55 protein-coding genes and 6 pseudogenes (1 of these 61 cut by a window edge) are annotated in these 54,256 nt (G+C 73.7%); 32 read left to right on the forward strand and 29 right to left on the reverse strand.

What is annotated here, in order from left to right:
* Together AB0P35_RS27435 and AB0P35_RS27440 are read left to right on the forward strand one after the other, a co-directional pair.
* Nucleotides 1-193: pseudogene (locus AB0P35_RS27435) on the forward strand (hypothetical protein); the annotation flags it as partial.
* A 190-nt stretch (nt 194-383) separates the two neighbouring features.
* Nucleotides 384-842, forward strand: a complete 459-nt coding sequence (locus tag AB0P35_RS27440) for a carboxymuconolactone decarboxylase family protein (protein ID WP_363515867.1) — start codon at nt 384-386, stop codon at nt 840-842.
* Nucleotides 843-915: 73 nt separating this feature from the next.
* Here the strand turns inward: AB0P35_RS27440 and AB0P35_RS27445 are convergent, their stop codons facing one another.
* On the reverse strand, nt 916-1,332 hold the full coding sequence (locus tag AB0P35_RS27445; RefSeq protein ID WP_363515686.1) for a VOC family protein: 417 nt from the start codon (nt 1,330-1,332) through the stop codon (nt 916-918).
* A gap of 284 nt (nt 1,333-1,616) precedes the next feature.
* On the opposite strand from AB0P35_RS27445, the gene AB0P35_RS27450 reads away from it, so the two are divergent.
* Together AB0P35_RS27450 and AB0P35_RS27455 are read left to right on the forward strand one after the other, a co-directional pair.
* Entirely contained in the window at nt 1,617-1,940 is a 324-nt protein-coding gene (locus AB0P35_RS27450) for a YciI family protein (protein ID WP_363515689.1), read from the forward strand.
* Nucleotides 1,937-3,171 (forward strand): annotated as a pseudogene (locus AB0P35_RS27455) (DUF6596 domain-containing protein). Before AB0P35_RS27450 ends, AB0P35_RS27455 begins: the two are co-directional and overlap by 4 nt.
* 51 nt (nt 3,172-3,222) lie before the next feature.
* Here AB0P35_RS27455 and AB0P35_RS27460 read toward each other — a convergent pair.
* Nucleotides 3,223-3,645, reverse strand: a complete 423-nt coding sequence (locus AB0P35_RS27460) for a DUF1801 domain-containing protein (RefSeq protein WP_363515692.1) — start codon at nt 3,643-3,645, stop codon at nt 3,223-3,225.
* Between the two features lie 55 nt (nt 3,646-3,700).
* Entirely contained in the window at nt 3,701-4,360 is a 660-nt protein-coding gene (locus AB0P35_RS27465; protein WP_095878272.1) for an NAD(P)H-dependent oxidoreductase, read from the reverse strand.
* A gap of 171 nt (nt 4,361-4,531) precedes the next feature.
* Here AB0P35_RS27465 and AB0P35_RS27470 point away from each other — a divergent pair, with 171 nt between their 5' ends.
* Entirely contained in the window at nt 4,532-4,933 is a 402-nt protein-coding gene (locus AB0P35_RS27470) for a VOC family protein (RefSeq protein WP_218835880.1), read from the forward strand.
* Nucleotides 4,934-5,067: 134 nt separating this feature from the next.
* The gene (locus AB0P35_RS27475) at nt 5,068-5,463 is read left to right on the forward strand and encodes a molybdenum cofactor biosysynthesis protein (protein ID WP_363515697.1); all 396 of its coding nucleotides are present in this window, start codon (nt 5,068-5,070) and stop codon (nt 5,461-5,463) included.
* A gap of 79 nt (nt 5,464-5,542) precedes the next feature.
* Here AB0P35_RS27475 and AB0P35_RS27480 read toward each other — a convergent pair whose 3' ends face one another.
* Nucleotides 5,543-6,484, reverse strand: a complete 942-nt coding sequence (locus AB0P35_RS27480) for an NAD(P)-binding domain-containing protein (protein ID WP_363515700.1) — start codon at nt 6,482-6,484, stop codon at nt 5,543-5,545.
* A complete protein-coding gene (locus tag AB0P35_RS27485; RefSeq protein ID WP_363515703.1) occupies nt 6,481-7,260 on the reverse strand; it encodes a helix-turn-helix domain-containing protein in 780 nt (259 codons plus the stop codon). Before AB0P35_RS27485 ends, AB0P35_RS27480 begins: the two co-directional genes overlap by 4 nt.
* 109 nt (nt 7,261-7,369) lie before the next feature.
* Between AB0P35_RS27485 and AB0P35_RS27490 the strand changes: the two genes are divergently transcribed.
* The 3 genes from AB0P35_RS27490 to AB0P35_RS27500 all read left to right on the forward strand — a co-directional run bounded on the left by AB0P35_RS27490 (nt 7,370) and on the right by AB0P35_RS27500 (nt 10,878).
* Nucleotides 7,370-8,683 (forward strand): amidohydrolase family protein, encoded by a 1,314-nt coding sequence (locus AB0P35_RS27490; protein WP_363515706.1) that lies wholly within the window; start codon nt 7,370-7,372, stop codon nt 8,681-8,683.
* Nucleotides 8,680-9,759: a membrane dipeptidase gene (locus AB0P35_RS27495; protein ID WP_363515709.1), complete on the forward strand. Its 1,080-nt coding sequence runs from the start codon at nt 8,680-8,682 to the stop codon at nt 9,757-9,759. Before AB0P35_RS27490 ends, AB0P35_RS27495 begins: the two co-directional genes overlap by 4 nt.
* A 132-nt stretch (nt 9,760-9,891) precedes the next feature.
* Nucleotides 9,892-10,878: a cation diffusion facilitator family transporter gene (locus tag AB0P35_RS27500; protein WP_363515712.1), complete on the forward strand. Its 987-nt coding sequence runs from the start codon at nt 9,892-9,894 to the stop codon at nt 10,876-10,878.
* A gap of 52 nt (nt 10,879-10,930) precedes the next feature.
* Here AB0P35_RS27500 and pntB read toward each other — a convergent pair whose 3' ends face one another.
* The 3 genes from pntB to katG all read right to left on the reverse strand — a co-directional run bounded on the left by pntB (nt 10,931) and on the right by katG (nt 16,481).
* Nucleotides 10,931-12,385, reverse strand: coding sequence for a Re/Si-specific NAD(P)(+) transhydrogenase subunit beta (pntB, locus tag AB0P35_RS27505; RefSeq protein WP_363515715.1), 1,455 nt, complete (start codon nt 12,383-12,385; stop codon nt 10,931-10,933).
* A 3-nt stretch (nt 12,386-12,388) separates the two neighbouring features.
* Nucleotides 12,389-13,948: a Re/Si-specific NAD(P)(+) transhydrogenase subunit alpha gene (locus AB0P35_RS27510; protein WP_363515718.1), complete on the reverse strand. Its 1,560-nt coding sequence runs from the start codon at nt 13,946-13,948 to the stop codon at nt 12,389-12,391.
* Nucleotides 13,949-14,249: 301 nt separating this feature from the next.
* The gene (katG, locus tag AB0P35_RS27515) at nt 14,250-16,481 is read right to left on the reverse strand and encodes a catalase/peroxidase HPI (protein ID WP_363515721.1); all 2,232 of its coding nucleotides are present in this window, start codon (nt 16,479-16,481) and stop codon (nt 14,250-14,252) included.
* A gap of 314 nt (nt 16,482-16,795) precedes the next feature.
* Here katG and AB0P35_RS27520 point away from each other — a divergent pair, with 314 nt between their 5' ends.
* Nucleotides 16,796-17,215: a Fur family transcriptional regulator gene (locus tag AB0P35_RS27520; protein WP_095878281.1), complete on the forward strand. Its 420-nt coding sequence runs from the start codon at nt 16,796-16,798 to the stop codon at nt 17,213-17,215.
* 10 nt (nt 17,216-17,225) lie between these two features.
* Here the strand turns inward: AB0P35_RS27520 and AB0P35_RS27525 are convergent, their stop codons facing one another.
* Together AB0P35_RS27525 and pnuC are read right to left on the reverse strand one after the other, a co-directional pair.
* Nucleotides 17,226-18,356 (reverse strand): AAA family ATPase, encoded by a 1,131-nt coding sequence (locus tag AB0P35_RS27525; protein WP_363515724.1) that lies wholly within the window; start codon nt 18,354-18,356, stop codon nt 17,226-17,228.
* Nucleotides 18,353-19,018, reverse strand: a complete 666-nt coding sequence (gene pnuC, locus AB0P35_RS27530; RefSeq protein ID WP_363515727.1) for a nicotinamide riboside transporter PnuC — start codon at nt 19,016-19,018, stop codon at nt 18,353-18,355. Before pnuC ends, AB0P35_RS27525 begins: the two co-directional genes overlap by 4 nt.
* A gap of 547 nt (nt 19,019-19,565) precedes the next feature.
* Between pnuC and AB0P35_RS27535 the strand changes: the two genes are divergently transcribed.
* Nucleotides 19,566-19,868, forward strand: coding sequence for a muconolactone Delta-isomerase family protein (locus AB0P35_RS27535; protein WP_095878284.1), 303 nt, complete (start codon nt 19,566-19,568; stop codon nt 19,866-19,868).
* Nucleotides 19,865-20,236: a nuclear transport factor 2 family protein gene (locus AB0P35_RS27540; RefSeq protein ID WP_363515730.1), complete on the forward strand. Its 372-nt coding sequence runs from the start codon at nt 19,865-19,867 to the stop codon at nt 20,234-20,236. Before AB0P35_RS27535 ends, AB0P35_RS27540 begins: the two co-directional genes overlap by 4 nt.
* A 61-nt stretch (nt 20,237-20,297) precedes the next feature.
* Here the strand turns inward: AB0P35_RS27540 and AB0P35_RS27545 are convergent, their stop codons facing one another.
* Entirely contained in the window at nt 20,298-21,149 is an 852-nt protein-coding gene (locus AB0P35_RS27545; protein WP_363515733.1) for a MerR family transcriptional regulator, read from the reverse strand.
* A gap of 203 nt (nt 21,150-21,352) precedes the next feature.
* Here AB0P35_RS27545 and AB0P35_RS27550 point away from each other — a divergent pair.
* Nucleotides 21,353-21,625, forward strand: a pseudogene (locus AB0P35_RS27550) (transposase); the annotation flags it as partial.
* 17 nt (nt 21,626-21,642) lie between these two features.
* Here the strand turns inward: AB0P35_RS27550 and AB0P35_RS27555 are convergent.
* Complete coding sequence (locus tag AB0P35_RS27555) at nt 21,643-22,380, reverse strand: SDR family oxidoreductase (RefSeq protein ID WP_363515736.1); 738 nt, start codon at nt 22,378-22,380, stop codon at nt 21,643-21,645.
* Nucleotides 22,381-22,472: 92 nt separating this feature from the next.
* Between AB0P35_RS27555 and AB0P35_RS27560 the strand changes: the two genes are divergently transcribed.
* A complete protein-coding gene (locus AB0P35_RS27560; protein ID WP_363515739.1) occupies nt 22,473-23,336 on the forward strand; it encodes a LysR family transcriptional regulator in 864 nt (287 codons plus the stop codon).
* A 271-nt stretch (nt 23,337-23,607) separates the two neighbouring features.
* Here the strand turns inward: AB0P35_RS27560 and AB0P35_RS27565 are convergent.
* From AB0P35_RS27565 to AB0P35_RS27575, 3 genes and pseudogenes are all read right to left on the reverse strand, one after another.
* Nucleotides 23,608-23,763, reverse strand: a pseudogene (locus tag AB0P35_RS27565) (DUF1772 domain-containing protein); the annotation flags it as partial.
* 90 nt (nt 23,764-23,853) lie between these two features.
* Nucleotides 23,854-24,225, reverse strand: a complete 372-nt coding sequence (locus tag AB0P35_RS27570; protein ID WP_363515742.1) for a nuclear transport factor 2 family protein — start codon at nt 24,223-24,225, stop codon at nt 23,854-23,856.
* A 196-nt stretch (nt 24,226-24,421) separates the two neighbouring features.
* On the reverse strand, nt 24,422-25,108 hold the full coding sequence (locus tag AB0P35_RS27575) for an alpha/beta hydrolase (protein ID WP_363515745.1): 687 nt from the start codon (nt 25,106-25,108) through the stop codon (nt 24,422-24,424).
* Nucleotides 25,109-25,564: 456 nt separating this feature from the next.
* On the opposite strand from AB0P35_RS27575, the pseudogene AB0P35_RS27580 reads away from it, so the two are divergent.
* Nucleotides 25,565-26,473 (forward strand): annotated as a pseudogene (locus AB0P35_RS27580) (MerR family transcriptional regulator); the annotation flags it as partial.
* Nucleotides 26,474-26,986: 513 nt separating this feature from the next.
* Here the strand turns inward: AB0P35_RS27580 and AB0P35_RS27585 are convergent.
* A complete protein-coding gene (locus tag AB0P35_RS27585; RefSeq protein ID WP_363515748.1) occupies nt 26,987-27,562 on the reverse strand; it encodes an NAD(P)H-dependent oxidoreductase in 576 nt (191 codons plus the stop codon).
* Nucleotides 27,563-27,644: 82 nt separating this feature from the next.
* On the opposite strand from AB0P35_RS27585, the gene AB0P35_RS27590 reads away from it, so the two are divergent.
* Together AB0P35_RS27590 and AB0P35_RS27595 are read left to right on the forward strand one after the other, a co-directional pair.
* Nucleotides 27,645-28,163 carry a MarR family transcriptional regulator gene (locus AB0P35_RS27590; RefSeq protein WP_363515751.1) on the forward strand — a complete coding sequence of 173 codons (519 nt, stop codon included), beginning with the start codon at nt 27,645-27,647 and terminating at the stop codon, nt 28,161-28,163.
* Nucleotides 28,164-28,258: 95 nt separating this feature from the next.
* A complete protein-coding gene (locus AB0P35_RS27595) occupies nt 28,259-29,203 on the forward strand; it encodes a DUF5996 family protein (RefSeq protein ID WP_363515754.1) in 945 nt (314 codons plus the stop codon).
* Nucleotides 29,204-29,208: 5 nt separating this feature from the next.
* Here AB0P35_RS27595 and AB0P35_RS27600 read toward each other — a convergent pair whose 3' ends face one another.
* Nucleotides 29,209-29,562 (reverse strand): UBP-type zinc finger domain-containing protein, encoded by a 354-nt coding sequence (locus tag AB0P35_RS27600; RefSeq protein WP_363515757.1) that lies wholly within the window; start codon nt 29,560-29,562, stop codon nt 29,209-29,211.
* 275 nt (nt 29,563-29,837) lie between these two features.
* Between AB0P35_RS27600 and AB0P35_RS27605 the strand changes: the two genes are divergently transcribed.
* The gene (locus AB0P35_RS27605; protein WP_363515760.1) at nt 29,838-30,698 is read left to right on the forward strand and encodes an NAD(+)/NADH kinase; all 861 of its coding nucleotides are present in this window, start codon (nt 29,838-29,840) and stop codon (nt 30,696-30,698) included.
* A 342-nt stretch (nt 30,699-31,040) separates the two neighbouring features.
* On the opposite strand, the gene AB0P35_RS27610 is transcribed toward AB0P35_RS27605, so the two are convergent.
* Entirely contained in the window at nt 31,041-31,556 is a 516-nt protein-coding gene (locus AB0P35_RS27610; RefSeq protein WP_363515763.1) for a DUF1877 family protein, read from the reverse strand.
* A 102-nt stretch (nt 31,557-31,658) separates the two neighbouring features.
* Between AB0P35_RS27610 and AB0P35_RS27615 the strand changes: the two genes are divergently transcribed.
* Nucleotides 31,659-31,949, forward strand: coding sequence for a hypothetical protein (locus tag AB0P35_RS27615; protein WP_144298885.1), 291 nt, complete (start codon nt 31,659-31,661; stop codon nt 31,947-31,949).
* A 174-nt stretch (nt 31,950-32,123) separates the two neighbouring features.
* Here the strand turns inward: AB0P35_RS27615 and AB0P35_RS27620 are convergent, their stop codons facing one another.
* The 3 genes from AB0P35_RS27620 to AB0P35_RS27630 form a co-directional block, all read right to left on the reverse strand.
* On the reverse strand, nt 32,124-32,498 hold the full coding sequence (locus AB0P35_RS27620; RefSeq protein WP_257019712.1) for a transglycosylase SLT domain-containing protein: 375 nt from the start codon (nt 32,496-32,498) through the stop codon (nt 32,124-32,126).
* A gap of 577 nt (nt 32,499-33,075) precedes the next feature.
* Nucleotides 33,076-34,179: an AI-2E family transporter gene (locus AB0P35_RS27625; RefSeq protein WP_363515767.1), complete on the reverse strand. Its 1,104-nt coding sequence runs from the start codon at nt 34,177-34,179 to the stop codon at nt 33,076-33,078.
* A 252-nt stretch (nt 34,180-34,431) separates the two neighbouring features.
* A complete protein-coding gene (locus AB0P35_RS27630; RefSeq protein ID WP_363515770.1) occupies nt 34,432-35,010 on the reverse strand; it encodes a helix-turn-helix domain-containing protein in 579 nt (192 codons plus the stop codon).
* 277 nt (nt 35,011-35,287) lie between these two features.
* Here AB0P35_RS27630 and AB0P35_RS27635 point away from each other — a divergent pair, with 277 nt between their 5' ends.
* Together AB0P35_RS27635 and AB0P35_RS27640 are read left to right on the forward strand one after the other, a co-directional pair.
* Nucleotides 35,288-36,715, forward strand: a complete 1,428-nt coding sequence (locus AB0P35_RS27635; protein ID WP_363515773.1) for an MFS transporter — start codon at nt 35,288-35,290, stop codon at nt 36,713-36,715.
* 212 nt (nt 36,716-36,927) lie between these two features.
* The gene (locus AB0P35_RS27640) at nt 36,928-38,142 is read left to right on the forward strand and encodes a glycosyltransferase (protein WP_363515776.1); all 1,215 of its coding nucleotides are present in this window, start codon (nt 36,928-36,930) and stop codon (nt 38,140-38,142) included.
* A gap of 33 nt (nt 38,143-38,175) precedes the next feature.
* Here the strand turns inward: AB0P35_RS27640 and AB0P35_RS27645 are convergent, their stop codons facing one another.
* Nucleotides 38,176-39,174, reverse strand: coding sequence for an aldo/keto reductase (locus AB0P35_RS27645; protein WP_363515779.1), 999 nt, complete (start codon nt 39,172-39,174; stop codon nt 38,176-38,178).
* A gap of 97 nt (nt 39,175-39,271) precedes the next feature.
* Here AB0P35_RS27645 and AB0P35_RS27650 point away from each other — a divergent pair, with 97 nt between their 5' ends.
* The 3 genes from AB0P35_RS27650 to AB0P35_RS27660 all read left to right on the forward strand — a co-directional run bounded on the left by AB0P35_RS27650 (nt 39,272) and on the right by AB0P35_RS27660 (nt 40,700).
* A complete protein-coding gene (locus AB0P35_RS27650) occupies nt 39,272-39,655 on the forward strand; it encodes a MerR family transcriptional regulator (protein WP_363515782.1) in 384 nt (127 codons plus the stop codon).
* 162 nt (nt 39,656-39,817) lie between these two features.
* On the forward strand, nt 39,818-40,279 hold the full coding sequence (locus tag AB0P35_RS27655; RefSeq protein WP_363515785.1) for a hypothetical protein: 462 nt from the start codon (nt 39,818-39,820) through the stop codon (nt 40,277-40,279).
* Nucleotides 40,280-40,358: 79 nt separating this feature from the next.
* Complete coding sequence (locus tag AB0P35_RS27660; RefSeq protein WP_363515788.1) at nt 40,359-40,700, forward strand: hypothetical protein; 342 nt, start codon at nt 40,359-40,361, stop codon at nt 40,698-40,700.
* Nucleotides 40,701-40,739: 39 nt separating this feature from the next.
* On the opposite strand, the gene AB0P35_RS27665 is transcribed toward AB0P35_RS27660, so the two are convergent.
* Together AB0P35_RS27665 and AB0P35_RS27670 are read right to left on the reverse strand one after the other, a co-directional pair.
* On the reverse strand, nt 40,740-41,105 hold the full coding sequence (locus tag AB0P35_RS27665; protein ID WP_095878302.1) for a hypothetical protein: 366 nt from the start codon (nt 41,103-41,105) through the stop codon (nt 40,740-40,742).
* Nucleotides 41,102-41,365 (reverse strand): hypothetical protein, encoded by a 264-nt coding sequence (locus AB0P35_RS27670; protein ID WP_179419826.1) that lies wholly within the window; start codon nt 41,363-41,365, stop codon nt 41,102-41,104. Before AB0P35_RS27670 ends, AB0P35_RS27665 begins: the two co-directional genes overlap by 4 nt.
* A 178-nt stretch (nt 41,366-41,543) precedes the next feature.
* Here AB0P35_RS27670 and AB0P35_RS27675 point away from each other — a divergent pair, with 178 nt between their 5' ends.
* On the forward strand, nt 41,544-42,305 hold the full coding sequence (locus tag AB0P35_RS27675; RefSeq protein WP_363515793.1) for an SDR family oxidoreductase: 762 nt from the start codon (nt 41,544-41,546) through the stop codon (nt 42,303-42,305).
* Here AB0P35_RS27675 and AB0P35_RS27680 read toward each other — a convergent pair.
* The gene (locus tag AB0P35_RS27680) at nt 42,280-43,632 is read right to left on the reverse strand and encodes an MATE family efflux transporter (RefSeq protein ID WP_363515796.1); all 1,353 of its coding nucleotides are present in this window, start codon (nt 43,630-43,632) and stop codon (nt 42,280-42,282) included. The genes AB0P35_RS27675 and AB0P35_RS27680 overlap by 26 nt on opposite strands.
* A 140-nt stretch (nt 43,633-43,772) precedes the next feature.
* Here AB0P35_RS27680 and AB0P35_RS27685 point away from each other — a divergent pair, with 140 nt between their 5' ends.
* The 3 genes from AB0P35_RS27685 to AB0P35_RS27695 all read left to right on the forward strand — a co-directional run bounded on the left by AB0P35_RS27685 (nt 43,773) and on the right by AB0P35_RS27695 (nt 45,302).
* Nucleotides 43,773-44,309, forward strand: coding sequence for a PadR family transcriptional regulator (locus AB0P35_RS27685; protein ID WP_363515799.1), 537 nt, complete (start codon nt 43,773-43,775; stop codon nt 44,307-44,309).
* Nucleotides 44,310-44,448: 139 nt separating this feature from the next.
* A complete protein-coding gene (locus AB0P35_RS27690) occupies nt 44,449-44,793 on the forward strand; it encodes a cupin domain-containing protein (RefSeq protein WP_363515802.1) in 345 nt (114 codons plus the stop codon).
* Nucleotides 44,790-45,302 (forward strand): cupin domain-containing protein, encoded by a 513-nt coding sequence (locus tag AB0P35_RS27695; RefSeq protein WP_363515805.1) that lies wholly within the window; start codon nt 44,790-44,792, stop codon nt 45,300-45,302. The genes AB0P35_RS27690 and AB0P35_RS27695 overlap by 4 nt, the downstream gene beginning before the upstream one ends.
* 6 nt (nt 45,303-45,308) lie before the next feature.
* Here AB0P35_RS27695 and AB0P35_RS27700 read toward each other — a convergent pair whose 3' ends face one another.
* Complete coding sequence (locus tag AB0P35_RS27700; protein ID WP_363515808.1) at nt 45,309-46,709, reverse strand: MFS transporter; 1,401 nt, start codon at nt 46,707-46,709, stop codon at nt 45,309-45,311.
* A 122-nt stretch (nt 46,710-46,831) separates the two neighbouring features.
* On the opposite strand from AB0P35_RS27700, the gene AB0P35_RS27705 reads away from it, so the two are divergent.
* A complete protein-coding gene (locus tag AB0P35_RS27705; RefSeq protein ID WP_363515811.1) occupies nt 46,832-47,857 on the forward strand; it encodes an Lrp/AsnC family transcriptional regulator in 1,026 nt (341 codons plus the stop codon).
* A 108-nt stretch (nt 47,858-47,965) separates the two neighbouring features.
* Here AB0P35_RS27705 and AB0P35_RS27710 read toward each other — a convergent pair whose 3' ends face one another.
* Nucleotides 47,966-49,180 carry a M20 family metallopeptidase gene (locus AB0P35_RS27710; protein ID WP_363515814.1) on the reverse strand — a complete coding sequence of 405 codons (1,215 nt, stop codon included), beginning with the start codon at nt 49,178-49,180 and terminating at the stop codon, nt 47,966-47,968.
* Between the two features lie 349 nt (nt 49,181-49,529).
* Nucleotides 49,530-50,360 (reverse strand): ZIP family metal transporter, encoded by an 831-nt coding sequence (locus AB0P35_RS27715; RefSeq protein ID WP_363515817.1) that lies wholly within the window; start codon nt 50,358-50,360, stop codon nt 49,530-49,532.
* Nucleotides 50,361-50,642: 282 nt separating this feature from the next.
* On the opposite strand from AB0P35_RS27715, the pseudogene AB0P35_RS27720 reads away from it, so the two are divergent.
* Nucleotides 50,643-51,110, forward strand: a pseudogene (locus AB0P35_RS27720) (N-acetyltransferase family protein); the annotation flags it as partial.
* 312 nt (nt 51,111-51,422) lie between these two features.
* Nucleotides 51,423-52,007: a TMEM165/GDT1 family protein gene (locus AB0P35_RS27725; RefSeq protein WP_363515820.1), complete on the forward strand. Its 585-nt coding sequence runs from the start codon at nt 51,423-51,425 to the stop codon at nt 52,005-52,007.
* A gap of 101 nt (nt 52,008-52,108) precedes the next feature.
* Here the strand turns inward: AB0P35_RS27725 and AB0P35_RS27730 are convergent, their stop codons facing one another.
* Nucleotides 52,109-53,344, reverse strand: a complete 1,236-nt coding sequence (locus tag AB0P35_RS27730) for an MFS transporter (RefSeq protein ID WP_363515870.1) — start codon at nt 53,342-53,344, stop codon at nt 52,109-52,111.
* 767 nt (nt 53,345-54,111) lie between these two features.
* Between AB0P35_RS27730 and AB0P35_RS27735 the strand changes: the two genes are divergently transcribed.
* Nucleotides 54,112-54,256, forward strand: partial view of an HAD family phosphatase gene (locus AB0P35_RS27735; protein WP_363515823.1) — the start only. It continues 506 nt past the right edge of the window; the window shows 145 of its 651 coding nt (coding positions 1-145); the start codon lies at nt 54,112-54,114; its stop codon lies off the right edge, out of view.

A 54,256-nucleotide genomic window follows, 5' to 3' on the forward strand; every position in this document is an offset into this window, starting at 1 on the left:
AGTTGCCTGCGCGTCACACCCAGCAGTTCTACCGGGTTCCGCCCCGGAACGGGGCAGAACCCGGAAGATTGATCACAACCTCACACAGGCCCTAGAGCCGGACCTGCTGAAGGCCATGGACGACATCCTCGCCCCGGTCGCGGAGACCGACCCCGCCCGGACGGCGCAGAACGCCCCGAAGGAGCGCCCCTGAGCCCTCGGACCCCAAGCCGGTCGGCCGGCTGACCGCGCGCCGGGCGGCCGGGCGACGGAGAAAATTTCTCGGCGGCGCCGTCACATCCGCGGGCCGGCATCCGTCAGAGCGGTGCAAGCCCAGGGAAGCCAGCCGAAAGGAACCCGCCGTGAACACCACTGCCACCGAGACCGCCGCCGCCACCTCCCGGATGTCCGACCCCGTGGAGCTCGTCCCGGAGCTGAAGGAGCTGGGCGGCTGGCTCTACCGCGCCACCGGCAACCGCTCGGTGCCGCGCACCACGATCGGCCTCGTCCAGCTGCGCGCCGGCCAGCTCGTCGGCAGCACCTACCTGGTCGTGATGCACGCGGGCCTGCTGCGCAAGGCGGGGGAGAGCGAGGAGCGCATCACCGCCGTGGCCACCTGGCAGGACGCCCCGTACTTCACCGCCGCCGAGCGCGCCGCCCTGGCCCTGGTCGAGGCGGTGCTCACGCCGAACCCGTCCGGCGAGCGGGTCTCGGACGAGCTGTACGCCGAGGCCGCCCGCCACTACGAGCCGAAGGCGCTCGCGACCCTCACCCTCGCGATCGGACAGGTGAACTTCTTCGTCCCGCTCGCCCTGATCGGCAAGCCCGTACCCGGGGTCGCGCCCTCCGAGCAGTGGACCTGACGGACCGTCCGGCCGCCCGCCGGCAACCGGGCGGGCGGGCGGGCCGGACCGCGGCGCCGTGCCCGCCGGCCGGTCAGGCCTGCTGCTCGCCGATGTTGACGAGCCAGGTGATGCCGAAGCGGTCGGTGCACATGCCGAACACGTCGCCCCACATCTGCTTCTCCAGCGGGACGGCCACCGTGCCGCCGGCGGAGAGCTCGTCCCAGTAGCGGCGCAGCTCGGCGTCGTCGTCGCCGCTCACGCTCACCGAGATGTTGTTGCCCGGCCGGTGCTCCTGCCCGGGCGGGTTGTCCGCCCCCATGAGGGTGAAGCCGCTCGGGGTCTCCAGCATGCCGTGCATGATCTTCTCGGCGGCGTCCCCGGCCTGCTCCGGGCCGTACTGGCCGTAGGTGTTCAGTGCCAGCGTGCCGCCGAACACCGCCCGGTAGAACTCCATCGCCTGGCGGGCGTCTCCGTCGAAGCTGATGTACGGGTTGAGCCGGGATGCCATGTCGGGTCCTCTCCTGACGACGCGTCGGACCTGCCGCAGCCTAATGCTCTGCCACGCAGCCCCTGACCTGTTGTGACGTGACGCGCCGACCGGGTACCGCGTGGGGCGGCGCGTGTACGCGGAACCGCGCGGGTGACGGAGCGCGTACGCGTCCGTGACGTCGGTGTCGAAGGCCCGCAACCGTAAAATTCGGGCAGCGGTGTCGGAACGGGGTGGAGGCGTTCGTAGTAGGGGTGAGCGGTCGCCCGCGAGGGGCGTTCGCGAAGCGCAGGAGATGATGCGAGATGCAGTATCTGGTTTCCGTGATCGCCGACACGTCCGACCTCGCCACCCCGGACGAGGACGCTGCGATCGACGTGTTCAACGACCGGCTCCAGGCCGAGGGCCACTGGGTCTTCGCCGGCGGCCTCGGTGGGCCCGACACGGCGACGGTGATCGACAACCGCGGTGCGGAGGCGCTGCTCACCGACGGGCCCTTCGTGGAGTCGAAGGAGTTCATCATCGGCTTCTGGATCATCGAGGCTCCCGACCTCGACGTGGCGCTCAAGCTGGCGGCCGAGGGGTCGAAGGCCTGCAACCGGAAGACCGAGGTGCGGCCGTTCCTGTGAGCGTGACCGACGTCCGGGAGGCGATCACCCGGGCCCACCGCGAGGAGTGGGCGCGGGTGGTCGCCGCCCTGACCGGACGTTTCGGTGACCTCGACATCGCCGAGGAGGCGGCCGCCGAGGCGTTCGCGACCGCCGTCGAGCGGTGGCCGGCCGACGGCGTCCCGCCCAACCCGGGCGCCTGGCTGACCACCACCGCCAACCGCAAGGCCATCGACCGGCTCCGGCGCGAGAACAAGCGCGGCGACAAGCAGAAGGAGGCTCAGCTGATGTACGACGACGCCCACCGCCCGAGCCTCTCGGCGCCATCGACGACGAGCGGCTCCGGCTGATCTTCACCTGCTGTCACCCGGCGCTGGCGATGGAGGCCCGGGTGGCGCTGACGCTGCGCATGGTCGGCGGTCTGACCGTGACCGAGATCGCCCGTGCCTTCCTGGTGCAGGAGACCGCCATGGGCCGGCGGATCACCCGCGCGAAGGCCAAGATCAAGGCGGCTCGCATCCCCTATCGGCTGCCGACCGCGCAGGATCTCCCGGCACGCGTGTCCGGCGTACTGGCCGTGCTCTACCTCGTCTTCAACGAGGGCTACCTGGCGACCGGCCCCGACACCGATCCCGTACGTCACGACCTCACCGCCGAGGCGATCCGGCTCACCCGCCTCGTCCGGGCCCTCGTGCCGACCGACGGCGAGGCGGCCGGGCTGCTGGCGCTGATGCTCCTCATCGAGGCCCGCCGTACCGCCCGGGTCTCGCCGAGCGGCGAACTGATCGCCCTCGACGAGCAGGACCGTGGGGCCTGGGACGCGGCGCTGATCGCCGAGGGCCACCGGCTGGTCCGCGAGCGCCTGGCCGCCGGTGCGGCTCCGGGCCGCTACCAGATCCTCGCGGCGATCAATGCCGTGCACACCTCCGCCCGCGACGTGCGCGACACCGACTGGTGGCAGGTCGTCGCCCTCTACGACCAGCTCGTCCGCCTCGACCCCTCGCCGATCATCGCGCTCAACCGGGCCGTCGCGGTCGCCGAGCTCGACGGCCCGGAGGTGGCGCTGGCGGCCGTCGACCGACTCGAGGACAGGCTGGCGGGCTACCACGCCTACCACGCGACACGCGCCGACCTGCTGCGCCGGCTGGGCCGCAGTCAGACGTCGCGTGAGGCCTACGACAGAGCCATCGATCTGGCGGGCAACACCGCCGAGATCGCCTACCTGACGCGCCGCCGCGACCAGCTGGGGTAGCACACGCGGTACCGGGTCGGTGCGTCGCGTCGCACCACGTGGGCCCGGCGGCTACGGGGTGACGGTCCGGCCGTTGAGCTGCGCGAAGGACGTGGCGACCAGCTCGCGCAGGACGTCCTCGTCGACGTCGGCGAGCCGCTTCAGGTAGAGGCAGCCCTTGCCGGTGGTGTGCGGGCCGAGCCGGGCCAGCAGTCCGGCGTACGGCTCGAAGCCCTCGGCGACGTACAGCACCAGGGCCTGCCTGCGCGGCGCCAGCGCGATCGGCGGCCAGTCGCCCGAGCGGCCGCTCGCGTAGCGGTACCGGTAGACCCCGAACCCCACCATCGAGGTGCCCCACATCTCCGGCGGCGCACCGGTCGCCCCGGCCACCAGGGCGCACAGCGCCAGCGCGTCGGCCCGGCGCCGCTCGTCGCCGACACCCGCGAGGAACTCCTCGGGGTCGGCGCCGGTCCGCGAGGTCTTCGGTTCGGCCATCGCACTCACCCGCCCCACTCGTGCCCGCTGCCCACCCCACCAGGATGCCCGCGGTTCACTCCTCGGACCGCTCGGTGACCGCGGCGTCCGTGCGATCGCCGAGGAACTCGTACCAGCGCCGCTGCAGGCACACGTACCGGGTGTCCGCCTCCACCAGCCGGAGGAACGAGCCGACGGTCTCCGCCAGCCTGGCCCGGAGCCCCGGGTCGGCCAGATCCCCGTCGTCGGTGAAGGCCTGGTGCGCCCGCGCGAGGCTGAACATGTCCGGGTAGACCCGGGTGCCCAGGTGTTCGAGCGGCACCCGCAGCGCCCACAGCCCGCGGTTGCCGCCCACCATCGACGGCGAGGCGGAGACCAGCAGGGCGTGCTTGACCTTGAACGGCTGCGGCCGCACCCGGGAGACCCAGTCCACCGCGTTCTTCAGCGCACCGGGCACCGAGGCGTTGTACTCCGGGGCGGAGATGACGAAGGCGTCGCAGGCGGCGATCCGCTCGCGCAGCGCCAACGCCCCCGGCGGGAGCCCGCCGGCGGACTCGACGTCCCCGTCGTAGAGCGGCATCGGGAAGTCCCGCAGGCCCGCCGGATCGGCCCTCGCGCCCGCCTCGTCCACCAGCCGGGCGACCAGCGCGGCCAGCCGCCCGTTGAGCGAGTCGGCGCGCAGCGACGCGCCGAGGACGAACACCCGCACCGGGCCCGGTGATCCGTCCGCCGTCATTCCGCCTCCCGAGGCCCCGCCGGATGCTTCGGCGCCCATCCTGCCCGGCGGCCGCCGCCGCGCCGGGGAACCGCGGCCCGCCGCGGGGGTGTGTCGCTGCGCAGGCGGCGCCAGACCGGTGCAGCACAATGACGGCACATCGGCCGACGGGCTCTGCGGAGGTGGCACCGGGTGGCGGACTTCCCGACCGAGGGCATGGAGCTGACCCGGCTGCTCGTCGTCTCCGACCTCGCCCGCTCGCGCGCCTGGTACGAGGACGTGCTCGGCGCCGAGGTCGAGCGCGCGTACGAGGGGGCGTGCGTGCTGCGGCTGCTCGGCGCGTGGCTGCTCCTGGTGACCGCCGGCGGGCCGACCCCGGACAAGCCCACCGTCGCGTTCGAGCCGCCCGGCGACCCGGACCGGGTCAGCGCGGAGACGATCTTCCGGGTGCCGGACTGCCGCGGCGCCTACCGGACCCTGCGGGAGCGCGGCGCGAGCTTCCTCGCCCCGCCGCTCGACCGCGGCCGCGAGATCCGGGCCTTCTTCCGCGACCCCGACGGCCACCTGTTCGAGATCAGCGAGCTGACCCGCTGAGCCGGGCGGCCCCGCGGCCGCCGTAGGCTGGGGCGCATGGCCCTGGTCGAAGTCGTGCAGCTCCTGGTGTCGCCGGCCACCGGTACACCGGCCGCCCGTCCGACGGTCCGTCCGCGGCCCACCCCGGCGAGCTGGTGCGCACCGCCGAGGTCCGGCACGGGCTGGGGCTGGTCGGCGACCGCTACTACGCCCGACCCGCCCACCGCGACGCCTCGGTGACCCTGATGGCCGCCGAGAACCTCCCGCTCGACATCGACCCGGAGACCGACCTCCGCCACACCCGTCGCAATGTGCTGCTCCGCGGCGTCGACATCGACGCACACCTCGGCCGGACGATCTCCCTGGACTGCGGCAGCGGGCCCGTCCTGCTGGCGGTGCGCCGCGCCGCACGGCCCTGCGGATGGATGGACGCCGTCATCGGCCCCGGCGCCCAGCGCGCCCTGCGTGGCCGCGGCGGCGTCCGCTGCACACCCCTGAGCGACGGCGTACTCGCCGTCGGGCCCGCGGAGTTCACCGTCCTCCCCGACTGAGGCACGCACAGGGCGCTCGGGCGCTCCAGCACTGACGTGACCACCGCGGGTGTCCTTCACGACCACCCTCGGCGTGCGGTCAGAGGTCGACCACGGTGCCGAGGCCCCGGGTGCGGGCCAGGCGGTAGGCCGCGGAGGCGGCGGCGACGTCCAGGGCGGCGTGGCCGGTGGACTTGAAGACCGTCAGCTCGTCGGGGGAGCGGCGGCCGGGCCGGGAGCCGTCCAGGACCGAGCCGATGAGCGTCAGGCGCTCGGCGGGGACGCCCTGCAGTTCGTGCGCACCGGCCGGCGGGGCCGAGCCGGCGCCGGACCATTCGACGAACAGTGAGCCGTCGCGGACGGTCGCGGCGTCCAGCTCCGGTCCGCGGGATCCGCCCACCGAACCGACGTGGGCGCCGGGTGCCAGACGGTCCCGGTCGAGGACGGGCTCCGCGGCGTCGGTGCAGCAGAACACCACATCGGCGCCGGCCAGCGCGCCCGCGACGGTCTCGGCCGCGGCGCGCGGATGCACGGCAGCCGCCCGGCGGGTCCGTTCGGCGTCCCGGCCGCCGACCACCACCTGCGTCCCGGGGCCGAGCCCGGTCAGTAGGGCGAGCTGGGCGCGCGCCTGGGTGCCGGTGCCGATGACGGCCACCCGGCGCGGTTCGGGCGCGGCCAGCGCGCGCATCGCCACCGTGGCGCAGGCCGCCGTCCGGACGGCGGTCAGCGGCTCGGCGTCCATCAGGGCGAGCGGCCGACCGTCCTGCTCGTCGAAGAGGGCGACCACGCCGCGGTGGTGGCTGCGCCCGGCTGCGGCCGGGTCGGCGAAGACCGAGACGAGTTTGGCCGCCAGCCCCAGCCCGGGCACATGGCCGGGCATGGCGCCGAGCAGCCCGGCGGGGGCCCGGGCGGCGATCCGCGGTGGGGCGGACACCTCGCCGCGGGCGATCGCGACGAGTGCCCGGGCTACGGCACCGGTCACCTCCGCCGGGTCCAGGGCGGCCCGGGTCTGCGCCCGGTCGAGCACCAGGACGCCGCTCACGCCTCGCCGCCGTCCGCGGTCCGCGCGGCGGACCGGCCCGCCAGCACGTCCTCCAGGCTGCCGGCGGCGGCCAGTAGCGCCGCGGTCAGCCCCTCCAGCGCGGGCTCGTCGAACTCGGCGTCCAGCCCGACCACCGTCAGCGCGCAGACCGGGGTGCCGTCGGCGGCGCGCACCGCCCGGCTGATCGACGCGACGGGCTTCTCGTTGCGGCCGCGCTCCAGTGCGACCCCGGTCCGCTCGACCCGGGCGAGGTCGGCGAGCAGGCCGTCCTCGCCGGTGAGCGGATGGCCCGCCTCCTCGGCCGGACGCAGATAGGGCGCCCGCGCCTCCTCGGGCAGTGCCGCCACCAGCGCCAGCGGTCCGGCGAACCGGTGCACCGGCAGCGCCTCGCCGCTCAGGTGGGAGATCACGGCCAGCCGCTCGGGCCGCACCACGTCCACCACCCGGGCCCGGTCGCCCTCCAGCACCTGGAGGTTCACCATCATGCCGGTGGTCCGCGACAGGTCCTCCAGCACCGGGCGGGCGAGTGCCGTGAGCGAGTTCCGCAGGGCCGCCGCCGAGACCTGCAGCGCGGCCGCACCGGGCAGGTAGGTGTCGCCGACCCGCAGCACCCAGCCCCGGCGCACCAGGTCCAGCAGGATCCGGTAGGCCGTCGCCCGGTGCAGGTCGACCGACCGCGCGAGGTCCGAGAGCCGGGCCGGCCGCTCGGCGCGGGCGACCGCCTCGACCAGGTCGAGGGCCTTGTCGACCGCGGAACGGGGAGGATCCCCTGCCATCCGTGCTCTCCCGACTCCGGGTGCCGCTGCGCTACAGTGACACGAACTGTTTTGCCAGACGATACACATGTTGCGCCGTGCGTAACAAGATCCATCGGAGAGGTGACGGATGCCGGACGACGACCACGGCGCACCCACCCCGTACGCACCACCCGCTCCCGGTGCCGTCACCGTCTACCGCGGGGCCACCCTCTTCGACGGCACGGACCGCCCGCCCCGCCCCGGCACCGCGATCGTGGTCGACGGCGAGCGCATCCGGCACGTCGTCCCCGAGGCCGACCTTCCCGCCCTCCTCCCGGACGGCGCCGAGACCGTCGACCTCGACGGACGGTTCGTCACCCCCGGCCTGATCGACTCCCACCAGCACCTCGCCACCCCGCCCGACCGGCCCAGGGCCGAGGCCGTGCTCCGCCGCCTCGTGCACAGCGGCGTCACCGCGATCCGCGACATGGCCGACGACGTCCGCCAGGTCGGCGACCTCGCCCGCGCCACCCTGGTCGGCGAGATCCCCGGACCGGACATCCACTACGCCGCCCTGATGGCGGGCCCCGGCTTCTTCGAGGACATCCGCACCCACCAGGTCACCCGCGGCGCCTCCGCCGGGCAGGTCCCCTGGATGCAGGCCGTCACCCCCGGCACCGACCTGCGCATCGCGGTCGCCCTGGCCCGCGGCACCCACGCCTCGGCGATCAAGGTCTACGCCGACTTCGACGCCGCCACCGTCGCCGCGATCACCGCCGAGGCCCACCGCCAGGGCATCCCCGTCTGGGCGCACGCCGCGGTGTTCCCCGCCACACCCCGCGAGGTGGTCGAGGCCGGCGTCGACGCCGTCTCCCACGTCACCCTGCTCGCCCACCAGGGCGCCCCACGGCCCCTGACGACCTATCGCGACAAGCCGCCCGTCGACCACGCCCGCTTCGCCGCCGGCGACGACCCCGAACTCGCCGGGCTCTTCGCCCTGATGCGCCGCGCCGGCACCGTCCTCGACGCCACGGCCGCCCTCTGGGCCAGCGGCGAGATGACCGGCAGCGGCGACCCCGAGGCCGCCGAAAGCGCCCGCCGGACCAGCGACCTCGCCGCCGTCCTCACCGCCCAGGCCCACCGCGCGGGCGTCGCCCTCGCCACCGGCACCGACTACGAGACCCCACTGGACGACCCCTTCCCCGCCCTGTTCGAGGAACTCGCCTTCCTCGTCCACCGCTGCGGACTCACCCCCGAAGCGGCCCTGCGCTCCGCCACCGCCGTCGGCGCCCGCAGCGCCGGCGCCCACGACCTGCGCGGCACCGTCGAACCAGGCAGGCTCGCCGACCTCGCCGTCTTCGACGAGGACCCGCTCCGGGACATCAAGCACCTGCGCACCGTCCACCTGACCGTCAAGCGCGGCCGCCGCCACGCCCGCGCCGACTTCGAGGCAGGCCGATGACCGACCCCCGCCACCCCCTGATCGTCAACGCGCTCGGACAGCTCGACAACCCCAACGCGCCGCAGTCCGCCGAGGCGGCCGCCGAGCTCAACCCCTCCAGCGACCGACTCACCGTCGACGCCCGCGCCCTGGCCGACGCGCACGCCTCCGGCCTGACCGCCGTCAACATCACCCTCGGCTACACCATGGGCGACCTCCCGCCCTACGAGCACACCCTGGAGGAGCTCGACACCTGGGACGCGATCATCCGGGCCGACAGCGCCGACCTGCTGCACGTCCGCACCGCCGCCGACATCCACCGTGCCGCCCGCGAACAGAAGATCGGCATCGTCTACGGCTTCCAGAACGCCGTCGCCGTCGGCGACGACCCGGGCCGCGTCAAGACCTTCGCCGACCGCGGCGTCCGCGTCGTCCAACTCACCTACAACCAGGCCAACCGGCTCGGCGACGGCTCGATGGCACCCGGCAACCGCGGCCTCACCCCGCTCGGCCACCGGATCGTCGAGGCACTCAACGACAGCCGCCTCATGGTCGACCTCTCGCACAGTGGCGAACGGACCTGCCTGGACGCCGCCCGCGCCTCCCGGCAGCCCGTCTCGATCAACCACACCGGCTGCCGGGCCCTGGTCGACCTGCCGCGCAACAAGACCGACGAGGAACTCCGCCTGGTCGCCGACCGCGGCGGCTTCGTCGGCATCTACTTCATGCCCTTCCTCAACCCCACCGGCCACGCCACCGCCGCCGACGTCGTCGAGCACATCCACCACGCCGTCACCATCTGCGGCGAGGACGCCGTCGGCATCGGCACCGACGGCACCGTCACCCCGATCGACGACCTCGACGCCTACCGGGCCACCCTCGCCCACCACGTCGAACTGCGCCGTGCCAGCGGCGTCGGCGCCGCCGGCGAACGCGCCGACACCCTGCCCTTCGTCGAGGACCTGCGCGGCGTCGACCAGTTCCGCGACCTCGCCCGGCTGCTCGAACAGCGCGGCTACCGCTCCGAGCGGATCGAGAAGATCCTCGGCGGCAACTTCACCGCCTACGCCGAACGCATCTGTGGCCCGGCCGCCTGACCCGCCCGACAGGCGCCGGACACCCGACAGGCCCCGGACACCCGACAGGCCCCGGGCACCCGGGAGGCCGGAGACCGCGCATGCCGCGGCGCCAACCGGGCGCACCGGGGCACGTCGGACATACTGCCTGCTGTGGACCCCCGACCCGACCGACCCGTGGAGGCCGGCGCCCCGCAGGCCGGCGACAACGCCGAGAGCACGCTCACCGTGGTCGTCGCCGGGCTGTGCAACCTCGGCATCGCCGTTGCCAAGGCCGTCGCGGGCGTGGTCAGCGGCTCCGGCGCGATGCTCGCCGAGGCCGCGCACTCCTTCGCCGACACCGTCACCGAGGTCCTGCTCTTCCTCAGCCTCAAACGCAGCACCCGGCCCGCAGACGACGCCCACCCCTTCGGATACGGCCGGGAACGGTACGTCTGGGCGCTGCTCGCCTCCTTCGCCACCTTCATCGGCGGCGCCGTCTTCTCCGTCACCGACGGGGTGCGGACCCTGCTGCACGGCGAGGAACTCGGCAGCCCGCTCGTCTCCTACCTGGTACTCGCCGTCGCCTTCGTCCTCGAGTCCGTCTCGCTCTCCCGGACGGTCCGCCAGGTCCGCGCGGAGTCCGGCCGGCTCGGCGTCTCCGGCAGCCGCTACCTGCGGCGCACCCCCGACACCGCGGTCAAGGCCGTCTTCCTGGAGGACGTCGCCGCGCTGATCGGCCTCGTGCTGGCCTTCGGCGGGGTGCTCGGCACCGAACTGAGCGGCGACTCGGCCTGGGACGGCGCCGCCTCCCTGCTCATCGGCGCCCTGCTCGCCTGGGTGGCCGTCGTGCTCGCCCGCGCCAACGCCTCCCTGCTGATCGGCCAGGCCCTGCCGCAGAGCGCCGAGGACCGGATCGCCGCCACCCTGCGTGCGCAGCCCACCGTCCGGCAGGTGGTCGACCTCGTCACCCTGGTCAGCGGACCGCAGGACGTCCTGGTCGCCGCCAAGGTCGCCTTCGAGGAACCCGCCACCGCCCGCGACGTCGAACGCGCCTGCGAGGACGCCGAGAAGGCCATCCGCACCGCCCACCCCGCAGTCGCCCGCGTCTACCTCGACCCCACCCCGAGCCGCACCGGCCACGCACCCGAGCGGGAATGACAGCGCGGGCCCGGCCGTGGGGCCGGGCCCGCGCGGGCGGGTCGGGTGCCGGTCAGGCGACGGCCGTGGTGCGCCGCTCGGCCGCCGCCGGGTCGAGCGCGACCAGGGCCTGCAGGATCGCCTCGACGCTCTGCTTGGCGTCACCGAACAGCATGCTGCTGTTCTCCCGGAAGAACAGCGGGTTCTGCACACCCGCGTAACCCGACGCCATCGACCGCTTGAAGACCACCACGTGCCCGGCCTCCCACACCCGCAGCACGGGCATGCCCGCGATCGGGCTGGACGGGTCGTCCATCGCCGCCGGGTTCACGGTGTCGTTGGCGCCGATCACCAGGACCACCGAGGTGCCGGAGAGGTCGTCGTTGATCTCGTCCATCTCCAGCACGATGTCGTACGGCACCCGCGCCTCGGCCAGCAGCACGTTCATGTGCCCCGGCAGTCGGCCCGCCACCGGGTGCACCCCGAACCGGACCTCCACACCGCGCTCGCGCAGCACCCGGGTCAGCTCCGCGACCGGGTGCTGCGCCTGGGCCACGGCCATGCCGTAGCCCGGCGTGATCACCACCGAGTCGGCGTCGGCCAGCAGCTGGGCGGTCTCCTGCGCACTGCTCTCGCGGTGCTCGCCCTGCTCCGCGTCCTGCGCGGCCGGCGCCTCGATGCCGAAGCCGCCCGCGATGACGGAGATGAACGACCGGTTCATCGCCTTGCACATGATGTACGACAGGTACGCACCGGAGGAGCCCACCAGCGCACCCGTGACGATGAGCAGGTTGTTGTTCAGCAGGAACCCCGCCGCCGCTGCCGCCCAGCCCGAGTAGCTGTTCAGCATCGAGACCACGACCGGCATGTCGCCGCCGCCGATCGAGGCGACCAGGTGCCAGCCCAGCGCCAGCGCCAGCACCGTCACCGCGATCATCAGGCCGAGCCCGGGAGTGACGGTGAACCACACCGTCAGCGCCGCGAACGCCACCAGCGCGGCGACGTTGAGCCCGTTGCGGCCCGGCAGCATCAGCGGGCTCGACTTGATCCGCGCCGACAGCTTCAGGTACGCCACGATCGAGCCGGTGAAGGTGACCGCGCCGATGAAGATGCCGATGAACACCTCGGCGTGGTGGATCCGCAGCAGGTCCGACCCGACCAGGGCCTGCGCCGCGCCGTGCCGCTCCACCTCCAGGTAGCTGTTCCAGCCCACCAGCACCGCGGCCAGGCCGACGAAGCTGTGCAGCACCGCGATCAGCTCGGGCATCTGCGTCATCTCGACCCGGCGCGCCCGCCACAGGCCGATCGCACCGCCCGCGGCCATCGTGACCACGATCAGCGAGACCGCGCCCGCCGAGATGTCGTGCGCCGCGACCACCACGGTGGCCACAAGTGCGAGCGCCATACCGGCGATGCCGTAGGCGACACCGGCCCGCGAGGTCCGGTGCTGGGAGAGCCCGGCGAGGCTGAGGATGAACAGGAGTGCGGCAACCAGGTCCGCGGCGTGGGCGGCCGTCGTGTACGTCATCGGTCATCGGCCCTTCGAGAACATGCCGAGCATGCGGCGGGTGACGGCGAATCCGCCGAAGATGTTGACACTGGTCAGCAGGATCGCCACCGCCGACAGCACGGTGACCGCCACGCTCTCGTGGCCGATCTGCAGCAGCGCGCCGATCACCACGATCCCGGAGATCGCGTTCGTCACGGACATCAGCGGCGTGTGCAGCGCGTGGTGCACCTTGCCGATCACGTAGTAGCCGATGACCACGGCCAGCGTGAACACCGTGAAGTTCTCGGCCAGCTGGGCCGGTGCGAAGGCGACCAGCAGGAACATCGCCAGCATGCCGAGCCCGAACAGCCCCAGCCGCGCCCGGCCGGACAGCCCGGACGGCTTCGGAGCCACCGGGGCCACCGGGGCGGCGGGCGCCGCCGCCGGCGCCGCGGACACCTGCACGGGCGGCGGCGGCCAGGTCAGCTCGCCGTCCCGGACGACCGTCACCGCACGCTGGACGACGTCCTCGAAGTCCAGCGTCAGCCGGCCGTCCTTGCCCGGGGTGAGCAGCTTCAGCAGGTTGACCAGGTTGGTGCCGAACAGCTGCGACGCCTGGGCCGGCAGCCGGGAGGCGAGGTCGGTGTAGCCGATCAGCGTCACGCCGTTGTCGGTGACCACCACCCGGCCGGCCACCGTGCCCTCGACGTTGCCGCCCTGCGCGGCGGCCATGTCGACCACGACACTGCCCGGCCGCATGGACGCCACGTCCTCGGCGGTGACCAGCCGCGGCGCCGGACGGCCCGGGATCAGCGCGGTGGTGATGATGATGTCCACGTCCGCGGCCTGCGCGCTGTACAGCGCGGCGGCCGCCCGGTCGTAGTCCGCCGAGGTGGCCTTGGCGTAGCCGTCGGTGCTGCGCTCCTGCTCGACGTCGACCGCGAGGAACTCGCCGCCGAGCGAGCGCACCTGGTCGGCCACCTCGGGCCGCGGATCGGTCGCCCGGACCACCGCGCCCAGGCTGCTCGCCGCGCCGATCGCCGCCAGGCCGGCCACACCGGCGCCGGCGACCAGCACCTTGGCCGGCGGGACCTTGCCGGCCGCGGTGACCTGCCCGGTGAAGAACCGGCCGAAGACGTGCGCGGCCTCGATCACCGCGCGGTAGCCGGCGATGTTCGCCATCGAGCTGAGCACGTCCATGGACTGCGCCCGGGAGATGCGCGGCACCGCGTCGAGCGCCAGTGCCGTCACCGGCCGCTGCGCCAGCAGGTCGAGCAGCTCCTTGTTCTGGCCGGGGCCGAGCAGGCCGGCCAGGGTGGCGCCGTCGCGCAGCCGGGCGACCTCCTCGGGGGAGGGCGCGTTGACCTTCAGCACGACGTCCGCGTGCCAGGCCTCGCCGATCTGGGCGCCCGCGTCGCGGTAGGCGTCGTCGGTGAACCCGGAGGCCGACCCGGCCCCGGATTCGACGACGACCTCGTAGCCCAGGGCCAGCAGCTGACGCACCGTGGCCGGTGTGGCCGCGACCCTGGTCTCGCCGGTGGCCGACTCCGCCACCACGCCGAGGCGCTGGGGTGGACGGTCGGCCGGTTCGTGAGCAGACATGACACCTGTCTCCCTTGTCGGAGGCGCAGCTGACGACGGCTTTTTCCGCGGTCGGCTGTTGCCAGGATTCTGCGGTCGGGGGGAGTCCGCACCCCTGGTCGCAGGAACGTACACCCCTGCCACAGGCCGTGACGACGAACGGTGGCAGATCCGCTCGGTGACCTTGCTCACTCGGCGTGTTCGTCCTCCCACGTCGCAGGCATGGTGACCGCCGGCGGGTGCCGCACATGGCACCGGCCCCGGCACGGGGTGCCGGGGCCGGTGTGCTGCCGGCCGCGCCGGAGCGGCGGCCGGGACGGCGTCAGGAGAGGTCGAAGCGGTCCAGGTTCATCACCTTGACCCAGGCCGCGACGAAGTCCTCGACGAACTTCTGCTTCGCGTCGTCGCTCGCGTAGACCTCGGCGAGCGCGCGCAGCTCCGAGTTCGAGCCGAACACCAGGTCGGCCCGGGTGCCGGTCCACTTGACCTCGCCGGTCGCGGCGTCGCGGCCCTCGAAGGTGTGGGCGTCCTCGGAGGTGGACTTCCAGGTCGTGCCCAGGTCGAGCAGGTTGACGAAGAAGTCGTTGGTGAGCGTGCCGGGGGTGGCGGTGAACACGCCGTGCGGCGAGTCCTGGTGGTTGGCGCCCAGCACGCGCAGGCCGCCGACCAGGGCCGTCATCTCCGGGGCGCTCAGCGTCAGCAGGTTCGCCCGGTCGAGCAGCAGGTACTCGGCCGGCAGCCGGGTGCCCTTGCCCTGGTAGTTGCGGAACCCGTCGGCGGCCGGCTCCAGGGCGGCGAACGACTCGGTGTCGGTCTGCGCCTGGGAGGCGTCCGCGCGGCCCGGCGCGAAGGAGACCGCGACGTCGAAGCCGGCCGACTTCGCGGCCTGCTCGACGGCCGCGGAGCCGGCGAGCACGATCAGGTCGGCGAGCGAGATCTGCGCGCCGCCGGTACGGGCGGCGTTGAAGGACTGCTGGATGCCCTCCAGGGTGCGCAGCACCGGCGCCAGGCCCTCCGGGTCGTTGGCCTCCCAGCTCCGCTGCGGCTCCAGGCGGATCCGGGCGCCGTTGGCGCCGCCGCGCTTGTCGCTGCCGCGGAAGGAGGACGCCGACGCCCAGGCGGTGGAGACCAGCTGGCCGACCGTCAGGCCGGAGGCGAGGACCTCGGACTTCAGGGCGGCGATCTCCGCGGCGCCGACCAGCGGGTGGGTCACCGGCGGCAGCGGGTCCTGCCAGAGCAGCACCTCGGACGGCACCTCCGGGCCGAGGTAGCGCACCACCGGGCCCATGTCGCGGTGGGTGAGCTTGTACCAGGCCCGGGCGAAGGCGTCGGCGAAGGCCTCCGGGTTCTCCAGGAAGCGGCGGGAGATCGGCTCGTACACCGGGTCGAGGCGCAGCGACAGGTCGGTGGTGAGCATGGTCGGGGCATGGGTCTTCGAGGGGTCGTGCGCATCGGGGACGGTGCCCGCGCCCGCGCCGTCCTTCGGCTTCCACTGGTGGGCGCCGGCCGGGCTCTTGGTGAGCTCCCACTCGTGGCCGAAGAGCGTCTCGAAGAAGCTGTTGTCCCAGGTGACCGGGGTGGCCGTCCAGGCGCCCTCGAGGCCGCTGGTGATCGCGTCGCCGCCCTTGCCGGTGCGGAAGGTGCTCTTCCAGCCGAGGCCCTGCTGCTCCAGCGGGGCGTCCTCGGGGTCGGCGCCGACGCTGTCCGCCGGGCCGGCGCCGTGGGTCTTGCCGAAGGTGTGGCCGCCGGCGATCAGGGCGACGGTCTCCTCGTCGTCCATCGCCATCCGGCGGAAGGTCTCGCGGATGTCGCGGGCGGCGGCGATCGGGTCCGGGTTGCCGTTGGGGCCCTCGGGGTTGACGTAGATCAGGCCCATCTGGACCGCGCCGAACGGGTTCTCCAGCTGGCGGTCGCCGGTGTAGCGCTCGTCGCCGAGCCAGGTCTGCTCGGGGCCCCAGTAGACGTCCTCCTCCGGCTCCCAGACGTCCTCGCGGCCGCCGCCGAAGCCGAAGGTGGTGAAGCCCATGTTTTCCAGGGCGACGTTGCCGGCGAGGATCATCAGGTCGGCCCAGGAGATCCTCTGGCCGTACTTCTTCTTGACCGGCCACAGCAGGCGGCGGGCCTTGTCGAGGTTGGCGTTGTCGGGCCAGCTGTTGAGCGGGGCGAAGCGCTGCTGGCCCGCGCCGGCGCCGCCGCGGCCGTCGCTGATCCGGTAGGTGCCGGCGCTGTGCCAGGCCATCCGGATCATGAACGGGCCGTAGTTGCCGTAGTCGGCCGGCCACCAGTCCTGTGAGGTGGTCAGCACCTCGGCGAGGTCCCGCTTCACGGCCGCGAGGTCCAGGCTCTCGAACGCGGCGGCGTAGTCGAAGGTCTCCCCGAGGGGATTGGCCACGGCCGGGTTCTTGGCGAGAATCCTCAGGTTGAGCTGGTCCGGCCACCACTGGCGGTTGCCGCCGCCCTGGGTCGGGTGCGGCGCACGACCGTGGGCGACCGGGCAGCCGCCGGCCCCCTCCGTCTTGGCGTCGGTGACGATTGCGTCAGGGTTCTCGGACATGTGAATCCTTCCGGGCTGGACGATCGGTTCCGAAGTCGTGCCGGCGGGAAGAAGCGAGCGCGCTCGGACCGGCGGACGTCCGTACCGGGAGTCGGTCCCGGACGGGAGTCGGGCCGGTCGCGCCCACGGTCTCCGAGACCCTGCGGCCGGCGTGGGGCGCATCCGTCCTCGTCGTCCGACAGGCAGCCACGAGCAGCAACGTCAGGTCGTCCTCTTCCATTCAGAGTGCCGATTTCGACCCTACATTAGACCTTGTCTAAGTCAACGCAGACACAAATCTTCAGCCGAATCCAGCCGCCTGATACCCTCCCCCCATGAGTGACCTGCTGCAACGACTCCGGGACCGCGGCTGGCGGCTGACCGCGCAGCGACGGGTCGTCGCCCAGGTCCTGGACGGCGACCACATCCACTACACGGCCGACGAGATCCACGCCCGCGCGGTGGAAATGCTGCCCGAGATCAGCCGTGCCACGGTCTACAACACGCTGGGCGAGCTGGTCTCGCTCGGCGAGGTGATCGAGGTGAGCACCGACGGGCGGGCGAAGCGGTACGACCCGAACGCCCACCACGCCCACCAGCACCTGGTCTGCCAGTCCTGCGGCACCATCCGCGACGTCCACCCGACCGGCGACCCGATGGCCGGCCTGCCCGAGGCCGAGCGCTTCGGATTCACCCTTTCGGGTGTGGAGGTCACGTACCGCGGCCTCTGCCCCTCCTGCGCGAACCCGCAGTAGCCGAGCCGGATCAGCCCAGCGGGTCGGCCAGCCCCCAGCCCTCGGCGAGCAGGGTGTCGACGGCCCGCAGTGCCCGCGCCAGCCGCTCGGCCCGGTCCCCGCGCAGTTCCAGCCACGGCACGCCCGCGGCCGTCAGCACCTCGCGGAAGCGGCCGGTCATCCACGGCCGCAGGTGCTCGCCGTCGCGCAGCCCGTCGTCGTCGAAGGCCACGCCCTCGTCCGAGGTGAGCAGGTACAGCGCGCGCGGCGGCAGGCCTTCGGCGAGCCGGCGGACGGGCCCGGTGGCGCGCCCCCGGTAGCGCTCCTGCCAGACGGTGGTGGCCAGGGTGTCGGTGTCGCAGACCAGTACCGGCCCGCCGGAGCGGGCGGCGCGCTCCTCGGCCTCGTTCTGCCGGCGGCCGACGAGCTCGAAGTCGGCGTCCGTCCACTCCAGGTCGAACACGGTCGGCGGCGGCCCGCCGGGGCGGGCGAGACCGCGGGCGACGGCGAGCTTCGCGGCGGTCAGCTCCCGGCCGTACTCGGGCACCCAGCGGGTCGCCGCGTGCGGGCCGCCGCGCCCGCGGAGGGCGGCCGCCAGGTCGCGGGAGAGCGTGGTGGTGCCGGTGGACTCGGCGCCGAGCACCACCACCCGTCGGGTGAACCAGGCCCGCACCGGCGGCTCCAGGTCGTCCCAGTGGGCGAGCGGGTCGGCCCGGACCTTGGTGCCGGAGACGGCGAAGGTGTCCCGCGGCACGTCCAGCAGGACGGGCGCCGCGCCGAACCGGCGGGCGAGCTCGGTGCCGTACGGCTCCGAGCTGAACACCGCGTCGACCGGCCGGGCGGGTGGCGCGGCGGCCACGGCCTCGCGCATCAGGGCCACGTGCCCGGCCCAGACCTCGGTGCTGTCGTAGTCCACCGGCAGGTCGTCGGCGATCCCGGCGACCGCGACGTGCGGCTCGCCGACCCAGTGCTCGCGGATCCAGGCGACGCGGTCGGCCAGCGGTATCGACTCGCAGGCGGCCGCCATGACGACCACCGTGACCCGCTCGCAGGCGTCCGCGGCCGCCCGGACCAGGAAGTGGTGGCCTGCGTGCGGCGGGTAGAACTTGCCGATCACCAGGCCGTGGGCGAACCGGCCGGCGGCGGGTGCGGCGGCGCTCATGCCGGCACCCCCGCCCGGGCGGCGAGCGGACGCGCGGCGGTGAGCTCGCGGTGCCAGCCGCGCAGCCCGATGCCGCACATGGCGAGGAAGAGCACGTACACCACGGCCGTCAGCACCAGGCCCTTGGCCGCGTACAGCGGGATGTAGACCAGGTCGGCGGCGATCCAGAGGTACCAGTTCTCCAGCTGCTTGGCGTTCAGCAGCCACTGCGCGGCGAGCGACAGGGCGGTGGTCAGGGCGTCCCAGAACGGCGCGCTGTCGTTCGCCCGGGTGAGCAGCAGGGTGAGCCCCCAGGTCGCCGGGACGAGCAGCGCGGCCAGTACCAGCAGGGTGGTCGGCGAGGCGTGGCCCATCGCGCGGCCGGTGCGGCGCTCGCCGCCGCGCAGCCAGCGGTACCAGCCGTGGGCGGCCAGCAGCAGGAAGACGATCTGAAGCGCGGCGTCGGCGTAGAGGCGGGCGCTCCAGAACAGCGCGAAGAAGAACAGGTTGTTGGCGATGCCCACGGGGAAGTTCCAGGCGTTCGCCCTGACGCACAGCCAGACGCAGACCGCCCCGGTGGCGAAGCCCAGGAGTTCGGCCGCGGTGACGGCGTCCTGCCCGAGCAGGAAGAGTTGGTGGTTGAGCGGCGCGAGCAGCCCGCCCAGGGAGTCGGCGACGGACACGGGGTCCCCCTTCATCGTTTGCGTCAGCATGACGATAAGGGGTGTGCGGGCGGCCGCGCAATGCCCTTCCCCGCTGGTGGGGGCGGCATGGCCGACCGGATTCCCCGTCACCTCCGGCAGCGAGACCGAGCTGTCCGGACGGGGTGCAGGCACAGGGCGGTCCCGCCGGGCAGCCATCGGAGGTGACGCATCGGTCGTTCCCATCGCCCGGTCCGGTGACACCGGCATCACCCGCCCCTACCATCGGCACACCACCGCGGCCGTCGCGCCGGTGGGCGGCCGGCCGAGCAGTGTCCGGCCGCCTCGCGGGTCCCGGGGCGCGCCCCACCGCGTCCCGGGACCGTCCGCGCGGACGGCGCCGGACGGCGCCGCTCAGCGCTCCAGGCGCGGGCTGACGGACCGTCATCGGGTGGGGCTCACAGCAGAGCACGCCCCGGGCGGACGCCACCGGGGCGAGCAGCCCGCCCCGGCGACGCCGCGGCGTGTCGATGGCACCCGCGGCGGGCCGGGCCGCCGATACTCCGAGTCGGACAGAGAAGAGGGCACGATGGAGTACCTGGTCGACATGGTGACCACCGTCCCGGACGGCACGTCCGAGCAGGCCGTGGCCGAGATGAGGGCCCGCGAGGCGGCCCGCTCGCGCGAACTCGCCGCCGCGGGCAGCCTGCTGCGGCTGTGGCGCCCGCCGCTCGCGCCGGGGCAGTGGCGCACCTGGGGGCTGTTCGACGCACCCGACGAGGAACGGCTGGAGCAGGTGCTCGCCTCGATGCCGCTGCGCGCCTGGCGGCACGACACCGTCACTCCGCTCTCACCGCACCCGAACGACCCGGGGCCGGGGGCGGCCCGATGAGCGGCACCCCCCGCGACGAACAGGACCTGCGCGGCCTGCTCGACCGCTGGAAGACGGCGGTCGACGCCCACCGGCCCGAGGAGGTTGCCGCCTGCTTCACCGAGGACGCGATCTTCCAGGGCCTGCACCCCTACACCGTCGGCCGCGCCGGCATCGCCGACTACTACCGCGCGCAGCCGCTCGGCATGACCGCCGAGTACCGGATCCTGGAGACCCGGCGCCCAGTCGACGACCTCCTGCTCGGCTACCTCGCCGTCGACTTCGCCTTCACCGATCGCCCGACCATCGACGTCCACCTCGGCGTGCTGCTGTGCCGGACGGCCGCGGGCTGGTCCATCGCCCACTACCAGGTCTCCCGGCTGCCCTGAGGCCCGGGCTGCGAAGGCCGACGCAGGGCAGGCGACACCCGTCGCGGTCACCGGCCCGGTGTCACCAGAAACGCGGCTGGTGGGGGATCGACTCCAGGTCGGTGAGGACCAGTTCGCGGTCCTCGTCCTCGGCGATGTCCTCGGCGGCGGCCAGCGCCTGCTCCGTCCACACCCGGGCCTGCTCGCGGTCGCCGGCGACCGCGAGCGCGCGGGCCACCGACTCGTGGGCGAAGGCGAGGTCCCAGTCACCGATGCCGTGGGCCCGGCAGATCTCCAGGCCCCGCCGGGCGTGGTACAGGGCGGGCTCGGCGCGGCCCAGCACGCTGTACACCCGCGAGCACTGCCACTCGCCGCGGCTGAGGTTCACCGGCTGACCGACCTGGCCCCAGTGGTGGCGTGAGGCATGGGCCATGTGAAGCATCCGGTCGTCCTCCTCGACGCTGCGGTCCTCCTTCTCCAGCAGCCGCCACACGCCGTTGAACAACTCGACGGCGAGGCGGCGCTCGCTCTCGTCGGGGCCGGCGGGGGCGGGCTGCGCGGGGCTGTCGGTCATGGCTCGGGTGACTCCGTCCGCCAGAAGATGGTCGATGCGGTGGAGGTCGCCCCGGACCCGGTCCAGGCGGGCCCGCAGCCGGCGCCGGTGCTCGCTGAGCACCCGCGCAGCCACGGACTCGTCGTCCGGGTCGGCCAGGCACAGCCGCACCTGCTCCAGCGGCAGGTCGACCGAGCGCAGCAGCCGGACCAGCCGCGCGTGCGCGATCTGCTCGGCCCCGTAGAAGCGGTACCCCGTGTCCGGGTCCACCACCGCGGGAGCCAGCAGCCCCACCCGGTCGTAGTGACGCAGGGCCTTGGCGGTCAGCCCGACACGACGTGCCAGCTGACCGACCGTGAGCAACTCCGGGCCGTCCACCATGCCCCGACCCTAGAACCTTGCCCCGCGGCAACCGCAAACCCCGGTCCCTTCCGGCCTCCGCCCCACGGGCCCGCCCGGCCGGGCGGACCGTCCGCCATGACGACGGCCTACGGCGCGGGACGGATCATTCCGACCAGGTTCGGAGCAGTGCCCACGGTGCCCGCCCCGCGCGGGTCGGGCGACACCGGGAGCGACCTGCTCGCGCCATCGGACGCTCCCGCGGCGGGCTGACCACGAAGATCCACCTCGCCGCGGACGGCCGATGCCGCCCGCTGTGCTTCCACCTCACGCCCGGCCAGGCAGGCGACGCGCCCGCGTTCGACCGTGTGATGGCTGCCCTGCGGGTGCCCAGGGTGATCGGGAGGCCACGGACTCGCCCTCTCGTGGTCCTGGCGGACCGGGTCTACTGGTCGAGGGCCATCCGCCAGCACCTGCGTCGGCGCGGGATCCGGGCGCTGATCCCCCAGCCGGCCGACTCACAGCGGGTTCGTGATCACCAGGGCACGACGCCGTCGTCTTCGAAGAACGAACCGTTCGGGCCGCCGTCGGGCAGCGTGGCGAGCCGGATCGCCGTGGCCGCGCCCTGTTCGGGAGTGCGGGGACCGTGGAAGCCGGTGAAGTCGGTGGCGACCAGGCCCGGGCAGGTGGCATTGATCAGGATGTTCGTACCGGCGAACTGCCGGGCGTACTGCAAGGTGAGGGCGTTGAGGAAGGACTTCGACGGCGCGTAGGCTGCCATGATCGGGCCGACCTCGATGTCCGGGTCCGCCTGCCGGGTCAGGGAGCCGACGCTGCTGGAGACGTTGACGATGCGCGGCGAGGCCGAGCGCCGCAGCAGTGGCAGCATCGCGTTGGTCACCCGGACGACACCCATCACGTTGGTGTCCACGACGGTGCGGAGCACCTCCAGGTCGAGAACGGTCGGGTCCTGCACCCACCCCGGGCCCATCTCGCCCGAGATACCGGCGTTGTTGACCAGGGCGTCCAGGCGGCCGGCCAGTCGTTCGATCAGTTCTGCGGCATCGATGACGCTCTGGCCGTCGGTCACGTCCAGCGGTACCTCGAAGGCGTCCACGCCGCCGGCGCGCAGCTTTCCGACGGCGGTTTCGCGTCGGGCCGCGTCACGGGCTCCCACGCCCACGCGGTACCCGAGGCTGCCCAGCCCGGCCGCGATCTCGTACCCGATGCCCTTGTTCGCGCCGGTCACCAGCGCGATCATCGTTTCGCTCATGCCGATGATGGTGGCTCGCGGCCCAGTGGCGCGGCCAACACCGATACGGTGCCCTGTCATACCTGTCAGGTATCACCGCGTATGCTGCGGCCGTGGACACCCTGGAAACCCGCGAGTTGAGGTACTTCGTGGCCGTCGCCGAGGAGCTGCACTTCGGGCGCGCCGCCGAGCGCCTCGGCATGGCCCAGCCGCCGCTGTCGCGGGCGATCCAGCAGCTCGAACGGCGCCTCGGGGTCTGCCTGCTGGAGCGCAACCGCCGTGGTGTCCGCCTGACCGGTGCCGGAGAGGTGCTGTTGCAGGAGGGCCGGGCAGCCCTCGACGCGACCGCTGCCGCCGCCCGCCGCACCCGGCGCGCCGGCGGTGCCGACAGCCCTGGTGGTCCCCGCGATCAGCTGGTCCTCGCGGTGAAGGCCGCCGCGTCCCACGACCTGCTGCGCAAGCTCCTCGACGCCTACGCGGCCGAACCCGGCAGCGCCGAGGTCGAGGTGCTGCTGTGCGGTATGTGCGAGCAGGAGGAGCTGCTGCGCGACGGACGTGCCGATGTCGCGCTGATGCACACGCCGTGGAACTCCCTCGCCGGATTCGACAGCGAGGCACTCACGACCGAGGGGCAGGTCGCCCTCCTGCCTGCCGGGCACCCGCTGGCCGCCCGCGAGACCCTGTCCCTGGCCGACATCAGGGACGTCCCCGACCTGCCGCTCGCCCGCTGGCCCACCCACGGCACCTACGCCCCCGGCCCGGGCCCCGAGATCCACAACCAGACGCAACTGGCCCAACTGACTGCCCTCGGACGCACCGTGGCGGTCGTCCCCGACTCCGCCCGCTCCTGGCTGTGGGCCGAGCACGCGGCCGTCCCCTTGACCGACGCGCCTCCCGTCGTGACCCACATCGCCTGGCCCGCGCACAGCCGCTCCCTCGCCCTGGCCGGCCTGGTCCGCACGGCGGCGCGGCTATGACCGGGTCCCGCCCCCCCCAGCGGCCACCATCCGTCAGCAACCGAGGCAGCAGGGAACGGGGGGAATCACCGGGACGGTTCGATTTCCGCAGCGTCACAGGCGTTTTCGTCACCACGCGGGCGTCTCCGTTGGGTCCGAAGCCGCCGTTGGCGACCTCGCAGTAGATCCTCCGCAGCAGCGGCGCCACGGGAAACCTGGTGAGGGCCTCGAATTCGTCTGCGGCCGTCATCGGTGCAGGCCACACCTCCTGCTGCGGTCTCGGCCCGCGGGCTCAGGCGAGGGCGGCGGCCAGCAGGGCGAAGGCGGCGATGATCACGGCGACGCGGACGTAGTGGTAGCGGTCCCAGCGGTTCGCCTGCTCCTTCCAGTCCGCGGGTCGGTTCTCGGGGGTCCACGTCTTGCTCCGGTTGTTGATCGGGACGAGGAGCTACGAGAAGACCGCCACCGTCTATCAGGCCGGGACTCCACATCGCAGGCATCTTCATCCGGTCCGCCCGCTGGTCCAAGAGCAAAGACCCTAGGCCGGTTGGCTGCTCCCGTTGACGAAGGTGTAGAGCTCGATGATGACGCCGTCCTTGCAGCGGGCGATGTCCATGCCGGTCACGATGGGCGGCTGACCGGCGGGGCCGTAGTGGAAGGCGAGGTGGCCGAGGTCGTCGTTGACGGAGACGGGGCCGTCGGGCCGCATGACCCAGTCCGGGGACTGCGCGAGCAACTCCGCGGCGCGCCGGGCGAGCGCCTCGCGGCCTCGGTTCACGCGGTCGGGTTCGTGCCACACGACGTCCTGGGCGTAGGTCACCGCGATGGCCGCGTTGCGGCGCTCGGCGTCCGGTTCGCTGAAGACGTCGAGGAGGTTGCGGCGCATCAGGTCCGCGACGGTGGCGTTCATGGGCGGTCCTTCGGGGTTGGCTCGCGGGGGGAATGGTGGCCTCGGCTGGCGGCTTCACACGACCTGTGCACCAGGCGCCTCCCGACCTGGGCCGTGGTCATCAGGCACAGCGTGACGGCAGAGCAGCCCAGCACATCGGATGACGCCGAACGGCGGCAGACCGCGCGGGGAACATCACGCTGCTTCGCCGACGGCTCTATGCCTCGAGGGTCTTGGCGGCGTCGCGGATGACGTCGAGGACCAGGTCGGGGTGCGAGAGCATGGGCACGTGGCTGCTGTCGACGGCGTAGGTCTTGGCGCCGATGCGCTCGGCGGCGGCCCGCTCCAGGTCCGGGTTCACGGTGCGGTCGTTGTTCGCGACGATGTACCAACTCGGCTTCGTACGCCAGGCGGTGCCGGGAACCTGCTGGGTGAACAGGTCCGGGACCGGCACGGCGCCCGTCGCGAGGACGAGCTTCTGCTCGGCTGCCGGCAGATCGCCGCAGAAGTCGCCGATGCCCGACTCGAGGAGCCAGATCCGGCCGTCGGCGACGTCGATGTGCTCGAAGACGGGCGTGCGGGCGAACTTGTCCTGCTGGTCCTGCGAGGTCTCGTCCTCGTCGGGGGCGAGCGCGGCGATGTAGACCAGAGCGCCCACGCGGTCGTGGATGCCGGCCTTGGTGATCAGGGTGCCGCCGTAGGAGTGACCGACCAGGACGACGGGGCCCGGCACGTGGTTGATGGCGCGGGTGACGCACGCGACGTCGCCCTCGAGAGAATCGAGGCCGTGCTGCGAGGCGGACACCTCGTGGCCCTCGGCCTGGAGCGTGGGGATGAGCTTGTTGAAGCACGACCCGTCGGCCCAGAGTCCGTGGGCGAAGACGATGCTCGCCTTGCTGGCCATGATTTCCTCTTTCGTAGACATCGAGCCGTGACCGTGATGTCACACTGGGTGTCGACGCTATTGCCCTTCGCGGCGAGCCGCGACTGCCGCTCGACCCCGGACCGTTCGGCGGTACGCCTGGAGGTGGGCTTCCGGTCGGTTGGCCGAGTCGGGGCGAACAGGCGCCGTCCAGGTCCATCGGCATGCCGCCGGTGCTCGACCTCGACAGGCCCGATCCAGGAACCACCGGACCATGCCCTGGGGCGCTCCCGCGGGGCCTCGCCCCGGCATCTTGGTGTGCTGGAAGGGCTCGGCGATCGCGGCCGAGCCGCTTCAGGCGTGCCCGTGATCACGGCGGTCAGCGAAAGGGCACGCAATGGCTGCGTCAGGAGCTCGGGCTCGGGCAAGGTCTGGGTCGGGGCTCGGCCGGAGAACGGTGTTGAGTCTCCAGTGACTGGAGACCGCAGAGTAGGGGGCATGGACGGTACGACCCTCTACTCGATCGGGGAGCTTTCCCGGCGGACCGGCTTGTCCGTGAGGACGATCCGGTTCTACTCCGATGCGGGGGTGGTCGCGCCGACCACCCGAAGTCCCGCCGGCTACCGGCTCTACGACCCTGACGCACTGCTTCGCCTGGAACTCCTGCGCACACTGCGCGAGCTCGGCATGGACCTGGCCACGATCCAGCGGGTGCTGGACCGCGAGCTCTCGGTGGCGGAAGTCGCCGCGGCGCACGCCGACGCCCTCGACGTCCAGATCCGGGTGCTGCAACTGCGGCGGAACGTGCTGCGAGTCGTGGCCGCACGCGGGTCCGATCCCGAGGAGACCCAGCTCATGCACAGGCTCACGCAGCTGTCCGGCGCCGAACGCCGACGCCTGATCGACGATTTCGTGGAGGGCACCTTCGGCACCGTGGATGCCGACCAGGCCGAGGTGGCCATGGTCCGCGCTGCCACGCCCGACCTCCCCGACGACCCGACCAGCGAGCAGATCGCCGCGTGGGCGGAACTCGCCGAGCTGATCGGCGACGAGGACTTCCGCGCCCGGATGCGCCGGACGGCCGGGTTCCAGGCCGGCGGGCGCCCACTCGGCATCGAGCGCGAGGCCGGCGAGGAGCTGATGGACTTCACCCGCCGGACGTTGGCCGAGGCCATGGAGTCGGCCACCGACCCGCTCAGCGACAGGGCCGCACCCGTCATCGACAACCTCGTGCACCGCTTCGCCAAGGTGCTCGCCCGTACCCCCGACACGGAGTTCCGGGACTGGCTGGCCCAGCGGTTCGAAGAAGCCCACGATCCGCAGGTGGACAGGTACTGGCGGCTGGTGTGGATCCTCAACGGCTGGCAGGTCGTACCGAATCTGGTTCCGGTGTATCCCTGGTTCATCCGGCCCTGCGCAAAGGCGGTGACGCGTAGCCACCGCAGTGGGTGCTACCCGGATCCCTGGAAGAGCCCGAGGGATCACCGGCTGACACGAGACGAGGGCGTCCTCCGTCGATGTGCGGCGAACGACCTGGACGCCCTCGCGCGGCGCTCTGTGCCCGGAGCGTCGGCAAGGCGGCGGCTTCGCAGAGGCGGCCTTCCCTCGGAATCACGCCCACGCTCGATGCCGCCGGGCTGAGAGTTGGCGCCGCCCGGAGTTTCGCGCCCGTGGTGAGCCGGCCGCCCGTCAGCAATCCGGGCAGTCGGGAATTGGGGGAATCATCGGGAAAGTCTCATTTCCGCAGAGCCAGTCGGTGAGCCGTTTCAGCCAGCCGTCATCCGCCTCGCATCCGCCCTGCGAGGCGCGGCCATCTCTGGCCCGAGTGCCCTTCTCCGTCGGTTGAGTTGGCGGTGTCCGGCTACAGGGCTTTCCTGTCGGGTCTGACGTCTTGCGGCTGAGACGCCGCTGGTGGCCCGCTCATGAGGCGACGGGTGACGGGACGCGGAGCGGCGCCAGTGCGGTGCTCCAGGTGATGACCTGGTCCAGCATCGTGTTCAGGGCGGGCAGGTTGTAGTCGCCTGGTTTGAAGGCGCTGTAGTTCTCGAACTCGGTGATCAGGGACAGCGCGACCTGCTGCCGCACGTCGGCCATCTGGAGCTCGGCGGCGACCAGGCGCAGCTGTTCGACCGCGCGGACACCGCCGACCCCGCCGTAGGACACGAAGCCGACCGCCTTGTTGTTCCACTCGGCGTACAGGAAGTCGAGCGCGTTCTTCAGCACGGCGGGAATGCCGTGGTTGTACTCCGGCGTCACGATGACGAACCCGTCGAACGATGCGATCTCGTCCGCCCACTGCCGGGTGTGCTCGTGCTGGTACTGGCCGAGCGACGGCGGCAGCGGCTCGTCGAGGTGCGGCAGGGGGTGGTCGCGGAGGTCGATGAGTTCGAAGTCGGCGTCGTCGCGGCGCGAGGCGATGTCGAGCACCCACTTCGCCACCTGTTCGCCGTTGCGGTTGGGGCGGGTGCTGCCGAGGATGATGCCGATCTTGAGCATGACGTTCCTCGCCTTCTTGCGGACAGATCGTCTTGTACTCAGATGATCTGTTCAACCGCGAGCAGCTGGGTACCATTCCCGTATGAGCACCGGGACACCGGCGACCCCGAAGACCCAGACGACCGATGCGGGCGACCTCACCGGCGACTTCGGCTTCTCACTCCTTGTCCTGGCACGTGCCTACCGAAGGGCCGTCGCGTCGGTCCTGGATGACATCCCTCAAGGCCCGCGCGGCTATCAGGTGCTCTCCGCCGTGGTCCGCGGTGACCAGCCGAGCCAGCTGGCCCTGGCCACCTATCTGGGGATCGATCGCACGGTGATGACCTACCTGATCGACGACCTCGTCACGGCGGGTCTGGTCGAGCGACAGCTCAACCCCGGCGATCGGCGCCAGCGCCGGATCGTCGCCACCACCCAGGGCGTGGAGACCCTCCAGACTCTGCGTAAGCGGGTGCGGCAGGCCGAGGACCGGCTCCTCGGGGCGCTCGACGACAACGAGTGCCAAGCCTTCCGCAGCCATCTGACACGCCTTGCCTGTGACGTCCGGGACGTCGACCTGGCCGCCGAAGCCTGCGACGCGGCCACCGACCTCTGTGAGTAGCTCGTTCTGACGGCCGCTGGATCCGGCCACCGTCTGCGTGCCCGGACCACCGTGGTCATCATGGAACTGCGGCCGACGGGCAGGAGGGATGCGCGATGGAGCTGTTCCCACCGATGCCGCTCGCCGAGTGGCGGGACACGAAGGAGACGCTGCACCGCTTCGCTCAGGTGGTGGGCAAGATCCGCCTTGCGGCGAGCGTGCGGCGCAACCACTGGTGGAACGTCCCCTTCCACCTGACCGGGCGCGGGATCACCACGCGGCCGATGGGACAGGTCGACGGCAACCCGATCTTCACCATCGACTTCGACTTCGTCGGCCACCGGCTGGTCGTCGCGACGGCGGACGGCAGGACGGAGTCCTTCCCGCTCCTCGGCCAGTCCGTGGCATCGTTCTACCGGCAGACCCTGGAGACGCTGGCAGCGTTGGGTGTCCGGGTGGAGCTCCCGGTTCCCCGGCCCTACCGGCTGGCCGACTCCGACCGGCCGTTCGCCGAGGACTTCGAGCACGCGATCTACGAGCCCGCCTGGGCGAATCGCTACTGGCTGGTGCTCAGTCAGGTCGGGCTGGTGCTGGAGGAGTTCGCGGCGCGCTTCTCGGGCAAGGTCAGTCCCGTCCACCTCTTCTGGCACTCACTCGACATTGCCCACACCCGGTTCTCCGGGCACACCGTCGACCAGCCGGCGCAGGTGGACCCGGTGACCCGCGAGGCGTACTCCCGGGAGCTGATCAGCTTCGGGTTCTGGTTCGGGGATGCCGACCTGGGTGAACCGGCCTTCTACTCCTACACGACTCCCGCGCCGGCGCACCTGGCCGAGGACCCGCTCACACCCGCATCCGCACAGTGGATCGAGCTCAACGACAGCCCCCTGGCGGTCCTGCGCTACGACGCGGCCCGTACGGAGGCCGATCCGCGAGCGACCGTCCTCGCCTTCTACGAGAGCGCCTACCGGGCCGGAGCCCTCCGTGTCGGCTGGGACGTCGGCCGCCTCGCCTGCCCGGGTGGAATCACGGATCCGCGGCTGCCGGCCCCGCCGCTGTGAGCACCTCAGTGCAGCTGCCAGTCGGCGGGAACCTTGCCGTGCGGGCAGGGCGTCGGCTGCGAGGCCGGGTGCGCGGCGGGCGCCGCCAGTTCCGGCCCCGCGTAGTACTCCTCGGTCTCCACGTTCCACAACCACGCCTCACCCGGCTCGAAACTGGCCAGGAACGGGTGCCCCGCCTCGCGGGCATGCCTCGTGCCGCGTTGCGAGGGCGAGGAGTCGCAGCAGCCGATGTGCCCGCACGCGGCGCATCGCCGCAGGTGGAACCACCACCCCGGCCCGTCCCCCACCAGGCACTCCACACACCCGTCTCCGCTCGGCTTCGCGGAGGGATCAATCCCCCGGATCGGGCTGTCAGCCATCGGACACGCCTCCCGATGAAGGCTCGGCCGGGCGCCGGTTCGGCACATCGACGCCGTCGAAGCCGTCGGATTGTCCATTCGAATCCCAACCAGCCGGCTCGCACGGAGATTCCGTGACGGGCGGCAGCGGGCGCCCCGTCGCACAGAGTCGAGCCGACGGGAAGCGATGCGCCCCGACAGGATCACGAGGGCCCGGCGGTGACCTTGAAGATGGCAACCGCCCGTGCGTGACTGGAGGGAGCAGCAGTGGCCCGGCCGACATCGAGGTGCCCCGGATGGGATTCATCGGCACAGTGGGGCTGGTACTCCACCCCGAACGCACCTGCGCGCCCACCGTGGAGGCCGTGGTTCGTTGGAGCCGGGCCCGGGGGACGAAGGTCCTCGGCCTGGCGGCGGAGGTGGCACGGATCGGCTGCGAGGCCATTCCGGTCGGGGCCGAGGAGATGACCACGAGCGCCGACCTGCTGATCAGCCTCGGCGGGGACGGCACCATGCTGCGCACCATGCGGCTCGCGACCGGGGGCCACGCGCCGGTCCTGGGCGTCAACGTCGGACGCCTGGGCTTCCTCGCCGAGGTCGACATCCCGGAACTCCCCGCCGCACTGGACGCCATCGACGCCCGCCGCTTCACCGTGGAAGCCCGCTCCGGCGTCCACGCCCGCTTCGGGGCCGCCCAGGAGACGGCACTCAACGACGTCGTGCTCCTGCGCAGCCCAGGACACAAGTCCGCGGCGGTCGCCGTACGGGTCCAGGGCGAGTCCTTCGTGGCCTACACCGCCGACGCGGTGGTCGTCGCCACGCCGACCGGCTCCACCGCGTACAGCTTCTCCGCCGGCGGCCCGATCGTCTCCCCCAACGCGGAGGGACTGCTGATCACCCCCGTGGCGCCGCACGCCGCGTTCAACCGCTCCGTGTTCCTCTCCAGCGGTGAGCGACTCGACCTGGAAGTCCTACCGCACAGCGGCGACCTCGCCATCGAGGCCGACGGCCTCCTGGCCGGCCACGTCTCACCGGGCGACGTCATCGCGGTGACCATGCTGCCCGCCGCCGCACACGTCGTGCGACTCGGCCGCACCACGTTCTACCAGCGGGCCCAACGCAAACTCCGGCTCACCGGCTCGGCGGACCACGCCTGACGCTCCGGTCCCGTGGGGAACCTCGCCTCCGGCCTCGGTGGGCTACGTGCCGGCGTGGCGAGCCTCGGTCCGGCCGACCGGGAGGCGGCGCTCGGCGAATGCCTATCCACCGCGCCCCCGCGCCATGGCCGACAGCCGCCCAACCAGCAGACGTATGGCATGCCGCACACTGCCGGGCGCTCCTACCTGGATTCGACTACGTGAACTCGACCCGTCCGAGCGGATCGGGCCCGGCCGTCAGCGCATCCCGCGCGGCCTTGCCAAGCCGGATCCCCGGGGTAGAGCTCGGTGCGGAGGCGGGCCCAGGGCGACCGCAGTCGCCCCTATAAAGAGCCGGAGCGCTCAGTCGACCCAGACCACGATCGCGAGGCGACGGGCCGCCGCGCCGCGGCAGAAGTCGCGCAGCGCGTCGAAGTACTGGAGGAGGTGGGCCGCGAGGTCGCCGCGGAACCCGTCGAAGCCGCAGATCCGCGCGGCCTCGGACGGGTCGCGCGGCAGCCGCGCCAGCATCTCCGCGGTGTCGACCGCGTCGAGCGCCCGGACGATCCCGGCCACCGCGTCCGGTGCGAGCAGGGCGGGGGGATCGCCGAAACCGTCGTAGACCGTGACGTGGTCCAGGAACGCGATGTCAGCGGAGCCGTCGCCGGACGTGGCGCGGTCGAGGGTGTCGGCGAGACCGGGGGCTGCGCCCGTTCGGCGGAGGTACCGCTCCAGACCCCAGGCCGCCCACTCCAGGTCGAGCAGGTCTGCCGCGGGAGGGTCCCACCGCGGGTCGCCGTCGGCGGAGTCGGCGGCGGCGCGACGGCACCGGTCGAGGTACTCGGGGGACACCCGCGCGAGCTGCTGGGTCAGAGCCATGCGCAGGAGTCTCGCAAGCCCCGCCCCTGCGGCGCACCCCGATATGGCGCGGGGCGCCGCCCGGATTTGCACCGGCCGCGGGGCGCGCGCACAGTCGGTGACATGAGTTCGCCCGTGTACCGGGGCCCCGCGCTGCTCCTGGCCGACGGCCGGGAGATCCGGGTCGAGGCCGAACTGACCGGGGACCTCCCGCGCTACGGCCTGCCGAGCTGGACGGGAACGCTCCAGGGCCGCGACCCCCAGCTGTCCAGCGGAGCGATCCGCCGCGGCCGGCTGCGCCTTCCCAGTGGCTGGGAGGGCGGGTTCGCCGTGATCCGGACGGTGCTCGGCGTTTCGACCGTCTGGGTCCGCGGCAACGACCAGGAGGCCTCGCCGGCCGAATGGCCGGCCTGACTGTGGCCCCGGGCCCGGTGCCCCGGGCCGGGCGTCCGGGAACGCCCGAAAGGGGCCCGGCGCGATGCGCCGGGCCCCTTTCGGGTGCCCCGGTGGTCCCTGTCCGGCCGCCGGGGCGGTGCGGGAGTGGTCGTGCGGTGCCGGACAGTACTGGTGGTGTGCCGAGGTGTCGGCTCAGTACCAGTGGTGGGTCTGCCAGAAGGACCAGGCGGCGTTCGGGCTGCCGTAGCGGGAGTTCATGTAGTCGTAGGCCCACTTGATCTGGGTCTTCGGGTTGGTCTTCCAGTCGGCACCGGCGGAGGCCATTTTGGAGCCCGGCAGCGCCTGGCCCAGGCCGTAGGCGCCGGAGCTCGGGTTGGTGGCGTGCACGTTCCAGCTGGACTCGTGGCTGATGATCTGGTTGAACGAGGCCAGCTGGTTGGCCGGCACGATCTGGGCGGCGATGGCCTGCGGCGACGGGGTCGCGGCGGAGGCGGTGGCCGGCATCAGACCGGCGCCCAGGGCGGTGACACCGGCGGCGCCGGCAAGAAGAACAGCGGAAGTGCGCATACGAAGCTTGAAAGCGGGCATGTAGAACAGGACCTCAATCGGGTTGGGCCGGTGTCCCGCCCGCCGACGTTCCCGGGCCGGACAGGGGCCTCGGGACCGAGGGCGGGACTCGGCGTAGAGCCACACCCGGCGGGACAGGTGCCGGTGCGGCTGACGACTCGGCCAAAGTTGCCAGACCGCTCGCCCGCCGCCAAGGGCCCCCTGATACGACCCGCCGTCGTAGCGAACTCCCGCGCCGTGGAACGGGAATACACCCCCCGGCGGTACCCCGCGCCGTCCTCGGCAGCCCCCTTCCGGGCCTGCCGCGCGGCCCCGGCGGCCGGGTCGGCGGCATGCGCGGGCCCACCGCCGGAACCCGGGCGACCGGGCGGCGAACGTCTACGACGCGCCGTCGTGGTGGCCCCTGCCGTGTGAGCACCCTCACCGGCCCGGAGACCGCAGTTCGCCAGCGCGTTGACGCCCCGCCACGGTGCGTTCCGTGACCGCGGTCTCAGGGCGGCCGGCGAGCACCCCGTACGACCTCCGCGACGACCGCCGCGACGGCGCGAAAACGCGTGGGGAACAGGCCTGCGGAGAGTCAGGACGGCGGCACGGCCGGTCGCGGACCCCGCAGTTCGGCGTACACCGACCAGACCACCGAGACCGCCGGGACGGCGACCACCGCGCCGATCACCCCGGCCGAGATGCTGCCGACCAGCACCGAGACCGCGACCACCACGGGGTGCAGGCTGACCGCCCAGCTCATCACCAGCGGGTGCAGGAGGTGGCCCTCGATCTGGCCGATCACCACGATCAGCGCCAGGACGACGATCGCGATCACCGGCCCGCGGGCGGCCAGCGCCACCAGCGAGGCGATCAGCATCGCGATCGGAGAGCCGACCAGCGGGACGAAGGAGGCGAGGAACTCCAGCACGGTCAGCGGCAGGGCGAGCGGCACCCGCAGCAGGAGAAGGGCGATGCCGACCATGATCGCGTTGCTGGCCGCGACGATGAAGATGCCCCGGGTGTAACCGGCGAAGGTCCGCCAGGCCGCGCGGCCACCCCGGTCGAGGTGGTCGCCGGCGGCGGCCGGCAGCTGGTCGGCGGTCCACCGCCACATCCGCTCGCCCGAGTGCAGGAAGAACACCGACATGAAGAGGGCGAGCGCGGCGCCGGTCGCCACCTCGACCACCCGGCCGGCGCCGCTGACGGCGGTGCTGATCAGGGTCGAGCGGTGTTCGGACAGGAAGTCGGTGACCTTGCGCTGCAGGTCGTCGAAGGTGCCGTGGGCGATGTGCAGGGGTGGCCCCTCCAGCGCCTTCTCCAGCCGGTCGAGGCCGCCCTGGAACTCGTTGGTCAGGCTGGACAGCTCGTTCGCCACGGTCTCGCCGATCAGTGCGAGCAGCCCGGCCGGCACCAGGAGGGCGACGGCCAGCCCGATCAGCACCGCGAGCGGGCGGGGGACCGCCCGGGCGGCCAGGTCGACCAGTGGCCGGACCACCGAGGTGACCACCATCGCGAGGAAGGCCGCCAGCGTGATCAGGTGGAACTTCCCCAGGATGATCAGCACCAGATACGCGGCCCCCGCGACGACGAGCAGCCGCCAGGCGTAGTCGGAGAGGCGCCGCAGCCCCGCCGGGGCGCCGGCGCCGTTCGCCGCCGGGCGGCCCGGCCGCGCGCGCCCCGGCCGCCTCACCGGCACGCCGCACCGCCGTTCCCCGCCGCCCGACGCGCCCGTACCCGCCCCTGCGATTCCTGCCGCGCCGGTACCTGCCGCGCCGACACCCGTACCTGCTGTCGGGTCGGGGCCCGGCCGCCGGGCCGGGGAGTGCGGGGGTGCGAAAGCGACATGAACCCTGGATAGCGGCTGGAGCGCCGCGCGGGCTGTTCCCGCGCCGACGGAGGCCCGCCCCCGGGCCGCTCCTTCACCCGGGGGGCCGCCGCCGGGCCGGGCTCACCTCGTGGTGCGCACCCCGTCCAGGGCGATGCCGAGCACCCGGTCGCGCTGCTCCACGTCGGGGAAGGCGACCGAGGTGATGCCGGAGACCAGCCGCAGCAGGTCGTCGATGCTCATGTCGCCGCGCACCTCGCCGGCCTCCTGGGCGCGCAGCAGCAGGGGCGTGCCCGCGTCGTACATGGACTGGCGGCAGGCGAGGAAGACGTCCGTCAACTCGCCGTCCAGCGCCTCGCGGATCGCGCGCTTGGTCATGGCGTAGTCGACGAACCGGCGCAGCCAGGCGGCCAGCGCCTCCCACGGCGGCTCGCCGGAGACCTCGGCGGCGACCCGGCCGAGGTCGTCGACCTCGTTGGCGTACACCGCCTCGAAGAGGTGCCGGCGGGTCGGGAAGTTGCGGTAGAGGGTGCCGATGCCCACGCCGGCGCGGCGGGCGATGTCCTCCAGGGAGGCGTCGGCGCCGTGCTCGGCGAACGCCTCGCGGGCGGCGACGAGCAGCGCGTCGAAGTTCCGCGCGGCGTCGGCGCGGCGCGGGCGCTGGGCGGCGAGGAACTCGCTCACCACGATCTGGTCCGGCACGGTGACCTCGTTTCGGTGCCCGGGATTGAACCGGAGGCTCACCTCCGCTAATCTGGAGGCATGCCTCGACTTTAACACCGGGGCCCTCGCTTCGGCCTGCCGCGTACGGACGGGCCGTCCCTTCGTCGTGCCGGTCGCCCGCCCGGTCACCCGCTCGGTGACCGCCCGCGACCGGCTGACCACCAGACCGCCCCGATCGCTCCCGCCTGCCCGCGGCGCGCAGCCCTTCCCGCGCGCCGCGTCCCGAGTCCCGAGCTCCGAGTCCCGAGAGGGTTCGATGAACCGCCAGTCACCCCGCCTCACCTTCGGCGTGCTCGCCACCGGCGCGGGCGTGTTCGCCCTGCTCCAGTCGCTGATCACGCCCGCCCTGCCGATCGTCCAGGAAGCGATGCACACCTCGCAGTCCACGGTCACCTGGGTCATGACCGCCTACCTGCTCTCCGCCTCCGTCTTCACCCCGATCCTCGGCCGGGTCGGCGACCAGGTGGGCAAGAAGCGCACCCTGGTCGCCGCACTGGTCGCCCTGCTCGTCGGCTGCCTGGTGGCCGCCCTCGCCCCGAACATCACCGTGCTGATCATTGCCCGGGTCCTCCAGGGCATCGCCGGCGCGCTCTTCCCGCTCTCCTTCGGCATCATCCGCGACGAGTTCCCCGCGGGCCGGGTGCCCGCCGGGATCAGCAACCTGTCCGCCGTGATCGCGGTCGGCAGCGGCCTCGGCATGGTCCTCGCCGGACCGATCGTCGGCGCCCTGGACTACCGCTGGCTCTTCTGGTTCCCCGTCATCGTCGTCGCCGCCACCGCCCTGATCGCCCACCGCTACGTCCCCGAGTCGCCGAACCGCACCGAAGGCAGCGTCAACTGGCTGTCCTCCGTGCTGCTCTCCGGCTGGCTCGTCGCGCTGCTCCTGCCGGTCAGCCAGGCCGCGAAGTGGGGCTGGGGCTCCACCCCCGTCATCGCGCTGCTCGCCGCCGCCGCCGTCCTCTTCGCCCTCTGGGCGTTGAGCGAGGCCCGCTCCCGCAACCCGCTGATCGACCTGCGCGTGATGCGCCTGCCCGCCGTGTGGACCACCAACACCGCGGCGCTGCTCTTCGGCGGCGGCATGTACGCGGTGTGGGCCTTCCTGCCGGGCTTCGTCCAGACCCCGGCGTCGGCGGGCTACGGCTTCGGCTCCAGCGTCACCGGGGCCGGGCTGCTGATGCTGCCGATGCTGGTCGCGATGTTCGTCTCCGGCATCCTCAGCGGACGGCTGGCCGGCCGCTTCCCCGCCAAGGCGCAGCTCGTCACCGGCGCCCTGCTCGGTGCCGCGGCCTGCGCCCTGCTCGCCGCCCGGCACCACGCACCCTCGGACGTCGCCCTGGCGGCCGGCGTGTTCGGGCTCGGCATCGGCCTCGCCTTCGCCTCGATGAGCAACCTCGTCGTGCAGAGCGTCCCCGCCGCCCAGACCGGCGCGGCCACCGGCATGAACGCCAACATCCGCACCATCGGCGGCTCGATGGGCGCGGCCCTGATGACCGGTCTGGTCACCGGCCACCTGCAGGCCTCCGGCCGCCCGTACGAGTCCGGCTACACCCACGGGTTCACCCTGCTCGCGGTGTTCTGCCTGGCGGCCGCACTCGCGGCGCTGCTCGTCCCGACCCGCCGGGCGGTGCCCGCAGTCGCGCCGGTCGCGGCGTCCGCCCCGCAGCGGGAATCCGTCGGCAGCTGACCGCCGCGGGCGGTGGAATCCGCTCGTCGCGACGGCGGGAGAAATCCTCCCCGCTTTCAACGTATATCCGAGTGGGGGCCTTGCGGCAAGGCCCCGGTGACGGTCCACAATTCCGGACCGTCAAGGGTTCCGGTGCACGGCGAGTACGAGACGAATGCGCTCGAATTCGCCGTGCCCGGCCCGTTGTTCCGGACTGCGGAGGAGTTCCGTCCATGCGTGTGCTGTTGACGGCGATCGGGTCGCGCGGCGACGTCCAACCGGTGCTGGCCCTGGCGGCCCGGCTGCGCGAGGCGGGGGAGGACGCCCGGGTGTGCGCGCCGCCCGACTTCCGCGGGCTGGCGGAGGGGCTCGGGATCCCGTTCACCCCGGTCGGCCCCGTACTGCGCCCCACCGGCAGGCGCGACCCGGCGGCGGCCCCGCCCACGCCCGAGCAGCGGCGCCGCATGGTCGAGGAGTCCGTCGCCGCGCAGTTCGACGCGGTACGGGCCGCGGCCCGCGGCTGCCACGCCGTCCTGGCCGGCGGATACCTGGTCGCCGCCGCGCCGACGGTGGCCGAGGAGAGCGGAATTCCCTACGCCATGGCCGCCTACTGCCCGAATTTCCTGCCCTCCCCGCACCACGCACCGCCGGTCTATCCGATGCGCGGCGAGAAAGCGCCGGACGGAACCGTCGGCAACCGCGTTCTCTGGGCGCGCGACGCCGACCGCTGGAACGAGACCTGGCGCGACGCGATCAACCGGCACCGGACGGCGGCCGGCCTCGCCCCGGTCGACGACGTCCGCAGCCACCTCTTCACCGGCACCCCCTGGCTGGCCGCCGACCCGGTGCTCGCACCCTGGCCCGGACCGGCCGACCACGAGGTCGTCCAGACCGGTGCCTGGCTGCTGCCCGACGAACGCCCGCTGCCGCCCGAACTGGCGGACTTCCTCGACGCCGGCGACCCGCCCGTCCACTTCGGCTTCGGCAGCATCCGCGCCCCGCACGGCCTCGCCGCCGCCATGGTCGGAGCGGCCCGCGCGCACGGCCGCCGGGTGATCCTCTCCCGCGGCTGGGCCGAACTCGCCCTGCCGGACGACGGACCGGACTGCCTCACCATCGGCGAGGTCAACCAGCAGCGGCTCTTCCCGCGGGTCGCCGCCGTCGTGCACCACGGCGGCGCGGGCACCACCACCGCCGCGGCCCGGGCCGGCGCCCCCCAGGTCGTCGTCCCCCAACACGTCGACCAGCCCTACTGGGCCGGACGCATCCACGACCTCGGCACCGGCGTCGCCCACACCCCCGGCACACCGACCACCGCCTCCCTCACCGAGGCACTCGCCCGCGCCCTCGCCCCGCAGACCGCGGCCCGGGCCCAGGCCGTCGCCCGCACCGTGCGCACCGACGGCACCGAGACGGCCGCACGGCTGCTGACCGCCTCCCGGCCGTGAGCCGGCACACCGTCACATCCGCTCGCGACGCGGTCACCGTGCAACGGCGACCGGCCTCGGCCGAGCCTCGCGCGCGACGGCCCGGGCGGCGTCCAGCCGGGCTCGCTGGTCGCACGTCAGATCCAGGTCGACGGCGTCCAGGGCCTCGTCGAGCTGGCCCAGCCGGCTGACGCCGACCAGGGGGAGGACGGCGGGCGAACCACCGAGCAGCCAGGCGTAGACGACCTGGTTGGCGGTGGCGCCCGTCTCCCTCGCCACGGCGTGGAGTTCGGCCAGCGCGCGGGCCGACCCCGGGTGGTCGTACTCGGCGGGCAGCGGCTTGCCGGGATCGGTGTAGGCGCCGTTCAGCAGCGCGCTGTACGCCAGCACCGTCACCTCCGGGTGGTCCGCCGCGTACGCCAGCATCGGTTCGTCCAACGACACCTGGTAGTCGAAGTCGGCGTCCGGCGCGGGCGGCAGGAAGGTGTGCCGCTGCTGCAGCGCCACGTACGAGGGGAGACCGGCCCGCCGGGCGAGTTCGCGGGAGCGGGCGAAGCGCCCGACACCCTGGTTGCTCATGCCGATCTGCTCGGCCAGTCCGTCGGCGACGGCCCCGGCGAAGGCGTCGACGGTCTCCCGCAGCGGCGTCGCCGGGTCGTCGACATGGCCGTACAGCAGGTCGAGCCGGTCGGTGCCGAGCCGGTCCAGACTGCGCCGCACGGCCGCCCCGACCACCGCCCCGGACAGACCCTCCCGGTTCGCCGGCCAGTCGCCCGGACCGCCGGGCAGCGCGCCGACCTTGCTCGCCAGCACCACCTGCTCCCGGTTGCCGCGGGCGGCCAGCCAGCGCCCCAGCAGCCGCTCGCTGTCACCGCCGTCGCTGCCGGGGTGCCAGAAGGCGTAGCAGTTCGCCGTGTCGACGAAGGTGCCGCCCCGCTCGACGAAACGGTCGAGCAGGGCGAAGGCCGTCGCCTCGTCGACGACCGTGCCGAACGGAAGGGTGCCCAGGCACAGCGCGGAGACCTGCCGGGTGCCGATGGTGCGGTAGCGCACGGATGTCCTCTGCTTTCGGTCGCAGTGATCACGGGTGGTGTGCTCCGATGCTCACAACTGGAGCGCGCTCCAGGTCAAGCGGCGGCACAATGGCCCGATGACCGCAGCCGCGACACCCCGCCTGACACCCGCCGAGGCCGTCGAACGGTCCGGGTTCAGCCTCGACACCCTGCGCTACTACGAGCGGATCGGCCTGCTCTCCGGGGTCGGGCGGTCGGCCAGCGGGCACCGCCGGTTCAGCGAGGACGACCTGCAGTGGCTCGGGGTCCTGCGGTGCCTGCGCGACACCGGCATGCCGATCGCGGACATGCGGCGCTACGCCGAACTGGCCCGCGCCGACGGTCCGTCCGCCGTCCGCGAGCGCCTCGACCTGCTGGAGCGCCACCAGGCCGCCGTGCAGCAGCGGATCGCCCACCTCCAGTCCCAGCAGGGCCATCTCGCCGAGAAGATCGACCACTACCGCACACTGCTGGCGCCGTAGGTGGTGACGGCCGGCGCGCCCGGCGCCGCCGCGGGCGTATGACGTCTGTCATGTCCGGCTGGTGACGCGACGTCCCTACCGGGTACCGGCGTCGCTCGGCCACACTGGTGATCATCACCGGGGCGGGCGCCCCGGGCGGGTACGAGGACAGCGGGGGACACCATGAGCAGCACCGGGACCGGCACGGCCGACACCGACACCACGGGCGCGGCGGCCACCGTACCGCCCGGCCTCGGCGAGATGCGGCTGCCCACCTGGTTCTTCGGTTTCGAGGGTGTCCTCGCCGGTGCCTTCGACCTGCTGCGGGCCTTCCCGTCCGCCTGGCCCGCCCTGGTGGTCCTCGTGGCGGCCAACATCACCGTCTCGCTGACGCTGCTGCGCAAGCGGCTGCGGCTCGCGAGGCTGCTGTGGCGCGGCAAGGGCACCCGCAAGGTCGCCCTCGCGCTGGTCGCCCTGCGGGTCGGCAGCCACGTCCTGCTCGGCGCCCTCGGCCTCGCCGTCGCCTCCACGCTCGGCCACGTCCTGTTCGCCGTGGTGATGGCCGCCCTCACCGTCGTCCTGCTCGCCTACGTCCAGCGGACGGCCCTCACCGCGCTGGTCGCCGCGGGCAAGGTCACCGCCTGATTCGCGGGGAGCGTGTCCGCCCCCGCGTCGGGGCAGGTGGAGCTGCGAGAGCGCCCACCCGGACGACCGAGGAGACGACATGACCGACAGCCAGGAACAGGCGGACGTCTGGCAGCTGATCGAGGGACAGGTCGCCTGGCTGGACCGGTCGAACGGGACGGGGCGACAGGAGACCGCCCTCCGGCTGAGGAAGATCGCCGAGGAGGCCGGCGAGGCGGTGGCCGCCTACGCGGGCACGCTCGGCCAGAATCCCCGCAAGGGGATCACCCACACCGACGCCGACGTCGCCGACGAACTGTGCGACGTCGTCATCACGGCCATGGTCGCGCTGCACCGCTTCACGCCCGACCCGCAGGCCCACTTCGCCGACAGGCTCCGCCGCGTCGCCGCCCGCTCCGCCGGGACCCGGACCGGGCCCTGACGCCCTGTCGCGCGGCCGAGCCCGCCCCCCGGGCGCCGGTCAGTCGGTCCAGCCTCGCAGCCGGGCGGCGACCTCGCGGACCGGCAGGCCGTCGCGGGCCTCCCGGGCCAGGGGCAGGACGGTGTCCAGACCCGGTTTGACCGGCAGGTTGCAGGCCGCGAGGTAGGCGGCGGTCACGGCGGCCGCGTACAGCAGGTTGCGGACCTCCAGGCTGGGGTTGCGCGCGAGTTCGCACAGCAGGGCCGCCGCCTTGTGGTGCGGCTCCGGGTACACCTCCCGGCCGAGGACCTCGGCGCGGTGCCGGGCCTCCGCCGCGATCGGCACGCCGTAGTCCACGACCTGCGGGTCGCCCGGGATCTGCTGGGCCAGGGCGAGGATCCAGGCGAGGTCGACCCTGAGGTTCACGCGGCGTCCCGGGACGCCTCGTGGGCGGCCGGGGCGGGCAGGCCGGGGTAGTGGTCCTCGCCGAACTCCTCCTCGAAGGCGGCGGCGTACGACGCGATGAAGGCCTGCGCGCCGGCCAGGAACGCGGCCCGGGACTCGTTCACGTCCTGCTCGATCAGGTCGGCGACGTAGCCCTGCAGGCTCAGGCCGCGCCGCTTGGCCCGCTCCTCGGCGGCCGCGCGGACCTCGTCGTCCAACCGGATGTTCGTCTGCTTCGCCATGCCGCCCAGGATAGCTAGCAGGCGGTATCGGCGGCTAGCAGGCGGGTGCCCGGCGGTTGGGGCGCGGGGTTCACCCGGACGCGCCGGGGCCGGCTGCCGGGCGGCGGGCGGGCCGGCCGGTTCCCTGGAGGGGGCGGCCGGTTCTCCGGACGAGGCGGGCCGGGCATGAGGAGGACGGGTGCTGCTGGAGAACAGGAACGCCGTGATCTACGGCGGCGGCGGGGCGATCGGGAGTGCCGTGGCGCTGGCCTTCGCGCGGGAGGGCGCCCGGGTGCACCTGGCCGGCCGGACGCAGGGGCCGCTCGACCGGGTGGCGGAGCGGATCCGCGCGGCGGGCGGGGCGGTGGAGACGGCGGTGGTGGACGCCCTCGACGAGGCCGCCGTCGACCGGCACGCCGATGCGGTGGCCGCGCGGTTCGGCGGGATCGACATCTCCTTCGACCTGATCTCGTACGGCGACGTGCACGGCACGCCGCTGGCCGAGATGTCGCTCGAGCTGTTCGAACGGCCGGTGGTGAACGCCGTCCGGTCGATGTTCCTGACCGCGCGGGCCGCCGCCCGGCACATGATCCCGCGGCGGTCCGGGGTGATCCTCAACTTCGGCGGGGACGGCGGCCGGGACCCGATCCGCGACTACTTCATCGGTGGCTTCCAGGTGGCACTGGAGGCAACCGGCACCCTGCGCCGGCAGCTCGCCGCCGAGCTCGGGCCGCACGGCATCCGCGTGGTGACCCTGCACACCGGGGGAATCCCCGAGACGATCCCGGCGTCCGAGCCGGGGCGCGAGGCGATCACCGGGATGATCGTGGGCAGGACGATGCTGGGTCGTGCCGCGAACCTGGCCGACGTCGGCAACGTCGCGGCCTTCCTCGCCTCGGACCGGGCCGGGAGCATCACCGCCGCGTCCGTCAACATCACCTGCGGCGCGGTCGCGGACTGACCACCGCCTGCGCCGTCCCCGTGCTGGACAGACCCGCGCCGGACGGGGCGGGCCGTCGATCCGCGCCGCGGCGGGGGAGCAGCCCCAGCAGGGCGAGCTGGACGAGCGCGCCGAGGGCGTTCGCCGCCCAGATGCCGTCGACGCCGGCCGGGCCGGACAGCCCGTGGGCGGCGGCGAGCTGGACGGCGAGCCCGGTCATCGTGGCCGCCACCAGGGCCCGCCCCCGCCCGGTCGCCTGCCGGACCCCGCCGAGCGCCACGACCAGCGCGTACGGCGGGAGGTAGAGCGCGGCCATCCGCAGGTACCCGACGGTCTGCGCGGCGACCGCCGGGTCGTCGGTGAACAGCGCGGCGAGCGGTACGGCGGCACCGGCGCAGACGACGGCGGCGACCGCCCCCGCGGCGCCGGCCAGCCGCGCGGTGTCCCGGGTCAGTGCGGCGAGCGCGCCGGGCCGGTCCGCGCCCGCGAGCCGGGCGGCCTCGATCGCGGCGGCCTGCCGGACGGCGTAGAGGGCCATGGTGGCGACCAGCAGCACCCGGTACCCGATGCCGTACCCGGCCACCGCCGGGATGCCGAAGGCCGCGACCAGGCCGAGCTGCGCGGTGCCGACCGCCATCCGCGCGGTGAAGTCGATCCCGAACGGGGCCCCGGCGGCCAGCACACGACCCGCCGTCGCCGCGCCGCGGCCGCCGGGCGAGCGCAGCGGGGCGCGCCGGCGCAGGGCCAGCGTCACCGCGAGTGCCACCGTGCGGGAGGCGACCAGGGCGACGGCGGCGCCGGTCACCCCGAGGGCGGGCAGCGGGCCGGGGCCGAGCACCAGCAGCGGATCGAGCACCAGCAGCAGCCCGTTGCCCAGCAGGGCGAGCCGCATCGGGGTGCGGGTGTCACCGGTGCCCTTGAACAGGTCGTCGGCGACCCGCTGGGCGAAGAAGACCGTGAGGCCGGGCATCGCCACCGCGAAGTACGCGGCCGCGAGGGCGGCGGCCGGCCCGTCAAGGAAGAGCCGGGCCAGCGGCTCGCGCAGCAGGAAGCCGGGCACGGCGAGCAGCAGCACCGCCGCCGCCCACAGCCGCCAGGCGGCGCGGGCGACCCGCCCGGCTGCGGCGGTGTCCCCGGCGCCGAGCGCGTGCGACAGCCGCAGCGCGGCGCCGGAGGAGACCACCAGGATCAGGCCCAGCAGCAGGTTCTCGACCGCGCCGCCCAGCGCCACCGCCGCGACCGCGTTCCCGCCCAGGCCGGCGACCCAGAACGTGCCGACGACGGACGCGGCGACCCCCGACAGCAGTTCGAGATAGACCGGCCCCGCCAGTGCCGACAGCCTCCGCATGCGTCCCCCCGTGGTGCCCGTCAGGGCGGTCCGGACCCCCGAACCGCAATACCTCTAATCGAGGTATCTCGATTAGAGGTAGCATGGCGGGCGGCGGGAACACAACACCGACGGGAACACCACACCGACAAGGACGGGCCGTGCTCACACTCGCGATCCTGGGCTTCCTGTACGACCGGCCGCTCCACGGCTACCAGCTCAAATCCCGCATCACCGGGCTCACCGGCCACATCCGCCCGGTCAGCGACGGCGCCCTCTACCCCGCCATCACCCGTCTGGAGAAGGCCGGCCTGCTCCACCGTCGCACCGAACCCGGCAGCGGCGCCGCCCCCCGCCAGGTCCTCGAACTCACCGGCGCCGGGCGAGCCGAGCTGCTCCGCCGCCTCGCCGAACCCGAACCCGTGGAGATCTCCGACCAGATCCGCTTCTTCACCGTCGCGGCCTTCCTCGACCTGCTCCCCGACCCCGCCCGGCAGGCCGCGGTGCTCCGCCGCCGCCTCGCCTTCCTCCAGGAACCCAGCAGCTTCTTCTACGACGGCGACGGCGCACCGGTGACCGCCGAGAACGAGCCCAACCCCTTCCGGCGCGGCATGCTGCTGGTCGCCCGAGCCTCCGGCGAGGCCGAGCGCGCCTGGCTCACCGACACCATCACCGCCCTCGAAGCCGCCCGGCCCTGAGCCGTCGTCAGGCCCCGCCAGGTTTTACCGAACGGTCGACCAATCGCGGGCCCGGCCCGGATAGCCTCCAGGCATCCCTTCGACCCGCACCGCGGACGCCCGCCCGGAAGGACGGCGCGCACCGCAGAGGAGGCACGCCGTGACACCCGTCGACCTGGCCGCGGCGGCGGCCGCACTGCCCGCCGCCTGGAACTCCCACCCGCTCGGCCGGGTGGGCGGCGCCGCCGTCAAAGTCCTGCGCATGGACGGACGGCCGCTCGACACCGAGTCCCACCCCACCGCCGAAGCCCTGCTGGTGCTCGACGGCCGGCTCGAACTCGTCGTCGACGGCACCGAGACCACCGTCGGGCCGGGCGAGATGGCCTTGGTCCCGGCCGGCGCGCGGCATTCCGTCCGGGCCGGAAGCCGGGGCACCCTGGTGATCGTCGAGGTACCCGAGGAGCAGCCGGGACACCCGACCACCGAGAACGGAGAGGCACCATGACGACGGCACAGCAGTGGATCGACGCACTGGGACTGGAACCGCACGTGGAGGGCGGCTACTTCCGGCGCACCTACCAGGCCGACCACCGGCCGCCCGTGCCGACACCCGCCGGCGACCGGTACGCCGTGACCTCCATCCACTACCTGCTGACCGGTCGGTCGCCGATCGGGCACTGGCACCTCAACCGGTCCGACATCCTGCACTTCCACCACCACGGCGACCCGATCACCTACCACCTGCTCCACCCGGACGGCCGCCACGAGAGCGCCGTCCTCGGCCAGGACCCGGGCCGCGGCCAGCTCCTCACCCTCGCCGTCCCGGGCGGCGTCTGGAAGGCCTCCCACCTGACGGCCGGCGACCACGGCCTGATCAGCGAGGCGGTGGTCCCCGGCTTCGACTACGCCGACATGACCCTCGGCCGGACCGAGGACCTGCTGCGCCGCTTCCCCGGGCACGAGGAGCTGGTCCGACGCTACTGCCGCCCTGCCGACCCGGTCGGGCGGCAGTAACGGACGTCAGCGGGTGCGGGGCCGCAGCGCCAGGGCGATCGGCGTGCCGAGCGCGCAGGCGAGCGCGCAGACCGTCCACACCGCGGTGTAGGCGGACTCCTGCGCCACGCCCGGGCGCAGCAGCAGGTGGTCCAGGACGGCGGCCGCGCCGGCGCCGGCAGCCGCACCCGCCAGCGACTTGAGGGTGTTGTAGACGCCGGTGCCGATCCCGGTCTGGTCCCGGGGCAGGCGCCGCATCAGCAGCCCCGGCAGCAGGCTGAGTCCGAGCCCGGCCCCGAAGCCGCAGACCGCGCCCGGCACCGCGAACTGCCAGAACGCGTGGTGGCCGGCGGCGATCGCCGCGTAGCCCGCGGCGCAGAGCGCGAAACCGACGGCGAGGACACCCGCCGCGCCGAACCGCCGCGCCAGCCGGTCGGCGAGGACGGCACCGGCCATCGCGGCGACCGTCTGCGGCAGGTACAGCAGCCCGAGCTGCAGCGGCACCGCCGCGAGGCCGTACCCGGTCTCGGCCGGGTCCGCGGCCTCGAACGCCAGGGTCGGGCCCTGGGCGCCGTACAGCGCGCAGCCGAGCAGGAAGCTCAGCGCGAAGACCGGCGCGGTCGCCCGCCGGGCCAGCACCCGGACGTCCACCATCGGCCCGTCGGCGCGCAGCTCGTGGCGGACGAACAGGACGAGCAGCACCGGGCCGAGCACCAGCAGCAGCACGGCGACCGCCCCGGGCAGGACGGCGCTGCCGCCGAGTCCGGCCAGCAGCAGGCTCAGGCCCAGCGAGAGCAGCACCGCGCCCGGCCAGTCGATCCGGCCCTGCGCGCGGGTCCGCGAGTCCGGCACGAGCCACCACACCACCGGCAGCGCCAGCAGCGGCAGCACCGCGAGCGCCCACAGCAGCGGACGGGTGGCGCCGTCACCGGCCCCGAGCCCGCCGACCGCCAGAGCGCCCAGCGTCGAGCCGACCGTCAGCGAACCCACCAGCGGGCCCACAGCCCGTCCGCCGCGCTCCTCGCCGAGGCCGTCGCGCAGGATCGCGAACTCCAGCGGCAGCCAGCACGCCAGGAACCCGGCCAGGGCACGGCCGAGCAGCAGCACCGGCAGGTCGGGGGCGACCGCCGTGCACAGCGCGCCGAGCATCGTCAGCACGACGGTGGCACGCAGCATCAGCCGGTGCCCGTACAGGTCGCCGAGGCGCGAGGTGAGCGGGACGGCGACACCGGAGACCAGGAACTCGACACCGAGGGCGAGACTGAGATCGGCCGCGTCGAGGTGCAGCCGTTCGCCGAGGCGGGGCAGCAGGATCGGGAAGCCGCCCTGCAGCACGCCGCTGGCGAACTCCACCAGCACGAGCAGCGGGACGGTCGCGCGGACCGCGGTCCGGACGGGGGCGACCGCGGCGGGGAGGGTATCGGTCATGGGCACATCCGTGGGGGCCGGAGGGGGCGGTGGGGGTGGCCGTAAGGATGGCTAACCTGGGGGCCGACGAGCCCCAGCCGCACGATTTCGCATCTGCGGCCCCCTCCGCGCAAGGATCGGCCATGATCGACGAGCTGGACCTCGCCCTGGTGGACGCCCTCCGGGTCGACCCGCGGGCACCGTGGTCCCGGCTGGCCGGCCCGCTCGGCGTCGACCCGGCCACCCTCTCCCGCCGCTGGGCCCGCCTGGAGGCCGACGGCGACGCCTGGGTCACCTGCTACCCCTCGGCCGACCGGATCGGCCGCGGACTGACCGCCCTGGTCGAGGTCGAATGCCGCTCCGGCCGGGTGTCCGAGGTCGCCCACGCCCTGGCCGGACACCCGCAGATCGCCTCCGTCGAGATCGTCACCGGCAGCGCCGACCTGCTGCTCACCGTCGCCGCCGCCGACCCGGCCGCCCTCGCCGGACACCTGCTGGAGCAGATCTGCGCCGTCCCCGGCATCCGGCGCACCCGGACGGCCCTGGTCGAACGGACCCTCCGCGAGGGCAGCCGGTGGAGCGGCGGCGCCCTCGACGCCGAACAGCGCCGGGCGATCGCCGAACCCCCGGGCACCGTCCGCAACCCGCGCGCCACCCGGCAGATCGAGGAGGACCTCGCGCTCATGCAGGCGCTCGGCGGGGACGGCCGGATGCCGTACGCCGAACTCGCCGGGCGGACCGGCCTGCCCACCTCCACCGTCCGCCGCCGACTCGCCGAACTGCGGGACTCCGGACGGATGGTGCTGCGCTGCGACGCCTCGCCGCGGGTCACCGGCAGCCCGCTCGCCGTCCTGCTCTGGCTGGAGGCCCCGGCCGGCCGCCTGGAGGAGGCCGCACGGTGGCTGGCCGGCCTGCCGCAGGCCCGGATGTGCGCGGTGACCGTGGGCCAGGCCAACCTGGCGCTCTACCTGATCGTCCACCGCCTCCCCGAACTGCGCAGGCTGGAGGAGGAACTGACCCGGCGCATCCCCGACCTGCGGGTACGGGACCGGCTGGTGACGCTCCGCACGGTGAAACTCGTCGGCCGCCTGCTCACCGCGGACGGCCGCGCCCACGGCTACGTCCCGATCGACCCCTGGCCGAACGGAGGCGAGCGGGACGGGCGGTGAGGCCGGCGGACCGCCCCCGACGGACACGCCGAACCGCCCAGGGCGATCACGGCGGGGCGTGGGCCGTGGACCCCGGGCGGTTCGGTCGTCGAGCGGTGTGTCCGTGCGTCAGCCGCGGGCGAGCCGGCCGAGCGCCAGGGCGGCCAGCAGGGACGCCGCGTCCGGGAGCACCGCGTCGTCGAACTCCGCCTGCGCCGAGTGGTTGTACGCCGCCGTGAACGGATCACGGTCGGCCGGGCAGGCGCCGACCATCAGGTAGGCCGAGGGCACCAGTTCGGCCAGCACTCCGAAGTCCTCCGAGCCCGCCAACGGCCGGGGCATCTCCACGTAGCGGTCGCCGCCCAGCAGCTCCCGAGCGGTGTCCGCGGCGAACGCCGCCTCGCCCGGGTCGTTGACGGTCACCGGGTAGCCCGGCTCCCACACGGCCGCCACCTCCATGCCGTGCGCCTCGCCGACACCGCGCACCACCCGCACCGCCTCCTCGGCGACCCGCGCCCGTGCCTCCGGGGAGAAGGAGCGGACGGTCGCCGCGAACACCGCCTCGTCCGGGATGACGTTCTCCACCGTGCCCGCGTGGAACGTGCCGACGGTCACCACCACCGGGTCGAAGACGTCGAACCGGCGGGTCACCATCGTCTGCAGCGCCAGCACCGCCTCGCAGGCCGCCGGGACGGGGTCGAGCGCCAGATGCGGGCTCGACCCGTGGCCGCCGCGGCCCCGCACCGTCACCCGGAGCGTGTCCGAGGCCGCCATGATCGGGCCCGGCCGGCTCGCCACCCAGCCGCCCGGCAGCAGTGCCGCGCCCACGTGCAGCGCGTACGCCGCCACCACCCGCTCGCCGGCCGCGTCCAGCACCCCCTCACCGACCATCAGCTCCGCGCCGCCGCCGCCCTCCTCGCCGGGCTGGAACATGAACACCACGCTGCCCGCCAGCTCCTCCCGCCGCTTCGCCAGCAGCTTCGCCGCGCCGACCAGCGCGGCGGTGTGCAGGTCGTGGCCGCAGGCGTGCATCGCCCCCGGTACCTGCGAGGCGTACGACAACGCCGCCGTCTCCTGCACCGGCAGCGCGTCCAGGTCGGCCCGCAGCAGCACGGCCGGGCCCGGGCGGCCGCCGCGCAGCACCGCGGTCACCGAGCTCAGCTTCTCGCCGAGCGTGATCTCCAGCGGCAGCCCGTCCAGCGCCGCGAGCACCCGGGCCCGGGTCAGCGGCAGGTCCAGCCCGATCTCCGGCTCCCGGTGCAGGGCCCGGCGCAGCTCCACCAGGCCCGGTCGCAGCTCTTCGGCCGACTCGCGCAGCGCGGACAGATGAACGGGAGCCGACATGGCCACTCCTCCTGGGTAGACGGTCCCCGAATCGTCCCCCCGCCCACCGCGGCCTCCCGTGAACCGCACGGATCGGCCGCCCACCCCCACCCATGCGCACGAATGCGCCGACGGCCGGCGCCCGCGCCCTGACCCCGCACCCGGACGCCGCTGCCGCCGCCGGAACGATCCTTGTCACCCAGGCCGATCACCACCGCGTCGAACAGGCCCAGGTGCCGTCCGAGCCGTGGCGGCCCGGCCTGCGCTGTCGGTGTGGACATCGTGGACTCCCCCCGGGACGGATCCGAACCTGCCGCACCCTGGACGATCGCGGTGTCCGGCAGCTGAACGGGGGAGCGAGGCAGGCCGCTCAGACGCCTGCGGCGACGAGCACCGCGTCCGTGCCGAAGCCGAGCAGCAGACCGACCAGGATCATCCACGTGGTCAGCTCCTTCATCGCCGCCCGCCGCGCGACGGCCAGCAGCTCGATGACCACATAGAGGATCGAGCCGGCCGCCAGGCCCAGAAAGGCGACACTCACCGTCTCGTCCACCACCTGCTGCCCGATGAGCGTGCCGACGAAGGTCGGCCCGCCGCCGATCAGCCCGAGCACCGCCAGGCTGCCCCAGGAGGGCCGCTCGCCCTCGGCGGCCAGCGGGGCGACGATGCCGAACCCCTCGGTGGCGTTGTGCAGGCCGAAGCCGACGACCAGCAGCACGGCCAGCGAGATGTCGCCCGCCGCGGCCGCGCTGCCGATCGCCAGGCCCTCGGCGAGGTTGTGCAGACCGATGCCCACCGCGATCATCAGCGCGAGGTCCGCCGCACGGGAACGCGTCCGAACGGCCGGCTCGGTGGCCGCCGCGGCGCCCGGGCCGGCGGAGAGCGGCGGGGCGGGCGCGCTGCGCCGGGCCACCCACCGGTCGTAGCGGACGAGACCGATCAGACCGACCGTCAGGCCGGCCGCCAGCACCGCGCCGTCCTGCGCCGCGGTGCCCCAGTCGTGGTCGGCGAGCGCGGTGTCGACCGGCTCCCAGGCCGCTGCGAGGATGTCCCAGAGCAGGAACAGCAGGATGCCGATCGCCGTCGCGTTCAGTGCGGCCCGCAGCCGCGGCGCCGGACGGCGCAGCCGGCCGACCGGCAGGCCGAGGAAGATGGTGAGACCCGCGACGGCACCGAGCAGGGCGATCTGCGGACCGGACATGACACACCCTCCCGGGGAGCACCGCGACCCCCTGTGGTTAGGCTTACCTAAGGACCATCACTCCCAGCCTGGCCCGCCCGTCGCCCGCCCGCATCTCCGGCCCACCGTCCGGGCGGTCCCAGGGCAGGCCGATCGCAGAACCGAACAGGGGGCGGGGGAGGTCCGGAGGTGTCGGATCGACCCGTGCCCCCGGCCGTACCGTCGCCCGCGAAGGAGAAGCCTCGTCATCCCGACCGACCGCTCCCGGGCCGCCGCATGAGCGCGCCGGTGACCGTCACGGCGATGCTCCCCGAGCACGCCGCGCAGGTGCTCGCGATCTACCGGCTCGGGATCGACGGCGGCGACGCGACCTTCGAGACCACCGCCCCCGACTGGGCGGCGTTCGACGCCGCCCGGCTCCCGCAGCACCGCCTGGTCGCCGTCGACGGCGGCGGCCGGGTGCTGGGCTGGGCCACGGTCTCCCCGGTCTCCGCCCGGCCCGCCCACGCGGGCGTGGTCGAGCACTCCGTCCACGTCGACCCCGACGCGCACCATCGGGGCGTCGGCCTCGCCCTGCTCCGGGCCCTGCTCGCCTCCACCGACGCCGCCGGCATCTGGACGGTGCAGTCCGGCGTCTTCCCGGAGAACACCGCCGGCCTCGTCCTGCACGCCAGCGCCGGATTCCGGGTCGTCGGCACCCGCGAGCGCGTCGGTCGGCACCACGGCCGTTGGCGGGACGTCGTCCTGCTCGAACGCCGCAGCCCCGCCGTCGACTGGCCGCGGCCGCACGGCCCGACCCGGAGGCCCGGGCGCCCCACAGCCCCGGTACACTGGAGACTGCGAAGGGGAGTAGTCCCGCAACACCGGTAGGTCGACATACTGGACGCCCGCACACCAGCGGACGGCCCGGCCACCGGGCCGCACCGCCTCGGCGGCGCGGTGGACGAGACCTTCGGCCAAGGCATGACCGGCGCCCGCGACCGCGGGGGCCGACTCGTCGTGCCGGGCCGAGTCCTCCCCGCACCGCCCGCCACGGGTGATCGCCGAAGGAAGTCCGGCCCGGCCCCAGCAGAAAGCCCCCGGATGTCCCTCGACCCCCTGGCGATCCTCACCGCCTTCGGCCTGATCTTCCTCGCCGAACTCCCCGACAAGACGATGTTCGCGTCGCTGGCCATGGGCACGCGGATGCGCCCGCTCTACGTCTGGCTCGGCACCTCCAGCGCCTTCGTCGTCCACGTCGCGATCGCCGTCGGCGCGGGCAGCCTGATCGGCCTGCTGCCCAACCTCGTCGTCAAGCTCGTCTCCGCGGCCCTGTTCGCCTTCGGCGCCTTCATGCTGCTGCGCAGCGGCGGTGACGACGACGGCGCCGACGAGGCGGGGAACACCGTCACCGGTTTCTGGCCGGTGTGGACGGCGGCCTTCATGGCCGTGTTCATCGGCGAGTGGGGCGACCTCACCCAGATCACCACCGCCAACCTGGCCGCCACCAACGGCGTGCTGTCCACCGCCATCGGCTCGGCCGCCGCGCTGATGAGCGTCTCCGCCCTGGCCCTGATCGTCGGCCGGTTCATCGCCAAGCGGGTGCCGCTGCGCATGGTGCAGCGCGTCGGCGGTGCCTGCATGGCCGGCCTCGCGCTCTGGTCCGTCGTCGAGGCCTTCACCGGCTGAGGCCTTCACCGGCTGCCCGTCCCGCACCTGCTGCCGCCGCCGGTACCGTTCCGGCGGCGGCAGTCCCGCGTGCCGGGCCTGCTCGGCCGTCCGTCCGGCGCTCAGCGGGCCCGGGCGGTCGCGGCGGCGGCCGGCAGCAGCGCGAGCGCGACGATCCCGCCGCCGAGCGCCAGCACGGGGTAGCCGGCCAGGTCGACCACGGCACCGGAGGCCAGGCCCCCGGCGGCACCGGACACGGCTATCGCGACGTCCACCATGCCCTGCGTCCGGGCCCGGGTCGCCAGCGGCACCGCGTCCGTGATGATCGCCGTGCCGGAGACCAGCCCGAGGTTCCAGCCCAGGCCCAGCAGGGCGAGGGCCAGTGCCAGCAACGGGACGGACCCGCCCGGGGCGAAGGCCGCGAGCACACCCGCCGTCAGCAGCGTGGCACCGGAGGCGGCCGCCACGGCGGCCCGCCCGTACCGGTCGACCAGACGGCCCGTCAGCGGCGAGGGCAGGTACATCGCGCCGACATGGATCGCGATCACCAGGCCGGCGGCCGAGGTGCCGTGGCCCATGTCGTGCAGGTGCACCGGGGTCATCGTCATCACCGCCACCATCACCACCTGGGTGAGCACCATCACCAGGGCGCCGAGCACCACCGCGCCGCGCACCCCGGCCGCCCGCTCCACGGCGCCGGACGCACCACCCGCTCCGGCCGGCCGGGCCGCGCCCAGCGCGCGGGCCAGCAGCAGCGGATCCGGGCGCAGCCAGACCGCCAGCACGGCGGCCGCCGCCGTATACGCCACGCCGGCCAGCAGGAACGGACCCGCCAGGCGCGGAACACCGAGCCCCACGGCGAGGGAGCCCGTCGGCGCGGCCAGGTTCGGGCCGACGATGCCGCCCAGCGTGGTGGCGACCAGCACGGTGGAGACCGCGCGGGCCCGGTGCGTCGGCGCCGCGAGGTCCGCGCCGGCGTAGCGGGCCTGCAGGTTGGTGGCCGTCCCCGCGCCGTAGACCAGCAGCGCCGCGAACAGCAGCACCGGGCTGTGGGCGACCGCGGCGGCGATCACACCCGCACTGCCGACAGCCCCCGTGGCATAACCGACGGCCAGCCCCGGGCGGCGCCCCCGCGCCTCGGACAGACGGCTCACCGCGATCGCCGCCAGCGCGCTGCCCGCCGTGAACAGGGCAGTGGGCAGCCCGGCCAGACCGGCCGTCCCGAGCATGTCCTGCGCCAGCAGGGCACCCACGGTGATCCCGGCGGCCAGCCCGGCCCCGCTGAGCACCTGGGAGACGACCAGCACGGTCAGGACACGGCGCTGCGCCGCCTCGGCGGAGGCGGCATCGACGGCCAACGCGGTCGCGGACGTCGGGGCGGTACTCGTCACAGGGCGGGCCCTTTCGGCGGCAGGACGGCAGTGGCCGCTACGGGCCCGACTCTGCGTCGGACCCGAACGGCGGTCGGGGGCGGTCGGGACGGCGGACAAGGGCATCATGCCGTCGGCGGCCCCGCAGCGGGAGGGGCCCTCCGCATCCCCGCCCGCTGAGGGTCGACGGCCGGGGCTGCGGAGCCGGAACCTGCCGGACCGCCGAGCGCTCCCGTCGCCGTGCCGAGGGTTCACCGCCGTCGTGTCCGGCAGCGGCTCGCCGAATCGGCCGCGGAGGCCCGCGACGGCGGCGGACCCGCGTTCCTCGAAGCGTTCGACCGCCGCGCCGGTGTCACGAATCGCGGTGACACTCCGTCCTCAGGGGGCGGCGCCCGGATCCCGGCCGCCCCCGGATCCGAGGAGCACCTCGATGACCCCGATCGACCCGACCGTCGGAGCGCCCAGCGCACCGGCACGGCCTTTCGGCAACCAGGCCCGGCTGCACCTGGACGCGTGATTGAGGCGGTCCCCGCCCTCTACCCGGACATGCAAACCTGGGCGGTCGCCGGACCGGAACGGGACGGGCGGGCGCCCCGGCACTTGACGTCGTGGGTCCGGATCCTCACGCAGGGCCGCGGTGACCATCGAATTGGTGCAGAGAAGGCCTCGCGCTGACGCCCCGTCGGCGGCGGGCACCGGGTTGGGCGGGCGCGGTCCCGGCCGCCCCGAACCGCCGGGCCCGCTAGTCTGCGCGGATGGCCTACCAGTTGGTGATCTTCGACAACGACGGGGTGCTCGTCGACAGCGAGCCGACCGCGCACCGGATCCTCTCCGGCTACCTGACCGAGCTGGGCTACCCCACGACCGTGGAAGAGTCCTTCCACCACTTCCTGGGCAACG

The organism is Kitasatospora sp. NPDC085879 (assembly GCF_040686255.1).
In the GTDB taxonomy this organism is placed as follows: domain Bacteria; phylum Actinomycetota; class Actinomycetes; order Streptomycetales; family Streptomycetaceae; genus Kitasatospora.

Coding starts and splice junctions, on each gene's coding strand:
- AB0P35_RS27440 (WP_363515867.1), top strand. CDS start 384: ATGTCCGACCCCGTGGAGCTCGTCCCGGAGCTGAAGGAGCTGGGCGGC.
- AB0P35_RS27445 (WP_363515686.1), bottom strand. CDS start 1,332: ATGGCATCCCGGCTCAACCCGTACATCAGCTTCGACGGAGACGCCCGC.
- AB0P35_RS27450 (WP_363515689.1), top strand. CDS start 1,617: ATGCAGTATCTGGTTTCCGTGATCGCCGACACGTCCGACCTCGCCACC.
- AB0P35_RS27460 (WP_363515692.1), bottom strand. CDS start 3,645: ATGGCCGAACCGAAGACCTCGCGGACCGGCGCCGACCCCGAGGAGTTC.
- AB0P35_RS27465 (WP_095878272.1), bottom strand. CDS start 4,360: ATGACGGCGGACGGATCACCGGGCCCGGTGCGGGTGTTCGTCCTCGGC.
- AB0P35_RS27485 (WP_363515703.1), bottom strand. CDS start 7,260: ATGGCAGGGGATCCTCCCCGTTCCGCGGTCGACAAGGCCCTCGACCTG.
- AB0P35_RS27490 (WP_363515706.1), top strand. CDS start 7,370: ATGCCGGACGACGACCACGGCGCACCCACCCCGTACGCACCACCCGCT.
- AB0P35_RS27495 (WP_363515709.1), top strand. CDS start 8,680: ATGACCGACCCCCGCCACCCCCTGATCGTCAACGCGCTCGGACAGCTC.
- pntB (WP_363515715.1), bottom strand. CDS start 12,385: ATGACGTACACGACGGCCGCCCACGCCGCGGACCTGGTTGCCGCACTC.
- AB0P35_RS27510 (WP_363515718.1), bottom strand. CDS start 13,948: ATGTCTGCTCACGAACCGGCCGACCGTCCACCCCAGCGCCTCGGCGTG.
- katG (WP_363515721.1), bottom strand. CDS start 16,481: ATGTCCGAGAACCCTGACGCAATCGTCACCGACGCCAAGACGGAGGGG.
- AB0P35_RS27520 (WP_095878281.1), top strand. CDS start 16,796: ATGAGTGACCTGCTGCAACGACTCCGGGACCGCGGCTGGCGGCTGACC.
- AB0P35_RS27525 (WP_363515724.1), bottom strand. CDS start 18,356: ATGAGCGCCGCCGCACCCGCCGCCGGCCGGTTCGCCCACGGCCTGGTG.
- AB0P35_RS27535 (WP_095878284.1), top strand. CDS start 19,566: ATGGAGTACCTGGTCGACATGGTGACCACCGTCCCGGACGGCACGTCC.
- AB0P35_RS27540 (WP_363515730.1), top strand. CDS start 19,865: ATGAGCGGCACCCCCCGCGACGAACAGGACCTGCGCGGCCTGCTCGAC.
- AB0P35_RS27545 (WP_363515733.1), bottom strand. CDS start 21,149: ATGGTGGACGGCCCGGAGTTGCTCACGGTCGGTCAGCTGGCACGTCGT.
- AB0P35_RS27555 (WP_363515736.1), bottom strand. CDS start 22,380: ATGAGCGAAACGATGATCGCGCTGGTGACCGGCGCGAACAAGGGCATC.
- AB0P35_RS27570 (WP_363515742.1), bottom strand. CDS start 24,225: ATGAACGCCACCGTCGCGGACCTGATGCGCCGCAACCTCCTCGACGTC.
- AB0P35_RS27575 (WP_363515745.1), bottom strand. CDS start 25,108: ATGGCCAGCAAGGCGAGCATCGTCTTCGCCCACGGACTCTGGGCCGAC.
- AB0P35_RS27585 (WP_363515748.1), bottom strand. CDS start 27,562: ATGCTCAAGATCGGCATCATCCTCGGCAGCACCCGCCCCAACCGCAAC.
- AB0P35_RS27590 (WP_363515751.1), top strand. CDS start 27,645: ATGAGCACCGGGACACCGGCGACCCCGAAGACCCAGACGACCGATGCG.
- AB0P35_RS27595 (WP_363515754.1), top strand. CDS start 28,259: ATGGAGCTGTTCCCACCGATGCCGCTCGCCGAGTGGCGGGACACGAAG.
- AB0P35_RS27600 (WP_363515757.1), bottom strand. CDS start 29,562: ATGGCTGACAGCCCGATCCGGGGGATTGATCCCTCCGCGAAGCCGAGC.
- AB0P35_RS27605 (WP_363515760.1), top strand. CDS start 29,838: ATGGGATTCATCGGCACAGTGGGGCTGGTACTCCACCCCGAACGCACC.
- AB0P35_RS27610 (WP_363515763.1), bottom strand. CDS start 31,556: ATGGCTCTGACCCAGCAGCTCGCGCGGGTGTCCCCCGAGTACCTCGAC.
- AB0P35_RS27615 (WP_144298885.1), top strand. CDS start 31,659: ATGAGTTCGCCCGTGTACCGGGGCCCCGCGCTGCTCCTGGCCGACGGC.
- AB0P35_RS27620 (WP_257019712.1), bottom strand. CDS start 32,498: ATGCGCACTTCCGCTGTTCTTCTTGCCGGCGCCGCCGGTGTCACCGCC.
- AB0P35_RS27635 (WP_363515773.1), top strand. CDS start 35,288: ATGAACCGCCAGTCACCCCGCCTCACCTTCGGCGTGCTCGCCACCGGC.
- AB0P35_RS27640 (WP_363515776.1), top strand. CDS start 36,928: ATGCGTGTGCTGTTGACGGCGATCGGGTCGCGCGGCGACGTCCAACCG.
- AB0P35_RS27650 (WP_363515782.1), top strand. CDS start 39,272: ATGACCGCAGCCGCGACACCCCGCCTGACACCCGCCGAGGCCGTCGAA.
- AB0P35_RS27655 (WP_363515785.1), top strand. CDS start 39,818: ATGAGCAGCACCGGGACCGGCACGGCCGACACCGACACCACGGGCGCG.
- AB0P35_RS27660 (WP_363515788.1), top strand. CDS start 40,359: ATGACCGACAGCCAGGAACAGGCGGACGTCTGGCAGCTGATCGAGGGA.
- AB0P35_RS27670 (WP_179419826.1), bottom strand. CDS start 41,365: ATGGCGAAGCAGACGAACATCCGGTTGGACGACGAGGTCCGCGCGGCC.
- AB0P35_RS27680 (WP_363515796.1), bottom strand. CDS start 43,632: ATGCGGAGGCTGTCGGCACTGGCGGGGCCGGTCTATCTCGAACTGCTG.
- AB0P35_RS27695 (WP_363515805.1), top strand. CDS start 44,790: ATGACGACGGCACAGCAGTGGATCGACGCACTGGGACTGGAACCGCAC.
- AB0P35_RS27700 (WP_363515808.1), bottom strand. CDS start 46,709: ATGACCGATACCCTCCCCGCCGCGGTCGCCCCCGTCCGGACCGCGGTC.
- AB0P35_RS27705 (WP_363515811.1), top strand. CDS start 46,832: ATGATCGACGAGCTGGACCTCGCCCTGGTGGACGCCCTCCGGGTCGAC.
- AB0P35_RS27710 (WP_363515814.1), bottom strand. CDS start 49,180: ATGTCGGCTCCCGTTCATCTGTCCGCGCTGCGCGAGTCGGCCGAAGAG.
- AB0P35_RS27715 (WP_363515817.1), bottom strand. CDS start 50,360: ATGTCCGGTCCGCAGATCGCCCTGCTCGGTGCCGTCGCGGGTCTCACC.
- AB0P35_RS27725 (WP_363515820.1), top strand. CDS start 51,423: ATGTCCCTCGACCCCCTGGCGATCCTCACCGCCTTCGGCCTGATCTTC.